The organism is Micromonospora sp. CNB394, assembly GCF_000374985.1.
Classification (GTDB): domain Bacteria; phylum Actinomycetota; class Actinomycetes; order Mycobacteriales; family Micromonosporaceae; genus Micromonospora; species Micromonospora marina.
On the sequence record NZ_KB895848.1, the window covers coordinates 1 to 57230 of the forward strand.

A 57230-nucleotide genomic window follows, 5' to 3' on the forward strand; every position below is an offset into this window, starting at 1 on the left:
CGGGCCTGCTGTCGCGCCGTCAACGCCTTCTGCTCGTTCGCGCGGCGTCCCCGTCGACGGGCATCCAAAGCCCGGTTTCCCTTACGGTCGAAGGCATCCACCCACCGCCACACCGTCTTGGGCGCCACCTGAAACGCCCTCGCCGCAGCGGCCTGACTCATCCCCGCCTTCACCGCCGCGACCACCCGGCGACGCAGATCCTCCTGCGCCGCCGGGGAAAGCGACCGCGTATCACGCACCATCACACCCATACATAACCAACGATAACGGCATATTTGGGTTACGGGTCAATAACAAGGGGCCCTTCCTCTACCGGAGGCGTTAATAGGGGGCCCTTCCTTCACGGCAGGCAGCGGCGGGGGCGGTCGGACGGGGGCCAGACGTACTCCAGGTCGGGGGAGACGTCGGTGAACAGCCGTGCGTAGTGGACCGGATCCTTGCGCAGCAGCGACGACCGGTGGCTGCGGTGCAGGTCGTCGCGGCCCAGCCAGGGCGGCAGCTCACCGGCGGCGGCCAGCTCCTCCTGGCTGCGGATCACCGAGATGCCGCAGGCGGTGGCGAGGTCGGTGGCGAGCGTGCCGGCGCAGGTGTCGGCCCGGCCCGGCTCGCACCACACCGCGCACATGTCCAGCCCGTACCGGGTCAGCGCCTCCTCGTACCCGGCCCACATCTTCACCGCGGGGTGGTTGCGCCAGCCGTAGCCGGGCCAGGTCAGCCCGCGCAGCACCTGGATCGCCTCCACTCGCTGCTTGCCCAGCCGCTTCTGGTCCAGCGTGCGCGCGCTGGCCAGGAAGTCCGGATACGGCAGGAACGTCTGCATACCGGTGCTCTACCCGGACCCGGCCCCACCATGCGTTCATGATCGCCGGGGCTGCGCACGTCGCGAGCGGCTGACTACGATCCGGGCATGGCCGAGCCACTGCGCGACCGCGCGCGCCGCGCGACCGGCTGGCGGCTCCGGATGAACGGTGACGAACGTCCCCACTACGTGGTCTGCGGCTCCGACCCGCTCGCCTACTGGGTGGTCCGGTCGCTGCTCGCCACCGACAGCGCCGACGGCCAGGTGCGGGTCACGCTCGTGGTGCCGGGCCGCCGCCGGTCCGAGGGCCCAGACGGGCGGGACGTGCCCGGGGTACGCGTGGTCACGGCGGAGCGCCTCGACGAGGCCGCGTTCCGCCGGGCCGGGCTGGCCGGCGCGGCCGGGCTGGCCCTGCTGCACCAGGACGACGTGGGCAACATGCACGCCGCGCTCTGCGCCCAGGAGGTCGAGTCGCGGCTGCGCCTGGTGGTGCGGATGTTCAACACCAACCTGGCGGACGGGCTGCGGCAGCTCTTCCCCGACTCGGCGGTGCTCTCCGACGCCTCGATCGCCGCCCCGGCCTTCGTCGCCGCCGCGCTGGGCGAGGTGGCGCCGACCCACTTCCGGCACGGCGGGCGCACGCTGTACGTGGCCCGCCGTGACGACGTGCGCCCGCAGGACGTGGTCTGCGGGCTGGCCGTCACCACCGATCCGGACCTGGTCCGGGTGCTGCCCGCGGACGAGGCGGCGGCCGACGTGGTGCTGGCCGAGGCGACCGGTCGGCCGGCGGGCACCGAGGTCGCCGCGCGGCGGCTGGTACGGGCGCGGCGTCGCCGGCAGCCGGTCGCTGTCCTGCTGCGCGCGGTCCGCCACTTCGCCACCCGGAAGATCGGTATCGCGGTGCTGGTGCTGCTCGGGGTGATCGCGGCGTTGGGCTGGCTCAACGCGCGGGCCGCTGACGTGAGCTGGAGCGAGGCGGTCTACCTGACCCTGGTCACCACGCTCACCGGCCAGGATCCGGACGTCAACAAGCCGGTCGCGGCCCAGGTGATGCAGGTGGTGCTCAACCTGGCCGGGCTGGCGCTGATCCCGCTGATCACGGCCGCGGTGGTCGACGGCGTCGTCAACGCCCGGCTGGCGCTGCACGCGGGCCGGGTCCAGCCGGACCGCTCGGGGCACGTGGTGATGGTCGGGCTGGGCAACATCGGCACCCGGGTGATGGCGCAGTTGCACGACTTCGGCGTCGAGGTGGTGGCGATCGACAGGAACCCGGACGCGCGCGGCGCCGCGCTGGCGCACCGGCTGGGGGTGCCGCTGATCGTGGGGGACGCGGGCCGGGAGGAGACGCTCCGGTCCGCCTCGGTGGACACCTGTCAGGCTCTCGTGGTGGTCTCCACCGACGACGGGACGAACCTGCGGGCCGCGCTGATCGCCCGGTCTCTCGACCCGGATCTGCGCGTGGTGCTGCGGCTGTTCGACGGCGACTTCGCCGAGCGGATCCAGCAGGCGTTCGGCATCGGCATCTCGCGCAGCGTGTCCTATCTGGCCGCACCGGCCTTCGCGGCGGCCCTGCTGGATCGCGCGGTGGTCGCCACCATCCCGGTCGACCGGCACGCGCTGCTGGTCACCGAGGTGCCGGTGGTGGCCGGTTCCCCGCTGGACGGGCGTCCGCTCGGCGCGGTGGCGCGGCCCGGCGAGGTACGCCTGCTCGCGCACGCCCGGCCGAACCAGAAGGCGGACTGGTCGGCCGACCCGCGGATGGTGGTCCAGGCCGGTGACCGGCTGACTGTGGTGGCCCGGCGGGCCGGGCTGACCGCCCTGCTCCGGGAGACCACACCCGCGCCGCCGCCGGCTCCTGCCGGCCCGCCCGCCCCGCGCCGCCCGCAGGAGTGACGGGACCGGGGCGACCGGGGGACGCGTGTCGAGCGCGGCCGGGCCGCCTCAGGCCTGGTGACGGCGGCGGACGGCGTACCCGAGCGCGCCGAGGGCGAGCACGCCGAACCCGGCGAGCACGCTCGGCAGCGGCAGGTTGACCGCCAGCACCAGGCAGCCGGCCAGCCCCAGCGCGGCGAGCAGCCGTACCGGGACGCGCCGGTCCGGGTCGGCGCCGAGCGTCAGCGCCGACGCGTTGGTGATCGCGTAGTAGACCAGCACGGTGCAGCTGGAGAAGCCGATCGCGCCCCGGATGTCGCCGACGGCCACCACGACGGCGACCACGGCGGCCACCGCGAGTTCGGCGCGGTGCGGCACCCGGTGGCGCGGATGGACCGCCGCGAGCGCGCCGGGCAGGTCCCGTCGGCGGGCCATCGCCAGCGTGGTCCGGCCGACGCCCGGCAGCAGGGACAGCAGCACCCCGGTCACGGCGACTGTCGCGCCGGCCCGGACCAGCCAGGCCAGCCCCGGGTGTCCGGCGGCGGTCACCACCTCGACCAGCGGAGCGTCGGTGGACGCCAGCCGGTCGGCACCGAGTACGCCGAGTGCGACCACCGCCAGCGTCAGGTAGATCGCCAGCACCGCGCCGAGCGCGACCGGCACCGCCCGGGGGATGGTGCGTTCCGGGTCGCGTACCTCCTCGCCCAGCGTGGCGATCCGTGCGTACCCGGCGAAGGCGAAGAACAGCAGCCCGGCGGCGGTCAGTACGCCACCCGCGCCGATGCCGGCCGGGTCGGTGAGCCGGTCGGCGGTCACCTGCGGCGCGCCGGTCACGGCGACGACGGCGAGCACCGTCAGCACCACCACGGCGAGCACCCGGGTGGCGGTGGCGGTCTTGCCGATGCCACGCAGGTTCACCGCTGTCACCGCCGCCACGGCGAGGACCGCGACGAGCCGCGCCCGCCCCGGCCACAGGTACGCCCCGACGGTCAGCGCCATCGCCGCGCAGCTCGCGGTCTTGCCCACCACGAATCCCCAGCCGGCGAGGAAGCCGGCGAACGGGTGCAGCCGTTCCCGGCCGTAGACGTAGGTGCCGCCGGACTCGGGGTAGCGGGCGGCGAGCCGGGCCGAGCTGGTCGCGTTGCAGTAGGCGACGAAGCCGGCGACCGCCAGTGCGACGAGCAGTCCGGTGCCGCCGGCCGCCGCGGCGGCCGGGGCGAAGACGACGAACACGCCCGCGCCGAGCATCGAGCCCAGACCGATGACCACCGCATCGCGTACGCCGAGTCGCCGTGCCAGCCGTTCCACTCCGGCAGCCTAGCCAGGGCGCTCGGGTGAACGGCAGGTGCCGCCGGCGGGATTCCGCCGGCGGCACCGGGAGCGGGTTCAGCAGGGCCCGTTGTCGGTCCACACGCCCTGGCTGTTGGTCCCGGGCACGTCTCCCTGGGTCCACCACCGCGAGGTCCACCGGTGTCCGCCGTGGGACACCACAGCACCTCCGGGGTACGCGGTTCCCGCGGCCCAGGCCGGCGCGGCACACGAACCACCTGTGGGTGACGGCGAGCCGGTGGGCGTCGGGGAGGTGGTCGGTGCCGGGGAGCCCGTGCAGGCGCCCTGGTCGGCCCAGACCGTGGCGCTGCCCGGCGTCTCGCCCTGGGTCCACCACTTCGCGTTCCAGGTCCGTCCGGCGTGCGAGACGGTTGCCCCGCCGGAGTACGCGGTGGCCGCCGACCAGGCCGGCGCGGTGCAGGTGCTCCCGCCGGGCGGGACGGAACCGCTCGGGCTGGGCGACGGCGTGACCACCTCGCCACCACGTGCCCAGTCCCCGGTCAGCGCGTACGTCTGGCCGCCGAAGGCGAGCGTGAAGTTGGCCGGGCCGGAGATCGGGAGCTGGTAGTTGAGCGTCACCTCGGCGTACGAGCCGGGCACGATCGCGGCCGGCACGGTGAGGCGTACCCGGTTGTGGTCGCCCTTCAGTCCGCCGACGTTGCTGCCGGTGTGGCCGGTGGTGACGGTGGTGAGCGCCCAGCCGGACTGCTGGCTGAGTGTGGCCGGGGTGGTGGTGGGATAGTCGAACTCGAGCTGCGCGCCGGCCGGGATCGGTGCACCGGTGTTGTTGGTCAGCCGCAGCTCGGGGTTGATCGGGTAGTTGTTGTCGCCGAGCGCGAAGCCGCCCATGCCGACCGCCACGTCGAGCGTCCGGGTGGGCATGGTGATGCCCGCCTTGCGGGCGCCGTACGCCGGTGCGGCCTTCAGCCGGTCGTAGAGCAGCGTGGTCAGCGTGTCGCCCATGCCGTACTGGCCCTTGGCGGAGTCGTAGGCGTAGTCGCCGGCGAGTTCCCAGATCATCACGCCGCCGAGGCCCTTGGCCGCGACGTAGTCGGCCTTGGCGGCGAGTGACTGGTCGTCCTCGGTGGAGAGGAAGACCTTCTTCTCCGCGTTCCACAGCCAGGGCGCGACCAGCGCGGCCGAGTAGTTCCGGGTGTAGCTGCCGCTGATCCGGTCGGCCGGGTCGGTGGCCGGGGTGAGGCCGTATCCGGTCAGGTAGTCGCCGGTGACGCCGGCCTGGAGGTTCTTCGCGTGCCACATCGGGTTGGCACCGCCGGGCACCTCGTTGCCGGCGGTGTCGAGGTCGTGCCAGAGGTTGTCGATGCCGACCGCGCCGTTGCCGCAGGGGGTGGTGGAGCCGATCGAGCTGCCGGTGCCGGCCGGGCACTTGGTCTGGTCGGGCAGCGCCGCCCGCCCCCACAGGCCGTTGGTGCCGCCGGTGACGCCCTGCCAGCCCCGGGTGTAGTAGGGCACGCCGATGTTCACCCGGCCGCTGGGCAGCGCGCCCCGGAAGTAGTGGTACGCCCAGTCGGTGTTCAGGTAGCCGATGCCGGAGTACGCGCCGTACACGCCGCCGGCGGCCAGTTCGGCGTCGTCGCCGTTGTCGTAGAGCGCCGCGTTCGGCCCGACGAAGTGGTTCCACGCGCCGTGCAGGTCGTAGGACATCGCGTTGACGTAGTCGAGGTACTGCAACGCCTGGTAGGACTCCATCCCGCGCAGCAGCCAACCGGACGCGGGCGCGGCCACGGTGAGCAGGTAGTGCTTGCCGTCGGTGGCGGCGGCACGGTCGAGCTTCTCCCGCAACGTGCGCATCAGCACCTGGTACGAGGCGTTGAGACCGGCCCGCTTGGCGTCGGCCTGGGCGAAGTCGAGCGGGTTGCCGGCCTTGTTGTTGGAGGTGGGGTACTCGTAGTCGATGTCGACCCCGTCGAAGCCGTACGTGCGCAGGAACGTCACCACCGAGTCGGCGAACCTGTTGATGCCGGCGGTGTTCACCGTGTTGGTGCCGGTGGTGGTCATCCGGTAGAAGCCGCCGGAGTCGACGCGGTTGCCGCTGTCGTCGATGAAGCCGCCGGTCTCGGCCCAGCCGCCGACGCTGATCAGCGTACGGACGCCGGGGTTCTGCTTCTTGTACTTGTTGAGCAGGTTGAAGTGCCCGGTGTACGGCAGGGCCGGGTCCATCTCGGCACCGGCCACGCCGGGCCAGGTCATGTTCGTCGCCGGGTTGTCCGCGGCGCCGGGGTTGCCCACGGAGATGCGGTTGCCGCCGTCGACGTGGGCGAACGCGTAGTTGATGTGGGTGACCTTCTGCCAGGGGATCTGGTTCACCAGGTAGGCCGGGGCGCCGTTGCGGCCGGTCCGCCAGCTGGTGAAGTAGCCGATGATCCGGCGGGTGTGGTCTGCGCCCATCTTCTCCCGGCCCGCGGTGTCGTAGACGGTGCAGTAGGGCACCGAGACTCCGGGCGTGCGGTAGAGCCCGTCGGGCCGGCACGCCTCGTCGTCGGCGGCGGCCGACCTTGCGTCCGGGGCGGCCACGACCACCGCCATCGTCGCGGTCAGCAGACCGGCGGCGCCGGTCGACAGCCAGCGGCTGAGTCGTCTCGTCAGCACGAGTACCTCCTACATTTAACAAACTTAACTGTTAAGATTGCTAAATGTATACCGGCGTCGATACGCCGAGACAAGAGGCGGATTTTCTAGCCGAGCCCCTCCGCCGGGCGGGCCCAGCCGCCCAGCCGCGCCGGCAGCGGCAGACTGTTCCAGGGCACGCGGCGCAACAGGCGGTCCAGCAGCAGGCCGAGCAACAGCCCGGCGACCGAGTCGGTCAGCCAGTGCCAGCCCAGGTAGACGGTGGTGCAGAAGACCACCGCCGGGGGCACCACCCGGACGACTGTGACCAGCCGGGGCGGCACGGTACGGCCGACCGTGCGCACGAGCGGGGCCAGCAGCAGGGCCAGTACGCCGTACCAGACGATCGCGTTGGCGACGTGCCCGGACGGGTACGACTGCGCGAAACGGACCGGCAGGTCGTGCTGGAACAGCGGCAGCGTCTGCTCCGGCGACAGGAACGGCTCCTTGACCGAGGCGCTCGGCGCCGGGCGGGCCGTCCACACCTTCAGCGGGCCGATCGTGAAGAACGTGAGCACGAACCCGGCCACCGGTGGCAGCAGGGGCCGCACCGAGCGCAACCGCAGCGCCAGCAGCACGCCCAGCCCGGCCGCGAGCAACGTCAACGGGGTGCCCTGGCCGAGCAGGTTCAGCGTCATGGCGACCCAGCGGGCGGCGGTCGGGCGGTTCTCCTCGGACCAGTCGGCGACCGCCCGGTCCAGGCCGAACAGGTGACCCGAGGCGAGCGCGACGGTCAGCGCCACCACCGCTGCGAGCAGCAGCCCGTCGAACCACCACCCGGCCGGCCGGACCGGCCGCAGCCGCAGGTCACCGCGTACCCCCGAGGTCTGACGCACGCGACCACGCTACCGGCCGCCGGCGGCGGCCGACCGGCGCGGGCATCGGCCGCTGTGTGCCCAGCCACGAAGGGAGGCGCGGCGCGGGGTCAGCGGTCACACTGGTTGCCGTGCGGATCACCTCGGCTCTCGTCGACCCGTCGCTGCTCGACCTCCCCTGGTCGACCCCGTTGGAGCAGTGGCCTGCCGAACACCTGGTGGCGCTGCCGCAGGGCATCTCCCGGCACGTCGTGCGGTTCGTCCGGCTCGGCGGGTACGTCTACGCGGTGAAGGAGACCGGCGAGCGGGTCGCCGAACGGGAGTACGACCTGCTGCGGGCGCTGGAGCGGATCGACTTCCCGTCGGTCGAGGCCATCGCGATCGTCGCCGACCGGCAGACCGACGACGGCGAGCCGCTGGACCCGGTGCTGATCACCCGGCACCTCCAGTTCTCGCTGCCCTACCGGGCGCTGTTCTCCAACACGCTGCGACCGGAGACGATGAACCGGCTGCTCGACGCGCTGGCCGCGCTCATCGTCCGAATGCACCTGACCGGCTTCTTCTGGGGCGACTGCTCGCTGTCGAACACGCTGTTCCGGCGGGACGCGGGCGCCTTCGCCGCGTACCTGGTCGACGCCGAGACCGGCGCGCTGCACCCGTCGCTGTCGAACGGCCAGCGCGGCGAGGACCTGGAGATCGCCCGGGTCAACATCTTCGGCGAGGCACTCGACCTCCAGGCCGCCGGCCTGCTGCACGAGTCCATCGACCCGGAGGTGGTCTGCGAGGAGGTAGTGCGGCGCTACGAGCGGCTCTGGCACGAGATCACCTACGAGCAGCAGGTCGAGCGTGCCGCCAGGCACGACATCGAACGCCGCATCCGCCGCCTCAACGAGCTGGGCTTCGACGTGGCCGAGGTGGCCATGTCCACAGTCGACGACGGGCGCTACCTGGTCCGGCCGAAGGTGGTCGACGCGGGCTACCACACCCGGCGGCTGCTGCGCCTGACCGGCCTGGACGCCGAGGAGAACCAGGCCCGCAAGCTCCTCAACGACCTGGACGCCTACCGGCTGGAGAGCGACCTGACCGACGAGCAGCAGGCGGCGCACCGCTGGCTGACCGAGGTCTTCGAGCCGGTGGTCCGGGCCGTCCCGGGGCACCTGCGCAACAAGCTGGAGCCGCAGGAACTGTTCGCCCAGATCATCGAGCACAAGTGGCTGCTCTCCGAGCAGGCCGGGCGGGACGTCGGGATGCGCCAGGCGGTGCAGTCGTACCTGGCCGACGTGCTGGTGCACCGCCCGGACGAGCAGGCGGTGCTCGGCGTCGAGATGCCCACCACCTGACGCCTGCGGGTCACTCCACCCAGTCGCCGCCGCGCATCACCCGTACCACGTTCAGGTCCTCGTCCAGCACCACGAGGTCGGCGCGCAGCCCGGTGACCAGCGCGCCCACCCGGTCGCCCAGGCCGATCGCGCGGGCCGGGGTGGTGGCGACCATCCGGCAGGCGTCCGGCAGGGCCACACCCGCGCCGACCGCGTGCCGCAGCGCCGCGTCCATGGTGAGCGTGCTGCCGGCGATCGCGCCGTCGCGGCTCAGCCGGGCCACACCGCCGGACACGGTGACCGCCTGGCCGCCCAGCTCGTACTCGCCGTCGGGCATCCCGGCGGCGGCCATCGCGTCGGTGATCAGCGCGGCCCGCTCCGGGCCGGCCACCGAGGTGGCGAAACCGAGCATGCCGTCGTGCAGGTGCACGCCGTCGGCGACCAGCTCGCACACCACGTTCGGGGCCTCCAGCAGGGCCACCACCGGGCCGGGCTCGCGGTGGTGCACCGGGCGCATCCCGTTGAACAGGTGGGTGCCGACGCTCGCGCCCGCCGCCACCGCCGCCCGCGTCTGCTCCCAGGTGGCGTCGGTGTGCCCGACCGCCGCGACCACACCGTGCGACACCAGCAGCTCGATCGCCTTGGTGGCGCCGTCCCGCTCGGGAGCGATCGTGACCATGCGTACGGCGCCGCCGCCCAGCTCGACCAGCTCGCTCAGCTCGGCGGTGGACGGGTCGCGCAGGAACTCCGGGTTCTGCGCGCCGCAGCGGTCGGCGGACAGGTACGGACCCTCGAAGTGGATGCCGGCGAGCACACCGGACTCGACCAGCGGCCGGTAGGCGGCGGTGGCGTCGCGCATCAGCTCGAAGGGGGAACTGACCAGGCTGGCCAGCAGTGTGGTGGTGCCGTGCCCGCGGTGGAACGCGGCGGCCTGCCGGGCCGACTCCGGGTCGCCGGTGGTGAACGTGTGCCCGCCGCCGCCGTGGGTGTGCATGTCCACGAAGCCCGGCACGATCCAGTGGCCGTCGCGCACCGACGGATACTCGGCGACAGCGGTGATCCGCCCGTCCGCGATCTCCACGCAACCCTGCCGGATGACACCGGTCGGGGTCACCACCTTGCCGGTCACGCGCCGGGTCATCGACTCTCCTTCGCCAGGGTGTCCAGGGCCAGCAGGGCGGCGCCGAGGCAGCCGGCCTCGTCACCGAGGTCGGCCGCGACCAGGCGTGGCTCGCGGTGGAACGTCAGCCGCTCGCGCAACGCCGTCCGCAGCGGGCCGAACAGCCGGGGACCGGCCTGGGCCAGCCCGCCGCCCAGCACCACTGTCGACACATCGTAGAGGGCCTGCCCCGTGGCGAGTCCGTCGGCGAGCGCCTCGACCGCCTCCCGCCACACCTCGACGGCGAGCGGATCACCGGCCGCCGCCCGGTCGGCCACCTCGGCGGCGGTGGTGGGCGCGCCGGACAGCTCGGCGTACCGGCGCCCGATCGCCGAGGCGGACGACACCGCCTCCAGGCAGCCGGTCCGCCCGCATCCGCAGCGTGGGCCGCCGGGGCGTACCAGGATGTGGCCGATCTCCCCGGCGGCGCCGTGCGCGCCGGTGGCGGCCGACCCGCCGACCACGTGGGCGGCGGCGATGCCGGTGCCGATCGCGACGAACAGGACCTGGTCCGCCTCCCGTCCGGCGCCGAGCCGGGCCTCGGCCAGGCCACCCGCCCGCACGTCGTGGCCGAGCGCCGCGGGCAGTCCCAGCCGCGTGCCCGCCAGCTCCCGCAGCGGTACGTCCCGGAAGCCCACGTTCGCCGACCAGACCGCCACGCCACGCGCCTCGTCGACCACCCCGGGTACGACGATGCCGCAGGCCACCGGTGTACGGCCGTCGGCGCGGGCCTTGCCGGCCAGCCCTACGGCCACGTCGAGGATCGTGCCGGCCACCGCCTCCGGGCCGCGCTGGGCGCCGGTGGCGTGCCGTTCGGTGTGCACCGTCGAGCCGTCCGGCCGGACCAGGGCGCACTTCATCCCGGTGCCGCCCACGTCCAGCGCGACGACGACCTCGTCGCGTTCGCTCATGCCGTCTGCCAGCCGCGCATGCGCTCACGGCCCTCGCTGCGCTCGGTGCGTTCGCTCATGCTGTGCCGGCTGGGCATGCGCTCACGGCCCTCGCTGCGCTCGGTGCGTTCGCTCATGCTGTGCCGGCTGGGCATGCGCTCACGGCCCTCGCTGCGCTCGGTGCGTTCGCTCATGCCAGGACCACGGACCGGGTCAGATGGCGGGGCGCGTCCGGGTCGAGGTCGCGGCTGGTGGCGAGCGCGACCGCGAAACGCTGGGCCAGGATCAGGTCGGCCATCGGGTCGACCGGGTTACGCCCGGCGGCCCAGCTCGTCAGCACCGTGCGGCAGCCGTGGGTGCGGCTGTGCACGAACGCGGCGCCGGTGGCGGCCACGTCCTCGGGCAGGCCGTCCGGGATCTCGCCGAGCGCCCACACCAGCCGGCCGGGCGCGGCGACCGAGATCGGGCCGTGCCGGTAGTCCATGGCCGGGTACGCCTCGGCCCAGAACGTGGCCGCCTCGCGGCACTTCAGCGCGGCCTCCTGGGCCAGCCCGACGGTCCAGCCGCGCCCGAGGAAGGTGACCTGCCCGATGCCGGCCGGGTCGATCGGCAGCGGGGCGCGCACGGCGACCTCGGCGTCGGCGGCCAGGCGGCCCAGGTCCTCGCCGAGGTGGGCGCGCAGCAGCGCGAGCGCGGTGGTGGCGAAGCGGGTCTGCACCACCGACCGCTCGTCGGCGAAGGGCAGCGCGACACTGGCGTCGGCGAGCGCCACGGCGGCCGAGTCCGGGTCGCCGACCAGGACCGTGGCGGGGATCCGTCCGCGCAGCGCGGAGAGCAGGTCGAGTACCTCGGTGGTGGTGCCGGAGCGGGTGATCGCGATGAGCCGGTCGTAGTGCCGGCCGGCCGGGAACTCGCTGGCCTGGAAGGCGTCGGTCTCGCCCTGGCCGGCGGCTTCACGCAGCCCGGCGTACGCCATGGCCATGAACCACGACGTGCCGCAACCGACCACGGCGACCCGCTCGCCGGGGCGCGGCAGGTGCGCGGCGACGGTCGGGGTGAGTCGCGCCGCCTCCCGCCAGCAGTCGGGCTGGCTCGCGATCTCCGCGTGCACGAACGCCATGACAACTCCTCGCCAGGAGAGACTTTGCGCAATACGGCGCGATACGGCCGCCTTTCGCGCGTCATTCTGCGCGAAGCGGGGTGGTCGTGGCAACCGTCTCTCAGTTCGCGCAGCACGGGGTTTTGCGCGGACCGCGTTTCGCGCACTAGTGTGCACGCAACCGATCACCGTTCACGCACAGTCTGGGGAGGGCCCCGCGGTGGACCGCTACGCGCGCTGGAACGCGCTGCTGGAGATGCTGACCGACAGCGGCCGGGTCAGCGTCGAGGAGGCGGCCGAGCGGCTGGACGTCTCCCAGGCCACCATCCGGCGCGACTTCGACCAGCTCGCCCAGCAGCAGATGATCACCCGTACCCGGGGTGGCGCGGTCGCCAACGGCGTCTCCTACGACCTGCCGCTGCGCTACAAGACCGCCAAGCACTCGGCCGAGAAGCAGCGGATCGGCACCGCCGCCGCGGCGCTCGTGTCGCCGGGCACCGTCGTCGGCCTCAACGGCGGCACCACGAGCACCGAGGTGGCGCGGGCGCTCGCCGTCCGCCCCGATCTCAACACCAGCGCGGAGGGTGCCCAGCTCACCGTGGTGACGAACGCGCTGAACATCGCCAACGAGCTGCTCGTGCGCTCACGGATGAAGGTGGTGGTGGCCGGCGGCGTGGTCCGGCCGAAGTCCTTCGAGCTGGTCGGCCCGCTCGGCGGGGCGCTGCTGCGCGAGGTCACGCTGGATGTCGCGCTGCTCGGGGTGGACGCGATCGACCCGCAGCTCGGCGCCGCCGCGCACCACGAGGGCGAGGCGGCCATGAACAGCCTGATGGTGGCCCGGGCCAAGCGGGTCGTCGTGATAGCGGACTCCTCGAAACTCGGCGGGCACGCGTTCGCCCGGATCTGCCCGGTGGACCGGGTCGAGACGCTGGTGACCGACTCCGGCGCGTCCCCCGACGTGGTGCAGGCGTTCCGCGAGGCGGGCGTGCACGTCGTCTGCGCCTGACCGCACCCGACACGCCGATAGTGCATACCGGGTATTGCCTTCGATTGCATACCGCGTATGGTGTCGTTGACGCCTACTTATCGGGGGAGGTCAGCTGTGTCGGCTGTCCTGGAGATCGAAGGTCTCCGCAAGACGTACCGGAGCCGGAAACGCGGGGTCCGCCACGCGCTCGACGGCTTCGACATGCGAGTCGAGGCCGGCCAGGTGCACGGCTTCCTCGGCCCGAACGGCTCGGGCAAGACCACCACACTGCGTACGCTGCTCGGCCTGATCCGGCCCAACGGCGGCCGGATGGCCATCCTCGGCCAGGAGCTGCCGCACGCGCTGCCGGCGGTCGCCGGGCAGGTCGGCGCCATCGTGGAGAGCCCGCAGTTCTTCCCGCACTTCTCCGCCCGCGACACGCTGGGCCTGCTCGCGCAGGCCGGTGAGCTGCCCAAGCAGCGCGTGGACGAGGTGCTGGAGCTGGTCGGGCTGCGCGACCGGGCGGGCGAGCGGGTGAAGACCTACTCGCTCGGCATGAAGCAGCGCCTCGCGGTCGCCTCCGCGCTGCTCAAGAACCCCAAGCTGCTGATCCTCGACGAGCCGGCGAACGGCCTCGACCCGGGCGGCATCCGGGAGATGCGCGGGCTGATGCGGGAGCTGTCCGAGAACGGCATGACAGTGGTGCTCTCCAGCCACATCCTGGGCGAGATCCAGCTCATCTGCGACTCGGTCACGATCATCTCGCTCGGCCGCCGGGTCGCGTTCGGGCCGGTCGAGCAGGTGCTCGCGGCCCACTCCCAGGGCTCCGTGCGGGTACGCCTGGAAGCGGTCGGCGACCTGCCCCAGGCCGCCGACGCGCTCACCCGTGCCGGGGTCCGCGTCACCACCGAGCCCGACCACCTGTTGCTGTCCGGCGTGGACAAGCCGGCCACCGTCAGCCGGCTCCTCGCCGAGCAGGGCCTCTACGTCAGCGAGCTCACCCCGGTCGCGGTCGACCTGGAGAGCGTCTTCCTCGAACTGACCGCCACCGCGCCGGTCCCCGGCCAGCACCGTCAGGTCGATCAGTCCGCCAAGGTCGACCAGGCCGGCACCACAGGAGGTTGGGGCGCATGAGCCTGTTCGTCACCGAGCTGCGCCGGCTCGGCAAACGCCGGGTGACCCGGCTGATGCTCGTGCTGCTGGTCGTCGGCCTGGCCACCGTGGCCACCGCGTTCAGCTTCTCCAGCGAGAAGCTCTCGCCCGCCACTGTGGCCGCGGCCGAGGCCAAGGCGAACAACAACTACCAGAACTCGGTCAAGGAGTGGCAGCGCAGCGTCTCCGAGTGCGAGGCCGCCGCGGCCCGGGGCGAGAACACCGAGGAACGGTACGGCCCGAACTGCGGCAAGGACTACCAGCCGCAGCCAGACATGTTCGAGGCGAACTGGTACCTGCCGTACCAGTTCGACTTCCGGGCCGAGTTCCCGATGTTCATCGCCGTGTTCGCCGCTTCCGTGGCGCTGTTCGGCTTCATCGTCGGCGCCTCCTTCGTGGGCGCCGAGTGGAACACCGGCGGGATGATGAACCTGCTGCTCTGGCGGCCGAAGCGGCTCACCGTGCTGGGCACGAAACTGGCCGCCCTGCTCACCACCGTGCTCGGCCTGACCGTGGTGCTCGGCGCCCTCTGGACGGCGGCGTTCTGGCTGATCGCCAGCCAGCGCGGCAGCACCGCGAAGATGACCGCCGGAGTGTGGCGGTCGATCGGACTGGACGGCCTGCGCGCGCTGGCCATGACGCTCCTCGTGGCGGCGATCGGGTTCGCGCTGGCCTCGCTCGGCCGGCACACGGCGATGGCCCTGGGCGCGGCGGTGGGGATCTTCGCGGTGAGTGAGATCGGCATCCGGATCGCGGTCGCCGTGCTCGGCGTCCAGTTCGGGGACCGGTACGTGCTGTCCACGTACGCCCAGTCGTGGTTCCTGAAGCAGGCGGAGCTGTTCGACTACGACACCTGCCAGTTCTCCCAGGGCGCCTGCGAACCGGCCACGTACATGGTCACCTGGCAGCAGTCGGCAGTGGTGTTCGGCGTGGCCCTGGTGGGCGCGGTCGCGGCCGCGTTCTGGACGATGCGGCGGCGGGACATCTCCTGACCTCGTCCGCGCCGCCGGCTCCTCCGGCGGCGCGGACCCCGCGTCCGATGCGGTCGGGGGCGGCCCTGGTTACGCTGGGGCTCCCCGGGCCGGCGCGTTCCGCGCGCCGGCCACCCGCCGTCGGAGAGGAGCGCCATGTCCGCCGACGCCTCGCAGCGGGCCGCCGTCGACCGGCCCGACCCGTCGGGGCCGACAGCGGGTACGCGCCACGCGGGTGCTGTTCCGCCGCCACGCACCGCGCCCCCGGTCGAGTCCACGCCGCCGGACCGGTCCGCGCCCGCCGACGACGCCGCGCCTCTCGATCACGCCGCGCCCCTCGACGACGCCGCGCCGTCCGGTGGTACGGCGTCCGCGCCGGCACCGCCCGACGGGGGCGACGGCCTCACCGAGCGGGAGCGGCGGATCCTCGCGTTCGAGGCACAGTGGTGGAAGCACGCCGGTGCCAAGGAGCAGGCCATCAGGGACACGTTCGGGCTCTCCGCGACCCGCTACTACCAGCTGCTCAACGCACTGCTCGACCAGCCGGCCGCGCTCGCCGCCGAGCCGGTGCTGATCGGCCGGCTGCGCCGGCTGCGCTCGTCGCGGGCCCGTAACCGGCGCCGCTGACGAACGTCATTTCTCGTACGTGCGCAGCCCGTTGCCGATGGCGAAGAACGTGGGCGCCCACTCGCCGATGAAGATGCCCCAGCGGTCCGCCCGCGCCACCCCGGCGCGCTCCATGTGCTTGGAGAGGAACCAACTGGTCATCGAGAGGCCGATGCTGACGAATCCGGCGAGGTAGGCGTGCTCCGCCCGGAAGCCGCTCTCGTGCAACCGCTCCAACATCTCGAAACCCCCTGACGCCGGGACCGACCCGGTCACGGCCGACGCTACCTAAAGTACGGTGAAGATGACGCAGGGTTGCCGCGATCGGGTCGGGCGGCGGATGACCGGGCGCGGTCCGGGTAGGCGGCCGGCGACGACGAACGGAGGCCGACGATGGGGGCACCAGACCGCCGGTACGCGATCGGCAGCAGGCCGGTCCGCCCGACCGCTGAGGCGCCGGTGATGCGGGTGCGTTCCGCCTCCGCCCCGGCACCCGGCCGGCCGGAGAACGAGGACGTGGTCTTCCGGTTCGGCCCGCTGGTCGGCGTCCTCGACGGCGCGACGGTGCCCGAGGGCTTCGACACCGGCTGCGCGCACGGCCCCGCCTGGTACGTCCGCCACCTGGCCGCCCGGATCGGCCTGGCGATCGCGGCCCGCCCCGCCGCCACGCTGATGAGCAGTCTCGCTGCGGCGATCCTCGCGGTGCGGGCCGACCACGGCGGGACGTGCGACCTGGACCATCCGGGCACGCCGTCGTCCACCGTGTGCCTGCTGCGGGAAAGCGGCGACCGGGTCGACTACCTCGTGCTCTGCGACAGCCCGCTGGTGCTCGACACCGGCCGCGGGATCGAGGTGGTCACCGACGACCGGCTGGCCCACGCGGTGGCGGACCTGCGCCGCAGTGCCGCGGCGCTGCCGGACGGCGAGACCGACCCGGTGATCCGGTTCCGCCGCGCGACGACAGTGCAGCGGACCCGGATGAACCGCACCCACGGCTACTGGGCGGCGGCGAGCGACCCGGACGCGGCGTACCACGCGCTGACCGGGACGCTTCCGCTGCGCGGTCCGGGTGCGCTGCGCCGGGCCGCGCTGCTCAGCGACGGCACCTCCTGCGCGGTCGACCAGTTCGGCCTGTTCGACTGGGGCGGGCTGCTGGAGGTGCTGACCGTGGAGGGCCCGGAAGGGCTGATCGACCGGGTCCGGGTGGCGGAGCGGGACCACCCGGACCGGCTGCGGCGACGTAAGCGCACCGACGACGCCTCGGCCGTGCTCTGCGAGTTCGACCCGCCAGCGTGAGCACGCTCACGTCGGAACGACCGGTCGGATGGCAACGCAGCGTGAGGCGTAACCCCCTGGGGGTACGACCGGACGAGGCGGTCGGCCATAGCGGCAATCCCTCCCCAAAGGGGTGGACGACCCGGACCACGCGCGGCAGACTGCGCGACGTGACGGGTGCGGTACGGCTGGAGCCGGTGGACGAGCGGAACCTGGAGCCGTTGCTCTCCGTAGCGGCGGCTGAGGCGGAGCCGGAGGACGTCATGCCTCCGGTGGACGCCCCGGCGGGCTGGTCGCTGGCCCGCCGCGACGCGTTCCGCGAGTTCCACCGCGCCAGCCTCGGTGGGCTGAACGGCCCGACCGGCACGGCCATGTACGCGATCGTCTCCGGCGGCGAGGTGGTCGGCATGGTGCGGATGACCCGCCGGGACGAGCCGGGAACCGTGGAGACCGGCATGTGGCTCGGCCGGTCGGCGCGGGGCCGTGGCCTGGGCGCCGCGGCACTGCGGCAGTTGCTGCACGTCGCCGCCGCGGCCGGAATGCAAACGGTGGTCGCGAACACCACGCCGGACAATGCGGGCGCGATCTCGGTGCTGCGCAGATGCGGCGCGGAACTGCGCGAGGAAGACGGCGTACTGCACGCGCGTATCTGCCTGGATGCTGCCCTGCCGATCCGCTGAGCCCTCTTCCCCGCTGCCTGAGTTCTCGCTGCTCAACGCCACCTTTGTGGGTGGTTCCGCCGGCAGGAGACGCGTACCGCGCTGACACTCGCCGCGGCGGTCGCTGCCGCCGTCCGGCCGCCCGCCACCGCGACGAGAGCTGACCGGGGCGCGGCGCGAGCCGCCCGGCTGCCGCGCGAGCGGTCAGGACCGGCCGGCGGCGTACGACTCCAGGTGCGCGAGCTGTACCGGGTCCAGCGAGGGCCGGACGCGGTCCCGGGCCGCCTCGACGTGCGCGGCGGTCACCGTGCTCGCCTCCAGCGACTCCCGCATGGCGGCCAGCGCCGCCTCCCGGATCAGCGCGGCGCAGTCGGCGGCGGAGAAGCCGTCCAGCTCGGTGCCGAGCGCGTCGAGGTCCACGTCCGGGGCGAGCGGGACGTCCCGGGCGGACGCGCGGAGGATCTCCGTGCGGGCCGGGCCGTCCGGTGGCGGCACGTAGACCAGGCGTTCCAGCCGGCCGGGACGCAGCAGCGCCGGGTCGACCAGCTCCGGCCGGTTGGTCGCGCCGACCACCACCACGTTGCGCAGCGCCTCCACGCCGTCCAGCTCGGTCAGCAGCGCCGCCACCACCCGGTCGGTCGTACCGCCGTCGGTGGCCTGCCCGCGTACCGGGGCCAGCGCGTCCACCTCGTCCAGGAAAACCAGCGTGGGCGCGGCCTGGCGGGCGCGGCGGAACAGCTCTCGGACCGCCCGCTCGCTCTCACCCACCCACTTCGAGAGCAGCTCCGCGCCCTTCACCGACAGCACGTTCGCCCGCCCGGAACCGGCCAGCGCCGTCACCAGGTAGGTCTTGCCGCAGCCGGGCGGGCCGTAGAGCAGCACGCCGCGCGGCGGCGTCACGCCCAGCCGGGCGAACGTGTCCGGATAGGTGAGCGGCCAGAGCACCGACTCGGTGAGTGTCTGCTTGACCTCGTGCAGCCCGCCCACGTCGTCCAGCGTCACCGACGCCAGCTCCAGCGTGGAGGCGGACATCGTGGTCGGCCGGACCACCTCCAGCGCGGCGGTGAAGTCGGCCATCGCCACCGTCGGCGTCTGCGCCGTCTTCTGGCGCAGCGCCGCGCGTACCCCGGCCTCGCGTACCAGCGCCGCCAGGTCCGCCGCGACGAATCCGGGGGTACGGGCGGCCACCTCGTCCAGCCGGACGTCACCTGCGAGCGGCACCTCACGGGTCAGCACCGTCAACTGCTCCCGGCGCAGCGCCGCGTCGGGCAGCGGCACGGTGATCCGCAGCGCGAGCAGGTCCGGGCCGCGCAGTGCCGGATCGACCGCCTCGGGGCGTCCGCTGGTGCACACCACCGCGGCACCGGCCCGCAGCGTCTCGGCCACCACCTGCCGGAACACGGTGGCCAGCGGGCCCGGCTCGTCGGCCGGGGCGATCGACTCCACGTCGGTGACAAGCAGCACGGCGGGAGCACCGGCGCGGACCGCCGAGGCCGCCTCGCGCAGCCGGCGGGCTGCCGCGTCGTTGCCGAGTGCGGCCAGCTCCGGAGCCCAGAGCGGCCGGACACCCGCGCCGACCCGGGCGGCGACGGCACGCACCAGCGCGGACTTGCCCGAGCCTGCCGGGCCCTCCACCAGCACACCGAGCGAGACGGTGGTGCCGAGCCGGCCCAGCACCTCACGATGGTGGAAGCCCAGGTCCAGCAGTTCGGTCAGCTCCTCGGCCTGGGCGCGCAGGCCGGGTAGTTCGTCCACGTCGGGCGCGTCCTCCGGACCGAGCAGGTCCCCGTCGGCTTCCGGTCCGGCCGGGGCGGTGGGGGCGGAGACCTTGGCGGTGGAGGCCGAGGACGCCGGGCCGGAGCCCCGAGTGGCGGCGCCGTGCTCCCAGCCCACCACCGTGTCCATGGTGACGAGCGCACCGACCGCCGGTTCGGCCGATACGACGGTGAGCAGCGTGCTCGTCCAGGCGTACCCGACGGAACTGGCCAGACTGCGCCGCGCGGCCTCGATCAGGCCGCGCACAGCGGCGTCCGGCAGCACGTCCTGCGGCAGCAGCGAGACGTCGTCCCCGGCGGTGACCACCTTGCCCAGCAGTGCCAGCCGCAGCATCTCCGGCGGGACCGCGGCGACCACCGCGGCCGGACCGGAGAGCGTGAGCCGGCGCGCCGGGGTCGCCGGCAGCGGACTCACCGTGACCTGGCCGCCGGCTTGCATGCCGAGATTGCCCAGCAGCAGGTCGTCGGCGTGCAGCAGGGCGCCGCTGGTGCTCGGCTCGGCGGCGGCCGCGATCCCGGCGGTGACCCGGCGACCGGTCAGGCGCACCGGGTCGCCGGGGCGCAGCGCCAGCGCGGTGAGCACCTCGGGATGCAGGCGCACCACGCCGCGGCGGGCGTCGAGCGCGGCCGGCCGCAGCGTCGCGGTCAGGGTCAGGTCGGGTTCGGCCACCCGCCGACAGTAGCCGTCCCGATCATCGGGTGCCGGGTCAGCGCGGGCCCGGGTCGTCCAGCAGCGAGGGGTCGCGCCGGATCATCTCGGCCAGCCGGGCCGCCGGGTCGGACTCCAGCGGGTCGTGGCCGGGCGCGGGCACCGTCTTCACCGACATGGGCCACGCCGGCGGCGGCGCGGGCGGCGTCGCCGGGTCCACCGTCACCGCCGGGCCGGACCAGGAGACCCGCAGCGGGTACGCCTGCTCGCCCAGTTCCACCCGCAGCGTCACGGCGAGCCCGGGGTGCTCGGCCACCACCCGCCGGACCGCCTCGGCGACCTCCTCGACCGGGTCGCGCCGCACCGGTGCCTCGCCGCCGCGCAGCCGGTACGCGCCGTGCCCCGCCCGCCCGTCGCCCGGCTCGTCCGCCGCCTCCGCGGCTGCGTCCCGGCCGGCCGGCTCGCCGGGCATCGGCGCCCGGCGGCGCAGCGCCTCCTCGCGCCGCGCCATCCGGGCCAGTGTCTCGTCCAGATCACCTCTCATGGCGTCCACCCCTTCGCCAGACAACGGATCGAAACGACTGCCAGTTCTCAGCCTGCCCGGGATCGGGTGGCCCGGTCCAGCGCGCGGTCCAGGACGATGAGCAGGGCGTCCCGTACCGAGAGGCGGTCCCGGGCGTCGAACTGCACCAGCGGCACGTGCTCGGCGATCGCCAGCGCCCAGCGGATCGACGGCAGGTCCAGGGCCAGCCGGCCGTCGAAGGCGTTGACGCCCACCGCGAACGGCAGCCCGGACCGCTCGAAGAAGTCGACCGCCGGGTAGCAGTCGTCGAGCCGGGCGCTGTCCACCACCACGAGCGCGCCGAGCGCGCCCCGGGCCAGGTCGTCCCACATGAACCCGAAGCGCGCCTGGCCGGGCGTACCGAAGAGGTAGAGCTTCAGGCTGCGGTCGATGGTCACGCAACCGAAGTCCATGGCCACGGTGGTGGTGGTCTTCCCGGCGACCCCGCCCAGGTCGTCGATGCCGATGCCGGCGGTGGTCATCTCCGCCTCGGTGGTCAGCGGCGCGATCTCGGAGATCGCGCCGACGGTGGTGGTCTTGCCGACCCCGAAGCCACCGGCGATGAGGATCTTGACCGGGATCGGCGGCCGGGGCGCCGGCACCCGGCTGACGATCGGAGCCGGTTCGGCCGGCGGCGTACCGGGCGGCAGGTACGGCAGCGGCGGGGTGGGCGGGGGCGGCGTGGCCCGGCCGATGAGCGGCGCCGGGCCGCCGTAGCGGCTCGGGGCGCTGTTCGCGGCCGGCCCGCCCGTGGCGGCCGCCGGCCATTCAGGAAATCGCACGAAGTCCATCAATCACTCGCAGGATGATGTCGGGATCGAGGGCGTCGTCGACGTCCGCGACGTGCACGTCGAGATGGCCGGCGGCCCGGAGGTCGCCGACCAGCACCCGGGTCACCCCGAAGTGCATCCGGGTCCGGGCGGAGATCTCGGCCACCGAGACGGGCTCGGCGCAGATCGCGACGATCGCCGCCAGCTCCGGGGCCAACCGGGCGGTCACCGCCCACGAGGTGCTGCCCGGACGAGCGGTGACCTGGGTCTCCAGGCCGATTGCCGGGTCGCCGTCCACCCGTCCGGAGGTCAGCACGAAGGGGCGTGGGCCGGTCGGCTCCCCGTCGCCCGCGTCCGGCTCCGGCACCGGAGCGGACGCGTTCAGGAAGGGGCGGATCCGGACGCCGGGCTCCGGCTCCGGGTCCGCGCCGGCGGCCCCTGGGATCATTGCTGTACGGCGTTCTTCAGTTCGGCTATCAGGCGCGGACTCAGGGCACCGCCGGCGCGGCCGGCGAACAGCGTCATCTCGTACGCCACGGTGCCCAGGTTCGCCGTGCGGTCGGCGACGACGCCGAGCACCGAGCCGCTGCTGATCGCGCTGATCAGCAGGTATCCCTCGGCCATGTCGACGATCACCCGGTTGAGCGCGCCGAGCGCGTACCAGCTGGCCGCGCCGCCGGCGAGGCTGGTCATGCCGGAGACCACGGCGGCGAGCCGTTCCGCGTTGGACCGGTCCTTGATCGCGGACATGGCCATCAACAGCCCGTCCGAGGAGACCGCGATCGCCTCCATCACCCCGGCGGTGCTGGAGGTGAACGAGTCGAGCAGCCAGTTGAAGGTGCGTGCCTCGGGACTGAGGTCACCGGTGGTGCTCTGTTCGACGTTCTCGTGGAGGAAGGGGCTGGTCACCGTGATGGGTCCTCTTCGTAGCGGCGGTCGGTACTGACTTCGCGCAGAGCACGGGCGACGCCCGCCTCGAACTCGCTGATCCGGTTGCGGACCTCGACGGGGTCGCCGGGGTCGGAGCTGGTGGGGGGTACGGACTGCGCCGGGGAGACGGACAGGTTCGCGCCCGGCACCCGGCGGCTGAGCCGGGGCCGCTCCGCCACCGGGGGCGCCTGGTCGACGTCGCCCTCGGCCCGCCGTACCCCGTCCTGGAACGCCTCGACCAGGGCCCGGACGCTGGACGGATCCGCCGGTACGCCGATCAGCGGCCCGCCGGTGGCCGGTCCGGCCGGACCGGCGGGCGGGGCGGCCGGCAGATTCGCGCCGGGCACCCGCTGCCGGATCGGCGACCGGGTACCGGGCCGCCCGGCGGGCGGGCCGGCCGGGTTCGGCCCGGTCGGTGCCGGCACGGCCGGGGGTGGCGGAGCGAGCGCCGGGCCGGTGGACGGCGCCAGGACCGGACGGGTGGCCGGCGGTGCCAGGGTCGGGCCGGTCGTCGGCGGTGCCAGGGTCGGGCCGGTCGTCGGCGGTGCCAGGGTCGGGCCGGTCGTCGGCCGGGCGGCCGGGGGAGCGGCCGGTGCCGGGCCGACGACCGGTGTCGGCGGGGAGACGTGCCCGGGACGCGCCGCCGGTCCGGCCGGCCGGGCGCCGGGCGGCCAGGCCGACGGCGGGCCACCGTCGGCCTCGTCCGCCTCCCCGGTGCCGGACTGGCTGCCGAAGGCGTTCCACGGGTCGCCGCTGGACATGCTGCGCGTGGCCCGGGTCAGCATCTCGGCGTCGAAGCCGGCCGGCGCGTTGACAGCCGGCGCGTCGACGGCCGGCGGCTCCGGCTCGCGGGCGCCGGGCACCGCGGCCCGGCCGGCCCCGGCGCCGACCGGCTCGGGGCGGCGGATCACGAGCGAGGCGCCCGGGATCTCCAGCGCGGCGGTGACGCCGCTGCCGGGGGTGTGGCTCAGCCGGACGCTCCAGCCGTGCCGGCGGGCCAGTCGGCCGACCACGAACAGGCCGAGGACCTCGGTCGGGGCGAGGTCGAGGCGTTCCCGCCGGGTGAACCGGGCGTTCTCCTCGGTCATCCGGTCCTCGGTCAGGCCGATGCCGTGGTCGACCACGACCAGCCGGGCCCCGCCGTCGGTCAGCTCACCTGTCACCACCACGCGGGTGTGCGGCGGCGAGAACGAGGTGGCGTTCTCCATCAGCTCGGCGAGCGTCAGCACCAGATCGCCGGCGATGGCGGGGGCCGCCGCCACGCCGGGCGGCACCTCCACGTCGACGCGGGTGTAGTCCTCGATCTCGCCGAGCGCGAGCCGGACCACGTCGGCCAGCGGGACCGGTGCCACGTGACCGTCCGAGCCGGTGGCGCCGGAGAGCACCACCAGGCTGCCCGCGTTGCGGCGCAACCGGCTGGAGATGTGGTCCAGCCGGTAGAGGTGCTCCAGGCGGCCCGGGTCGGTCTCCTGCCGTTCCAGCCGGTCGATGAGCGCGATCTGGCGGCCGACGAGGTTCTGCGTACGGCGGCCGACGTGGCCGAACATCTGCGCCACGTTGCGCCGCCCGGCGACCTGCCGCTCGACCAGCCGGGCGGCGGTGTGCTGCACCCGGTCGAACGCGCGGGCCAGGTCGCCGATCTCGTCCCGGGCGCTCACCTCGACCGGGTCGAGGCGTACCGGGGGGACGGCCTCGGACTCGTCGTCGGCGACCCGGGTCAGTTCGGCTTCGGTGACCCGGGCGACGCGCTCGGCGGAGCGGGTGAGCCGGCTCAGCGGCCGGGCCACCATACGCGCCACCGTCATGCTCAGCAGCACCACGACGAGCAGGATCGCCGCCGTTCCCAGGCTGACCAGCCAGGCCGCGGTCAGGGCCTCCCGTTCCCGCGCGCGGGTCTCCGCGATGACGTCCGCGACGACCTTCTTCTCCACGAACTGGCCCAGCGTGATCATCGACCGGGCCGACGGGAACAGCACGTCCAGCGGCACCGGGGCGATCGCCCCGTCCGGGTCGCGGATGCTGTCCGCCAGGAACGTCGGGCTGGTCCGGGCGGCCACCGCCGCGTCGTCCAGCTCGGCCACCTTGAGCTGCTCGGGCGTGATCAGCTTGCGGAACCGCCGGTTGTCGACGTTGAGCGCCGCCACGCACGCCACGAACGAGCGGGCCAACTGCGGATCGCCCGTCGCCTTGACCAGCACGATCTGGGTGGTGCACGAGCTGAGGGCCTCGTCGACGCGCAGCAGCGCGTCCAGGGCGAGCACCTGCCGTCCGGCCGGGGTGTCGGTGTCCACCTGGAAGGGCAGCCGCAGCGCGTCGATCAGGGCGGTGTCGACCTCGCCGAACACGGTCAGGATCTGCTGCGGGGTGGCCCGTCCGGCGAGCGTGGTGTTGCGGACGTCCTCCAGCCGGCGCACCGCGTCGAGGCTGTCGCGGACCGCCGCCGGCAGCGGCTCGGCGCGCAGGTCGGCGACCCGGTCGTCGACGGTGGCCGACTTCTGGATCAGCTCGGTACGGCTCACCCGCCCGAGCAGCAGCCCGACCGACAGCAGGCGTTCCTGCTGAAGGTCCTGGACCAGGCTGCCGACCCGGCTGGCGACCCGGACGGTCTCGGCGGTGTCGGCGGCCTCCCGGGCGGCGGTCACCCGGTCGATGACGACCGGTACGGCGAGCCCGACCATGCTGAGCAGCGGAATGATCACCAGCAGGGCGAGCTTGCCCCGGATGCGTAACCTACCGAGCAGCATCGAACGGCCTCCACCGGTCGGCGTCGCCACCGTGCCCCACCGCGACGGGCTGACGGTCTGCCCCGGGCGCGGGGAGCGGTGGGTTCGGGTGGACAGCCGGCGCCGGCCCGGCCTCGGCCGGTTCCCGGCGTGCCGGGGTGGCCCGGGACCGGTCCCGGCGCAGCGCGGCCACGTGCAGCGCGACGATCCCGGCGATCAGCGCCGCCGCCGCCGCGGCGGCGCTCCGGCCCAGCAGCCGGTCCCGCTCCAGCGCGTCGAGCCGTTCCCGCAGCAGCGCGTCGAGCTGGTCGAGGATCACCGTGCGGAGCTGCTTGGCGGAGTTCTGCGCGCTGATCCCGGCGCGGGTGAGCTGGTCGGTGCTCGGCGCGGACCGGCCGGCGCCGGGCGCCGAATAGAGCGCGAACGTCTCCAGCGAACGCTGGTAGGTGTCCAGCGGAGTGAGCACGTTGGCGCCCAGGTCGGCGCTCTCCGAGCTGTCGACCGCCGAGCGCAGGTCGGCGACCAGGCCGTTGGCGGGACCGAGCGCGGAGACGCGCAGCTCGGCCAGCTCCGCGCCGATGCGCGCGCGTTCGGCGGCGGGGCGCTTGGCGGACAGCCGGGCCAGGTCGACGAGCCGCCCGGCCAGCACGGTCGCGGTGGGCAGGTCCCCGCCGATGCCGTCCTGGAGGAAGAACGAGTCGGAGCGCGGGTCGCGGATCAGCCCGGAGCTCTCCCGCACCTTGCGGTAGAGGGCCAGGAGCAGGTCGGACGCCTCGCTGTAGGCCCGGAACGCCGCCTCGGGGTCACCGATTCCGCGGTCCGGCAGCGCCTCCAGCTTGGCCCGCAGCCCGGCCCAGCGTTCGTGGGTGCGCAGCTCGTCGCCGACGGCGTTGTCCACCTCCGCGACGCCCTCGACGGCGGCGGCGAGCGAGGCCCGGGAGACGGCCCCCTCGGCGACGGCGATGGCCTGGGCCTCCACCACCGCGTCGGTGAGCGGCCCGAGGGCGCGCAGGTAGCGGACGCCGAGCCGTTCCCGGCTCACCAGGTCGTGGTCGTCGGCGAAGTCGCGTTCGGCCTGGACGAAGATCAGCCCGAGTGGGGCCAGCAGCGCCAGCGCCAGGACCAGGGCGAGCGTGCGGCCCGGTACGGCGGGCCGCCGACGGACCCGCGACGCGGGGACTGTCATGGTGTGTGTCTCCTCCGGCGACGGCGGGGCGATCGGTGCCCCGGGGGGTCGCCGTACGCAGTCCCGTGCACCGGACCGGAAAAGTAGCCGAACCGGACGCGGGTGGGACCTCGGCCAATGAGTCGGCTTCACGTCAGTCCACTCTGGGTGACTCTGCGTCAAGGGGAGTGGTACGTAGCGTGTGATCGTGTTGCCGAGACGTGGCATCGATGACGGTTTGCGCCCGTAGATGTGAATTCACATGATCCGAATACGTCCCGCTGGGACGCTCTGGACCTTTGGCGGATGACGGACGCTACTCGACGATCGGTGCAACCGGACAGACGTACGGCGGATCTCAGCGAACGCTCAGCTGTCGGCCCGTACCGTGTGGCGCATGAGATCAACCGCCGCGCGGCTCCGGCGCGCCCTGGCCGGCCGTCCGCGCCGCACCGTCGCCGCCGTGGTGGTGGTCGTCCTCGTCGCCGCCGCGCTGGTCTGGGTGGCCCGGCCGCAGGGCGCGGACTTCCGGACCGAACCGGCGCTGGTGACAGTGCGTTCCGGGCCCTCCGGCGACGAGCCGGTCGACCTGGACACCACGCTCTACCTGCCGGAGGGCGCCTCGTCGTCGAACCGGGTACCGGCGGTGCTGCTGGCGCACGGCTTCGGCGGGACCAAGGATTCGGTCCGCTCCGACGCCGAGGACCTGGTCGCCCGCGGGTACGCGGTGCTCACCTGGACCGCCCGCGGGTTCGGTCGCAGCGGCGGTCAGATTCACCTGGACGACCCCGACTACGAGGTGCGTGACGCGCAGCGGCTGCTCGACCGGCTGGCGCAGCGGCCGGACATCCGCCTCGACGCGGCCGGCGACCCCCGGGTCGGTGTGGTCGGCGGCTCGTACGGCGGCGGCCTGGCCCTGCTGCTGGCCGCGCAGGACCAGCGGGTCGACGCGATCGTCCCGATGATCACCTGGAACGACCTGTCCCGGGCGTTCCTGCCCGAGAGCAGCGGCCGGCAGCCCACCGACGGCGTGTTCAAGAAGGGCTGGGCGGGCATCTTCTTCGGCGGCGGCGGGAACGCCGGAAGCGGCCCGGCCGGGCTCTCCGGGGCCACCGCCGCCGCACCGGAGGGCGCGCCCGAGTCCGCCGGCCCGCCGAGCCCGCGGCCGGGCGCCGGGCCGGGCACCGGTTCCGGTCGCGCGCCGGCCGGTGCCGCCGACCCGTCCTGCGGTCGCTTCGCGGCCGACGTCTGCGCCGCGTACCTGCGCATCGCCACCACGGGCCGGGCCGACGCGGCGGCGGTCGAGCTGCTGCGCCGGTCGTCGCCGGCCGGCGTGCTCGACCGGATCAAGTCGCCGACGCTGCTGGTGCAGGGCGAGGCGGACACGCTGTTCCCGCTGGCCGAGGCCGACGCCAACGCCCGCGGCATCGCCGCCGCCGGCACGCCGGTCCGGGTCGCCTGGTTCACCGGCGGCCACGACGGCGGCTCCGGACCCACCTCCGACTCCGACCGGGTGAAGTTCCTGACCGCGCAGTGGCTCGACCACTACGTCAAGGGGGACGGCGCGGCACCCGGCGACACGTTCACGTTCTCCCGGATCGCCGGGTTCGACGCGCTCGACCGGGGTCTGGTGGCGACCGGGTTCCGGACCGCCGACTACCCGGGGCTGGCGGGGCAGGACCGGCGCGAGGTGACGCTCGCCGGTCCGCCCCAGCCGGTCGCCGTACCGCCGAACGGCAACCCGGCGGCGATCTCCTCGGTGCCGTTCGCGGGCGCGCTCGGCTCACTGCTGGACGGCGTCGCCGGTGACATCCCGGGCCAGCACGCGCGCTTCGAGTCGGCACCGCTGGACGAGCCGGTCGACGTGGTGGGCGCCCCCACGGTGCGGATCCGGGCCGCCTCCCCGACCGGCGAGGCGGTGCTGTTCGTGAAGCTCTACGACGTCGACCCGCGGGGCGCGGCCACGCTGCCGTCCGGCCTGGTCGCACCGGTGCGCCTCACCGGCCTGCCGGCCACCGTCGACGCGGCCACCCCGGTCACCGTGACGCTGCCGGGGATCGTCCGGCGGGTCGAGGCCGGACACCGGCTGCGGCTCGTGGTGGCGACGTCGGACCAGGCGTACGCCTCGCCGGCCGAACCGGCCGTGCACACAGTGGCGCTCGCGGACGGGCCGCTGACGCTGCCCACCGTCGACGCCACGCCGATTCCCACCACCGCCACGATCTGGCGCTGGGCGCTGGCCGGGCTGGTCGCCGCGATCGTGCTCGGGCTCGTCGTGGTCGTGCTGCTCACCCGCCGCCGGCACCGCCGCCAGGACGACTCCGTGCACCCGGAGTACGCGGGTGTCCCGCTGGCGGTGCGCAACCTGCGCAAGGAGTACGCGGACGGCTTCGTCGCGGTCTCCGACGTGGACTTCGAGGTGCACCCCGGTCAGGTGGTCGGCCTGCTCGGGCCCAACGGCGCGGGCAAGACCACCACGCTGCGGGTGCTGATGGGACTGACCCAGCCCACCGCCGGTGAGATCTACGTCTTCGGTCACCGGCTGGTGCCGGGCTCGCCGGTGCTGTCCCGGATCGGCGCACTGGTCGAGGGGCCGGGCTTCCTGCCGCACCTGTCCGGTCTGGACAACCTCAAGGCGTACTGGCGGGCCACCGGCCGGCCGTGGGAGGACGCGCACTTCGACGAGGCGCTGGAGATCGCCGGGCTGGGCGACTCGGTGCACCGGCGGACGAGGAAGTACAGCCACGGCATGCGGCAGCGGCTGGCCATCGCCCAGGCCATGCTCGGCCTGCCCGAGCTGCTGGTGCTGGACGAGCCGACGGACGGGCTGGACCCGCCGCAGATCGCCGAGATGCGCCGGGTGCTCCAGCGCTACGCCACCGACGGCCGTGCGGTGCTGGTCTCCAGCCACCTGCTCGCCGAGGTGGAGCAGACCTGCACGCACGCGGTGGTGGTGAACAAGGGGCGGATCGTGGCGTCCGGCCCGGTGGAGGAGATCGTCGGCGAGTCGCCGAGCGTGCTGTTCGAGGTGAGTGACCCGGACGCGGCGCGTACGGTGCTCGACCGGCTCGGCGGCGTACGGGTGCTGCCCGACGTGGACGGCGGGCTGGTGGTCGACACCAACGGCACCGCCCGCAGCGAGGTGGTGGCCGAACTGGTCCGCGCCGGCATCGGGGTGGACCGGGTGGTGCCCCGGCGCCGCCTGGAGGACGCGTTCCTCGCCCTGGTGGGCGAGAACTCTCGGGGAAGCGGGGACCGGTGATGGCGGGTTCGTCTGTGGCATCGTCGCCTGGTGGCGGCACGTCCGGTACGGCGGCGCCGGGCGCGGGCGGCGCGGCGGCCGGTTACCGGCCCCCGGCCACGCTCCCGTTCGGCGCGGAGTTCCGGCGGCAGGCGTCGCGCCGGCGTACCCAGCTCGCACTGGGGTTCATGGTGCTGCTGCCGCTGATCATCCTGGTGGCGTTCCAGTTCGACGCCGGGGACGACGACGGCGGCGGGCGGGGCGAGTTCTCCAGCCTGGCCGACCTGGCCACGTCGGGCGGGCTCAACTTCACCCTGTTCTCGATCCTGGTGTCGGCGTCGTTCCTACTGGTCGTGGTGGTGGCGCTGTTCTGCGGCGACACGGTGGCGAGCGAGGCGAGCTGGGGCAGCCTGCGTTACCTGCTGGCCGTGCCGGTGCCCCGGGCCCGGCTGCTCGCGGTGAAGCTGGTCGTCGCGCTCGCGTACTCCGGGCTGGCCCTGTTGTTGCTGGCCGGCACCGCGCTGCTCGCCGGCACGCTCCGGTACGGCTGGAAGCCGCTGAGCAGCCAGGTCTCGGCCGAGCTGGCCCCGGCCGACGGGTTGCTGCGGCTGCTCGGCGTGCTCGGCTACCTGGCGGTCGTGCTGCTGGTGGTGGCCGGACTGGCGTTCCTGCTGTCGGTGACCACCGATGCCGCGCTCGGTGCGGTCGGCGGTGCGGTGCTGCTGTGGATCCTGTCCAGCATCCTGGACCAGATCACCGCGCTGGGCGGGCTGCGGAACCTGCTGCCGACCCACTACAGCAGCGCCTGGCTGGGGTTGCTGTCCACGCCGATGCAGACCGACGACGTGGTCAAGGGCGCGTTCTCGGCGGTCGTCTACGCCACGTTGTTCTGGGGCCTTGCCTTTTGGCGCTTCACCCGCAAGGACGTCACGAGCTGAGCTGACCGGACGGGGGCGCCCGGGACGATCCGCGCCTCGCTCCGGGTCGCCGTCGGCGTCCCGGAGCGTGACCGCCGGACAACCGTGCAGCTCGTGCGGCCGGTCGCCGCAGTTGAGCAGGTCCAGGCCCATCGCCCGCAGCCCCATCGCGGCGCTCACCCCCAGCTCGGTGATCGCGATGCCCTCCGGGGAGCAGGCGGCCATCAGCGTCACGCTGGTGAGGGCACCGACCAGGCGCGCCGTGCTCCGCATCCGGCGATCATCCCACCTCGTCGCGCCGGCCGGCGGCCCACAGCGTGGGATCCCCGGGTGGCGCGGCCGTGCGCAGCGCCTAGACTCGGCGGCACAACTGAATACCTCATCCAGAGGGGCTGAGGGATACGGCCCGACGACGCCCCGGCAACCACCCGCACGCTCGACGACGAGCGACGGCGGGCAGGTGCCAATTCCGTCCCCGCCGCACCCGGCGATGCGGGGAAAGATGAGAGGAAACTCCTCGACATGACGTCGACGCTTCCCGTCGCCACCGGTATCGACACCACCCTCAGCCCGGCCCGCGCCCTGGTCTGCCGTGCCTGTTCGGCGCGGTACCCGCTCGCCGCGCAGCACGCCTGTCACGAGTGTTTCGGGCCGCTGGAGGTCGACTACGACACCGCCGCCCTGGCCACCGTCACCCGCGAGCAGATCGAGGCCGGCCCGGGCAACATCTGGCGGTACGCGGCGCTGCTGCCGGCCGGTCAGGACCCGGCCGCCCGGGTCACGCTCGACCCGGGGCTGACGCCGCTGGTCGCCGCCCCGCACCTCGCGGCCGAGCTGGGGCTCACCGCGCCGCTCTGGGTCAAGGACGACAGCGCGAACCCCACCCACTCGTTCAAGGACCGGGTCGTGTCGGTGGCACTCACCGCGGCCCGCGCGCTCGGCTTCACCCGCTACGCCTGCGCCTCCACCGGCAACCTCGCCAACTCGGTCGCGGCGCACGCGGCCCGGGCGGGCGTGCCGTCGGTCGTCTTCATCCCCGGCGACCTGGAGCAGGGCAAGGTCGTCACCACCGCGGTCTACGGCGGCGACCTGGTCGCCATCGACGGCTCGTACGACGACGTGAACCGGCTCTGCGGCGAACTGGTGGAGACCGACGAGTTCGAGGACACCGCGTTCGTCAACGTGAACGTGCGGCCCTACTACGCGGAGGGCTCCAAGACGCTCGGCTACGAGGTGGCCGAGCAACTGGGCTGGCGGATCCCGGCCCAGGTGGTCATCCCGATGGCCAGCGGCGAGCTGCTCACCAAGATCGACAAGGCGTTCGCCGAGCTGGTCGAGATCGGGCTGGTCGAGGCGCCGGCCGGCGGCTGGAAGGTATTCGGCGCGCAGTCGGCCGGCTGCAACCCGATCGCCACCGCGCTGCACGGCGACACCGACACGATCGTGCCGGTCAAGCCGGGCGGCATCGCCAAGTCGCTGAACATCGGCGACCCGGCGGCCGGGCTGTACGCGCTGGAGGCCGTGCGGCGTACCGGCGGCTGGATGGACTACGCCGACGACGACGAGATCCGCGCGGGCATCCGGCTGCTCGCCCGTACCACAGGGGTGTTCGCCGAGACGGCGGGCGGCGTGACGGTCGCGGTGCTGCGCAAGCTGATCGAGTCGGGTCGGCTCGACCCGGCCGCCGAGACGGTGGTGTTCAACACCGGCGAGGGTCTGAAGACGCTCGACGCGGTGGCCGCCCAGGTCGGTCCCACGCACCGCATCAAGCCCAGCCTCCGCGCCGCCCGCGACGCCGGCCTCCTGGCCTGACCGCCGCGGGGGGCCGGCCGGGCGGGGGAGGTGGGCTCGCCCGGGTGGGGGATCGGGTGAGACCGGTGGGTAACCGGTGATGTGCGGTGAGTGCCAGAAAACCGCCCTCAAGGACTTGACGGCAGGAACCGGACGGCGCAAGATGCTTCGTGCGGGAGGGCATCCGCCGGAGACTTTTCAAGTTCTTGCGACCCAACGCCGGAGGCGTTGTGCGGACGTCCCTCCCGACCAACGTCCAAAGAGGCCAGCGGAAATCCGCTGGCCTCTTTGCTGTGTCCGGCGCACCCTCGGTGACATGACGCTCACCGTGACGCCGCTGGATCCCGCCGACCGGCAGACGCTCGACGCGGTGTACCGGATCGCCTGTGCGGCACGAGCCGTCGACGAGCCGGACCTGCCCGACCCCTGCCGGCGGCGGTTCGAGGCGCCGCTGTGGCACCCGATGCCCGGCATCGACACGCGCTGGCTGGTGGCCCGCCTCGCCGGGACGCCCGCCGGGTGGCTCCGGCTCTACCTGCACACGATCGACAACACCGAGAACGCCAGCGTCGAACTCACTGTCGACCCGGCGTACCGGCGGCAGGGCATCGGGCGCACGCTGCACGAACACGGCGTCCGGCTGCTGCGGGAGCACGGCGGCGAACGCCTCGTCGGCTCCACCGTCGCCGCGCTGCCCGGCGAGGAGGGGCGGATCTTCCCCGGTGCCGCGTTCGCCGCCGCCATGGGCGCCAGGCCGGCGCTTGCCGACGTCCGCCGCCGCCTCGACGTGGCCGGGCTCGACCGCGACCGGCTCGCCGCGTTACTCGCCGGGGCCCGTGCCGCGGCGACCGGCTACCGGCCGGTGCGGTGGCGCGACCACACGCCCGAGGAGTACGTCGCGGACGTCGCCTACCTGGAGGGCCGGCTGCTGCTCGACGCGCCGATGGGCGAGCTGGGCTGGGAGCCGGAGCAGATGGACGCGGCGCGGGTGCGGGACGCGGAGCGGGCGCTCGATGCCCGGGGCGTACGCCGCTACAACACCGGGGTGGTGCACGAGGCGACCGGCCGGCTGGTCGGATGGACCCAGCTCGGCCTGGACGCGAGCAGCACCGACCATGCCTGGCAGGAGATCACCCTCGCCGACCCCGCCCACCGCGGCCACCGGCTCGGCCTGCTCTGCAAGGCCGGGAACCTGGCGTACGCGTTGGCGCACGAACCGGCGTTGCGGGCCGTCGACACCTGGAACGCAGCCGTGAACCGGCACATGATCGCGATCAACGAACGGCTCGGCTTCCGCCCGGCCGCCGGCTCGATCGACTGGCAGTCGACCATCTGAGTTGTGACACGCCCCTACTGATCTGGTGCCTTTCTGTTGCATGATGGCGGGCATGACGGAGACCCCGCACCCCCTGTACGACAGGCACCGCGAGACCCTCGACCGGGCGCTGACCGCCATCGCGGAGCGCGGGTACTGGTCGGCCTACCCCGAGTCGCCCAGCCCCCGGGTGTACGGCGAGACCGCCGCCGCCGACGGCAAGGCCGCCTTCGAGGCGTACCTGGGCGGGGACTTCCCGCTCGACCAGGCCGGTGACGGCACCGGCGTGGCCACCGAGGTCAGCCCGTTCGGGGTGGCGCTGGACGTGCGCTACCCGCACGCCGGCGCCGACCAGCTGGTGTCCGCCGCGAGCGCCGCGCTGCCCGCCTGGCGCGACGCGGGCCCACCGGCCCGGGCCGGTGTCTGCCTGGAGATCCTGGACCGGCTGCACAAGAACATCTTCGAGCTGGCGAACGCGGTGCAGTTCACCAGCGGCCAGGCGTTCGTGATGGCGTTCCAGGCCGGTGGCGCGCACGCGCTGGACCGGGCGCTGGAGGCGGTCGCCTACGCGTACGCCGAGATGACCCGCCACCCGGGGACCGCCGGCTGGGAGAAGGCCGCCGGCAAGGGCGACCCGCTGCGGATGGCCAAGACGTTCCACGTGGTGCCGCGCGGGGTCGCGCTTGTCATCGGCTGCAACACGTTCCCGACCTGGAACTCGTACCCCGGTCTGTTCGCCTCGCTGGCCACCGGCAACCCGGTGGTCGTGAAGCCGCACCCGCGCGCCGTGCTGCCGCTGGCGATCACCGTCAGGTACGCCCGCCAGGTGCTCGCCGAGGCCGGCTTCGACCCGAACCTGGTGCAGCTCGCCCCCGAGACGGACGGCGAGAAGCTCGCCACCACGCTGGCCCTGCACCCGGCCGTGAAGATCGTCGACTTCACCGGTTCCACCGAGTACGGCGACTGGCTGGAGGCGAACGCCCGGCAGGCCGCCGTCTACACCGAGAAGGCCGGCCTGAACACGGTGGTGATCGACTCCACCGACGACTTCGCCGGGCTCTGCCGCAACCTCGGCTTCACGCTGACGCTGTACAGCGGCCAGATGTGCACCACCTCGCAGAACCTGCTGATCCCGCGCGACGGGATCGATACCGACCAGGGTCACAAGAGCTTCGACGAGGTCGCGGCCGGGATCGCCGCCGCGGTCGCCAAGCTGACCGCCGACCCGGCCCGGGGGGTCGAGCTGACCGGCGCGATCGTCAACGACGGCGTGCTGGAGCGGCTGGCGGAGGTCACCAAGGTCGGCGAGCCGGTGCTGGAGTCGCGCACCGTCGAGCACCCGTCCTTCCCCGGCGCGGTGGTGCGAACGCCGACCGTGGTGAAGCTGGACGCCTCCGACACCGCCACCTACTCGCGGGAGTGGTTCGGGCCGATCTCGTTCGCCATCGCCACCGACTCCACCGAGCACAGCCTGCGCATCCTGCGCGAGACGGTGGGGGAGAAGGGCGCGCTGACCGCGGGCGTCTACTCCACCGACGAGGCGGTGCTGGACGCGGCCGAGGCGGCGGCGATCGATGCCGGGGTGCACCTGTCCTGCAACCTGACCGGCGGGGTGTTCGTCAACCAATCGGCGGCGTTCTCCGACTTCCACGGCTCGGGCGCGAACGCGGCGGCCAACTCGGCGTTGACCGACGGCGCGTACGTGGCCAACCGGTTCCGCATCGTGCAGAGCCGCCGGCACGTCTGAGAAGGAGGGGCCCCTTCTTAACGCCTCCGGTAGAGGAGGGGCCCCTTGTTAACGCGCGCGCTCAGGCCGGCCGGCGCATCTGGAGTTCGTGCAGGCCGGTGATCCGGGGGTGCGGCACCCGTACCCCGGTGTCCACGAAGCCCAACTTCTGATAGGCCCGGTAGGCGCGGTCGTTGCCGACCACCACCTCCATCATCAGCTCGGGCCGTCCACAGGCGCGCGACCAGGCCGCCACCTCGTCGACGAGCGCCGCCAGCAGGCCGCTGCCCCGCCGGGCCGGCGTCACGTAGACCGCGTAGACGAGCGTCAGGCCCGGCTCGTCCGGCGCGGCGACGCCGCCGGCGTGGCCGACCAGGCGCCCGCCCGGATCGGCCACGAACTGCGCGGTGTGGTCGCCCCGGGAGACGGCCGCGACCCGGGCCGCGACCTCCGTGTGGGGCCGGGCGGCGGCCTCGGCCACTGTCTCCAGGAACGCCAGCGGGGAGTCGGCCAGCATCTCCAGCCGGAGCGCCCGCATCCGGGCGGCGTCCTCGGGCCGGACCCGGCGGACGGTGGTCGTGGTGCTCACGCTGGTCATGCCGCATGCATACCGGACGGCCCGGCGCGGGTGTGCGACAGGCCCGGCCACGGCCCGAAATATGCCCGATTTGCGGTCGTGCGCCGTCGTCACGCCTCGTGTAGCGTGCGATTTCGGTCACCGAATTCAGCATCACCGATCGCTGGACCGGTGCGCCGCCGGTGCCGGTCCGCCGGTTCCCGGGTGTTGGAACGCCGCGCAGAGTGAGGAAGTGCACCGTGGCACAGGGCACCGTGAAGTGGTTCAACGCCGAAAAGGGCTACGGCTTCATCGCCGTCGACGGCGGGCAGGACGTCTTCGTCCACTTCTCCGCGATCGAGATGGACGGCTACAAGGCGCTCGACGACGGCCAGCGCGTCGAGTTCGAGATCGCGCAGGGGCAGAAGGGCCCGCAGGCCGAGCGGGTCCGCCTCATCGCCTGATCCGCGGCGGGCGGCGCTCCCGTGACCGGACCCCGGACCGGGGCTGCGTCGCGGTCGACCACCATGGAAGATCATGAGCCGTTCCAGCCGTCGTCGCTGAGGAGGGCCCATGTCCGATCTGCCCCCGTCGGGTTCCACCGAGCCGGCGGCGTCCGGCCCTCCGGCCGACCCGACCGCACCCCCGCCGCCCGCCGCCGGGCCGGCACCGGGACAGTCGGGGACCACCGGAGGAGTCACGCCCGCCGCCGGCGCGTCCGGCGCCGACCCGTGGGCCGGTCATACCGGCCCCGTGCCGATCGTTCCGGAGTACGACAACCCGCAGCCCGGCGCCCCGAACCCGGCCACCCCGCCCGGATGGACCGCTCCGGGTGACGCGCCACCCGGACCCACCTCACAGGGTTGGAGCGCGCCGGGCACTCCGCCGCAGGGTTGGGACGCGCCCGGCACTCCGCCGCAGGGCTGGAACGGTCCCGCGTACCCGGGCCATCCGATGCCCGGCGCGGCCTACCCGATGCCCGGCGCGGGCTACCCGGTGCCGGCCGGGCCCGGGGCGTACGCGGGCTGGTTCCCCGGCATCGACCCGCAGGATCCGCTCGTCAACCCGCCGCACGCGGGCATCGGTCCCTGGTTCGCCCGCTGCGCCGCCGCGCTGCGGCGCGGCTGGCGGCAACTGCTGCCGATCGTGCTGCTCACGCAGGTCGTCCCGGGGGTGGTGATCGGCGTCCTCACGCTCGTCTTCAGCCCCGAGGGCGAGCTGGCGACCGCCCCGGACGGCGCGCCGGTGCTGCCGGACGGCTTCTGGGGGCAGATGTTCGCCTTCTACGGCGTGCTGCTGTCCGCCGGGCTGATCTTCGGCCTGCTCCAGGCGGTGGGCTGGGCCGCCGGCACCTGGGTGGTCACCCGCCAGGCGGCCGGCGAGCCGACCGGGCTCGGCACCGCCTTCCGGTACGGGCTGCGCCGTGCCCTCGGCCTGTGGGGTTGGACGCTGCTGGTCTCGCTGCTGGTCATGCTCGGCGCCTGTTTCTGCCTGCTGCCCGGCCTCTACGCCGCGTTCGCGCTGGCCCTGTTCGGTCCGGTCTACCTGTTCGAGCGGCGGGAGCCGGTCGGGCGGGCGTGGCGGATGTTCCACAGCCGGTTCGGCATGGTGCTGGGCCGGGTCGCGCTGGTGATGGCGGTCCTGTTCGCGGCGACGGTGCTGGACGCGGTAGTGGGCGGCATCAGCGGGGCGGTGTTCGGCGTCGAGCCGATGAAGGCCGTCGGTACCGCGATCGGCGCCGTGGCGTTCGCCGTTTTCGGCGCCCTGCTGGCCGCCCCGGCCTACCTGGCGCAGCAGGTCGGGCTGGTCGTCACGTACGCCGAGCAGCGGGCTCAGGAAGGCCCGGTGAACGCGGCCCGGCTGGCGGCGGAACTCGGCTGAGCGGGGCTGTCGTGCTTGCACTCGGCTAGGGAGAGTGCTAAACAAGTCATTGGCACTCGCGTACGGTGAGTGCCAGAAGGTCGGGGCGGTAGGGCCACGGTCGCGCCGGTGTCCGAAGGGACGTCGGGGCGGTACGAGGCCGGTCGTCGCGGGCTGTCCGGCCCGACCGAGGAGACGTCGTCGTCGCCAGGTGGCGACGTCCCCAAGGTGCGTACACCAGACGGCCCATCCGGGCATCCGGGTGGCCCGTGAGTGTCCAGGAGGACAACGCCGTATGGCCAAGATGATCGCGTTCGACGAAGAGGCGCGCCGCGGCCTCGAGCGGGGCATGAACCAGCTCGCCGACGCCGTGAAGGTGACCCTCGGCCCCAAGGGCCGCAACGTCGTGCTCGAGAAGAAGTGGGGTGCCCCCACCATCACCAACGATGGTGTGAGCATCGCCAAGGAGATCGAGCTCGAGGACCCGTACGAGAAGATCGGCGCCGAGCTGGTCAAGGAGGTCGCGAAGAAGACCGACGACGTCGCCGGTGACGGCACGACGACGGCGACCGTCCTGGCCCAGGCCCTGGTTCGTGAGGGTCTGCGCAACGTGGCCGCCGGCGCCAACCCGATGGCCCTGAAGCGGGGCATCGAGGCCGCCGTCGCCAACGTCTCGGAGGAGCTGCTCAAGCTCGCCAAGGACGTGGAGACCAAGGAGCAGATCGCCTCCACCGCCTCCATCTCCGCCGCCGACCCCAGCGTCGGCGAGATCATCGCCGAGGCGATGGACAAGGTGGGCAAGGAAGGTGTCATCACCGTCGAGGAGAGCAACACCTTCGGTCTGGAGCTCGAGCTCACCGAGGGCATGCGCTTCGACAAGGGCTACATCTCCGCCTACTTCATGACCGACCCGGAGCGTATGGAGGCCGTCTTCGACGACCCGTACATCCTGATCGTCAACAGCAAGATCTCGTCGGTGAAGGACCTGCTCCCGATCCTGGAGAAGGTCATGCAGTCGGGCAAGCCGCTGCTGATCATCGCCGAGGACCTGGAGGGCGAGGCCCTGGCCACCCTGGTGGTCAACAAGGTCCGTGGCACCTTCAAGTCGGTCGCCGTCAAGGCTCCGGGCTTCGGTGACCGCCGCAAGGCCATGCTGACCGACATCGCCATCCTCACCGGTGGTCAGGTCATCAGCGAGGAGGTCGGTCTCAAGCTGGACGCGACCGGCCTCGAGATGCTGGGCCGCGCCCGCAAGGTCGTGGTGACCAAGGACGAGACCACCATCGTCGACGGTGCCGGCGACGCCGAGCAGATCCAGGGCCGGGTGAACCAGATCCGGGCCGAGATCGACAAGAGCGACTCCGACTACGACCGGGAGAAGCTGCAGGAGCGTCTGGCCAAGCTGGCCGGCGGTGTTGCGGTGATCAAGGTCGGCGCGGCCACCGAGGTCGAGCTGAAGGAGCGCAAGCACCGCATCGAGGACGCCGTCCGCAACGCGAAGGCCGCCGTCGAGGAGGGCATCGTCCCGGGTGGTGGCGTCGCGCTGGTGCAGGCCGGCAAGACCGCCTTCGACAAGCTGGACCTGGCCGGCGACGAGGCGACCGGCGCGCAGATCGTCAAGATCGCGCTGGACGCCCCGCTGCGGCAGATCGCCGTCAACGCCGGCATGGAGGGTGGCGTCGTCGTCGAGCGGGTCCGCAACCTCGACCCGGGTCACGGCCTCAACGCCGCGACCGGCGAGTACGTGGACCTGCTGGCCGCGGGCATCATCGACCCGGCCAAGGTGACCCGTTCCGCGCTGCAGAACGCCGCCTCGATCGCCGCGCTGTTCCTCACCACCGAGGCCGTCGTGGCGGACAAGCCGGAGAAGACCCCGGCCGCCCCGGCCGGTCCGGGTGGCGGGGAGATGGACTTCTGAGTCCAGCTCCACCCAGTACGCCGAAGGGGGCGGGCCGCGTCAGCGGTCCGCCCCCTTTCCGTGTGTCCGGCTCAGGTGGGCAGCGGGCGCTGGTTGCGCCGCTTGTGTGCCCGGTCGTACGGCGGTGGCAGCCGCCTCGGCTCGTCCACGGGCTGCCGTGGCTCCTCGACCGGTGGCCCGTCGCCATCGGCCAGCTCGGCGAGCTGCTCGGCGTCGCCGACGTCGAGCCGGTCGAACGGGAGCTGGCCGGGAAGCTCGTCGGCCGGGCGCCGGGCTGCCGCCGGATCCTCGGCCCGTTCGTCATTCGTGGTCATGCACCGCCTCCTTCGCCATCGACCGTAGAGCCCGGTCGATGGCGAAGGAGGTCGAATGGCGCTATTGACGCCTATGACCCTTTGATGGCTTTCCGGTAGAGGAAGAACACCCGTTCGATCCGGGCGCCGGCCGCGTTCGAGTAGAACGGCACCGGCCCCACCCAGCCGATCTGCGCCGCGGCGATCCCGGCGGCCGCCTGGTCGCGCAGGCAGCGGCGCAGCAGCACGCCACCGATCCCGGAGCCCTCCGCCGCCGGAGCGGTGCCCATCGGCCCGAACCAGCTCGGCCGCGCCGACCCGTACGCGGCGAACCCGAGGATCTCGCCGTCCCGCTCGGCGAGGTGCACACCCGCGTCCGGCCGCCCCACCGAACCGGCCAGCTCACCGTCCCAGGTGCCGCCGAACGTGGACCGGGCGAACGCGGCGAGCGCCGGCAGGTCGTCGGAGCCGGCCCGGCGTACCGTCACGCCCCGCCCGGCCAGCCGCTGCTCGGCCGACCCGGTGGAGCGCAGCGCCGACGACCCCTCGGTCAGCTCGGCGGTCATGTTCCAGGCGGTACGGTCCTGCCGGTAGCCGAGCCGCTGCGCGGCGCAGACCGCCGGGGTGTAGCGCACGTCGATACCCGGCCAGGCGTAGTGCGGCGGGTTGCCGGCGAGCAGCACCTCGGCCGCGCCGAGCGCGCCGAGCCGGCTCTCCGCCTCGGTCAGCAGCGCCCCGCCAACGCCCTGGCGGCGTTCCGTCGGCCCCACCGCGACCAGGTCGACGTGGCCGAGCCGCGGATCGGCCGCCGACAGCGACCCGACGAGTACGCCCACCAGCGCGCCGTCGCGTACCGCGCCGAGGCGCAGCACCGGACGGTCCGCTGCGGCCCGCTCCGACACGGTGACCACCACATCCGACGCCTCGGCCGCGTCCTCCGGCAGGTCGAACGACAGCCGGCACAGCTCGACCACCTCGGGCAGCCGGTCCCGGCCCAGCTCGATGATCTCCACGTCCATGGACGCCGACCCTAGGGCATCGGTGGACCAATGGACAGGGTTGTTAACCGGTCGCCGCCGCCCGGGCCGCGCGCACCGCCGCGTACGCGTCCACCAGCCCGGCGCCGGAGACGTCCTGCGGTCCGCCGCAGGCGTCCGCCCCGCCGGGTGGCGTGACCGGCTGCGCCGTCTCACGCAGGATCGACCGGGTCCGCTCCAGATCCCCGACCAGCGCCGGATTCGCCGACCACATCAGCGCCACCACGCCCGCGACCTGCGGTGTCGCCATCGAGGTGCCGTCCAGGGTGGCGTACCCGCCGCCCGGCATCGCGGACCGCACCGCGGCGCCCGGGGCGACCAGGTCCGGCTTGGCCCGGCCGTCCGGCGCCGGGCCGCGGCTGGAGAACCGGGTGACCCGCCGCTGCCGGTCCACCGCCCCGACGGTAAGCACGTCCGGGTACGGCGCGGGCGGGTCCGCGATCGAGCCGCACGACGGGCCGGTGTTCCCGGCCGCGGCCACCACCAGGATGCCGGCCGCGGTCAGCGCGGCGGTCGCCGGCCGCAGCGCCCCCGGGTCGCATCCCTCCACCGGCGGGCAGCCCCACGAGTTGGTGAGCACGTCCGGGGCGCGCGAGGGACGGCCGTCGGTGAGCGGGTTCCCGCCCTCGGGGAACGGGGCCAGCATGAACTGGAGGCAGTCGAGGTAGCGGGCCGGGTTGCCCATGTTGCGGTCCAGGTTGACGCAGCCGACCCAGCTCGCACCCGGCGCCACGCCGATCCCGTCCCGGCCCACCGCGCTGCCCAGCGTGTGCGTGCCGTGTCCACCCCGGTCGGCCGGGGCGCGGCGGCCCTCCCACGGGTCGTACCAGGAGTCCTCGCCGCCCCGGAAGCCGCCCGCGAGCGCCGGGTGCCGGCCGTCCACCCCGGAGTCGGAGCTGCCCACCACCACGCCGGACCCGGTGACGCCCAGCTCGGACCAGACCCGGTCCGCGCCGATCAGCGAGACGTTCCAGGCCGGCCCGGCCGGCGCCGGCGCGTCGCCGCGCGCCTGCGGGGCGGGCGCGGGCAGCGGGCGCACCCGCTGGCTGACCAGCACCCGGGCCACCTCGGGACGACGGGACAGCCAGGCCCGCACCGCCGGCCCGCCGTCCGTCTCGATGGCGTTCACCAGGTAGTACGGCGTCGGATTCAGCCGCATCCCGGTCAGCGTGCGGCGCAGGTCGCCCTGCGTGCGGCCGGCGGTCGCCACCAGCCGCCGGTAGACCTCCGTCGCCCGGGCGTCCCGCCCGGCCCGGCCCGGCGTCCCGGCCGGCAGGCCGGTCAGGTCGGCCTGCTCGCGCAGCACCACGAGTAGCCGCTCGCCGTGCAGTCCCGGTCGGCCGGGTACGACGTACACCACGGCGACGGCGGCGAGCAGCGCGACGGCGAACAGCGCGGCCGGACCGCGCCGGGGCGCGCGGGCGCGGGACCGGGCGAGCAGTACGCCGTACCCGACAGCCAGCAGGACCGCGACGGCGAACGCCACGCCGGTGCCCACCGCGACCCAGAACGGCACGTCGCGGGTGGCGGACAGCAGAAGGCTGATCTCCTCCGGGTCGGTGAAGGCGAGCGGCCCCAGCAGGGCGAGCCCGACCAGCAGGCGCGCCGACGCGGGCCCGGCCGGGCGGCCCGCGTGGCGGGCCGCCGCCTCCAGCGCGGCCAGCACGAAGCCGAGCGGCGGCAGCAGCAACAGCGCCGGCAACTGCACGCCCGACTGCCCGGCGCCGGCCGCGAGCGGCGTCAACGCCACCCCCGCGACCAGACCGCCGACGAGCACCAGCCGGGCCGGATCCGGCCCGAACGCGGCCCAGAAACCGGCGCCGAGCAGCGCCCCGGCGAGCGCGCCCAGCGCGGCGGCGGCCAGGCCGGCGAGCAGCGTCTCCAGCGCCCCGCCCAGCGCGCCCACCCAGACCCAGGGCAGCAGCACGGCCAGGCCGGCCGCGATCGCCAGCAGCGACACCGGCCCGAACCGGCCCGCTGCGACCGCGCCCGCCACGACCGGTGGCCGGACGCGGCCGAGACGGACGGCGACGAGCGCGAGCACCGCGGCGGTCACCGCGAGCGCGGCCAGGTACGCCTCGTGGTGCACCGGCGGCACCGTCCGTAGCAGCGTGATCACGCCGAGCGCGACCACGGCGGCGGTCCAGGCCCGGCCGCTCGCCCGCAACGCGGGGGAGCGGGGCGCGAGCGCCAACGCCAGCGCCGGAGCGCCGGCCAGCAGCACGGTGACCACCGCGACCACGGGCCAGCCCGCCACCGGCCGGTCCGCGCCGACGACCAGCGCCACCTGGTCGACCAGCCAGCCGGTGAGCTGGCCCGGCACGGTGACCTGCACGATCCACACCCCGGTCGCCACCGCCGCGACCACCGGCCACGGACCGGTCCCGCGTGGCGGCGGTACGGGGGCGGGCGGCGGACCGGTCGGCATGGTCATCACGGTACGGCCGGGCCGTGTCGCCGCGCGCCCGGGACGGTTACCGTGGACTGGTGCGTGACCCGAGTGTGTCCCGATCCACGGCCGGCCGGCTCTCCGCCGAGCGCCGCGCCGACGACCTGCGCCGGCTCCGGGCGGAGCGGTTCGACGTGCTGGTCATCGGCGGTGGCGTGACCGGAGCGGGCGCCGCGCTCGACGCCGCGTCCCGAGGGCTGAAGGTTGCCCTGGTGGAGGCGCGCGACTACGCCGCCGGCACCTCCAGCCGGTCCAGCAAGCTGATCCACGGCGGCCTGCGCTACCTGGAGCAGCTGGAGTTCCACCTGGTCCACGAGGCGCTGACCGAGCGCGGGCTGCTCGCCACCCGGCTCGCGCCGCACCTGGTCCGGCCGGTGCCGATCCTGGTGCCGCTGCCCGCCGAGGGCGGCGCGCGCGACCTGCCCCGGCGGTTCTTCCGCCGCTCCTACTACGGCCTCGGCGTGGCCGCGTACGACGCGTTCGCCGGGGTCTTCGGCGGCGGGCGCGGCATGCCGCTGCACCGGCATCTCACCCGCGAGGGCACCCGCCGGATCTTTCCCAGCCTCCGCCCGGACAAGCTGGCCGGCGCGATCCGCTACTACGACGGCCAGGTCGACGACGCCCGCCTGGTGGTGACGCTGGCCCGCACCGCGGCGAGCCTCGGCGCGACAGTGGTGACGAGCGCCCGCGCGGTCGGCCTGATCCGCCAGGCCCGGGAGGTCACCGGCGTGCGGGTCCGCGACCTGGAGGCGCCCGCCGGTTCGCCGGACGCCGAGTTCGAGGTGCGCGCCCGCACCGTGATCGCCGCCACCGGCGTGTGGAGCGACGACATGTCGCGGATGCTCAACGACGTCGGGCTGCGCCCGAAGCTGCGGGTCCGGGCCTCCAAGGGGGTGCACCTGGTGGTGCCCCGCTCGGCCATCGTCGGCGAGACCGGCCTGATCCTGCGTACCGCGACGAGCGTGCTGTTCGTGATCCCCTGGGGCGGGCACTGGATCATCGGCACCACCGACACGGACTGGCAACTCGACAGGTCCCACCCGGCCGCCACCGCGAGCGACATCGACTACCTGTTGTCGCAGGTGAACGCCGTGCTGGACCGGCCGCTGACCACCGCTGACATCGAGGGCGTCTACGCCGGGCTGCGCCCGCTGCTGGCCGGCGAGGCGGATTCCACCTCCAAGCTCTCCCGCGAGCACGCCGTGGTGGAGCCGATGCTCGGCCTGCTGCTGGTCGCGGGCGGGAAGTACACCACCTACCGGGTGATGGCCTCCGACGTGGTCGACCGCGCGATGCACCGGCTCGGCCGGGTCCGCTCCTCGCGTACCGCCGACCTGCCGCTGCTCGGCGCCGACGGCTACGCGGCCATGTGGCGGGACCGGGCCGACCTGGCCCGCCGGCACGGGGTGGCGGTCGGCGTGGTCGAGCACCTGCTGGAGCGCTACGGCACCCTCACGCTCGACCTGCTCGCCCTGGTCGACGCCGATCCGCTGCTCGGCTCGCCGCTGGCGGGCGCGCCGGAATACCTGGCCGCCGAGGTGACGTACGCCGCCCGCGCCGAGGGCGCGCTGCACCTGGAGGACGTGCTAACCCGGCGTACCCGGATCTCGATCGAGACCAGCCACCGCGGACTGGAGTCGGCGGAGCACGCCGCGGAGTTGATGGGCGCGGTGCTCGGCTGGGACGCGGCGACCCGGGGCCGGGAGGTCGCCCACTACCGGGCACGGGTGCTCGCCGAACGGGAGTCCCAGCTCATGCCGGACGACATCGCGGCCGACGCGGCCCGGCTCGGCGCGCCCGACGTGCGCGGATTCGCGGCCGACCGGGGCATCGACGGGCCGGGCGTCGAACTTCCGGCCTCCCCCAGGTAGTCGATCCCCGACCCGGGCCGCTCGGCCGCTGGTGCGCGCTACCTACGGAAGTGTAGGTTTCCGGGCGTGGTTCGCCCGTCCTGGTTGCGTGTCCCCGCCCTGTGCGTCGTCGGCCTGCTGGCGCTGACCGGCTGCTCCTTCGGCCCGGCCGAGGGCACCACCACACCCGAGGCGGCGGGCACGGCGAGCCCGGCACCGGACGGCAGGCGCGTCTCCCTGGTGCAGCGGCTCGGCGACGGCCCGGTCCGCAGCCTCGACGTGGACCCGTCCGGCCGCTGGCAGTGCCGCGACTGCGCCGGTGACGGCGTGGACGCCACCGGCACGCTCAGCCCGGAGCAGACCCAGCGGCTCCAACGGATGCTCGCCGACCCGGCGATGGCGAAGGAGACCGACGAGGCCCGCAGTTACAAGCAGGGCTGCATCGGCGTGCTGACGTCGACGCTGCTCGTGCCGCCGGACCTGACCGTCACCATCCAGGACTGCCCGGGCGAGCCGAAGCCGAAGGTGGCCTACGACGTGCTGCTGCTCGTCACCCAGGCCACGCCCGCGGAGGACAAGGGCTAGAACATCTTGCCGGGGTTGAGCAGCCCGGCCGGGTCCAGCGCCGCCTTGATCGCCTGGTGCACGCGTACGCCCACCGGGCCGATCTCGCGGGCCAGCCAGTCCCGCTTGAGCAGCCCGACGCCGTGCTCCCCGGTGCAGGTGCCGCCCAGGTCCAGCCCCAGCCGCATGATCTCGTCGAAGGCCCGCCGTCCCCGGGCCAGGCTCCCCGGGTCGGCCCGGTCGACCACGATGTTCGGGTGCATGTTGCCGTCGCCCGCGTGACCGACCACCCCGATCGGCACCTGGCACGCCTGCGCGATCCGGGCCACCCCGTCGAGCAGTTCCGCCAGCCGGCCGCGCGGCACCGCCACGTCGTCGATGACCAGGCCGCCGTTGCCGCCCGGGAACGTCTCCGCCGCGAACCGCTCCATCGCCGGATGGGCCAGCCGCCGCGCCTGGAGCAGCGCCGCTGCCTCGGTCGCGTCGGTGGCCGCGTAGACCTCGTCGGCGCCCGCCGCGATGCACACCTCGGACAGCCGGGCCAGGTCGTCGGCGGCCCGGGCGCCGGTGTCCACCGCCGCGAGCAGCAGCGCCTCGGCGTCGGTGCGCAGACCCATCGGCCGGTACGCCTCGATCGCCCGCAGGTGCGTCCGGTCGAGCAGCTCCAGCAGGCTCGGGGTGAGGCCGCGCTCGGCGATCCCGGCGACCGCGCCACCGGCCGCCGCCACCGTGGGGAAGACCGCGACCAGGGTCAGTGACTCCTCCGGGGCCGGGCGCAACGCCACGGTCACCTCGGTGATCACGCCGAGCGTGCCCTCCGAGCCCACGAAGAGGCGGGTCAGGTCGTACCCGGCGACCCCCTTGGCGGTACGCCGCCCGGTGCGCAGCACCTCGCCGGAGGCGAGCACCACCTCCAGGCCCAGCACGTATTCGCTTGTCACGCCGTACTTCACGCAGCACATGCCGCCGGCGTTGGTGGCCACGTTGCCGCCAATGGTGGAGGACTCCCAGGAGCCGGGATCCGGCGGATACCACAGGCCCCGCTCCCTCACCGCGCGGGCGAGCGCCGCGTTCACCACGCCCGGCTGCACCACGGCGATCCGGCCGACCGGGTCGATCTCCCGCACCGCGTCCATCGCCACCGTGCTCACCACCACGGCGCCGGTGACCGCGTTCGCCGCGCCGGCCAGCCCGGTCCGCGCGCCCTGCGGCACCACGGGTACGCCGTGCCGCCCGGCCGCCCGGACCACAGCCACCACCTCGTCGGTGTCGCGGGGGCGTACCACCGCCAGCGGGGTGCCCGAGTCGCACAGGTCGGCCTCGTCGCGCGCGTGCCCGGCCAGCAGGTCCGGGTCGGTCAGCACGGCGGCGTCGCCGAGCGCGGCCCGCAGGTCGTCGAGGAGGGGATGAGCGGCCATGCCGGGAAGGCTACCGGCGTACCGTCTGTTGCCGTGCAGCGCGCCGTCCGGGTCGTCCGGCGCGACCACGTGACCGGCGGTGAGCAGCACCAGACGGCGTACCCCGGTCACCGTCGCGGCCCGGAGCCCGGCGGCGGTCAGCAACTCGCCGGCCCGGTCGACGCCCGCCGGGTCGGTCGCGCCCGCCGCCCGTGCCCCGCCACCGTGCCGTCAGGTCGTCCCAGGGGTGCAGTCCGCCCCACTCCGGTTCGGGCGGAGGGATTCAGCCGGGGCGGTGCGGGTAGTACCGGCCATGGCCCGGGACGGACGACTGAAGTTCCTGCGTCGCGGCAAGCTGTCCGGCGGGCTGGCGGACCGCGACGGGCAGCGGATCGCCTCCGCGATGGAGGAACTGCGGCACCGGGGCAAGGCGACGCTGCACGACCGGCTGCACCGGGTCCGTACCGCGTTCGGCCTGGCGGTGCAGGCCGGGCTCGCCGCCGGCCTGGCGTACCTGGTCGCGCACCGGTTGCTGAAGAACCCGCAGCCGGTCTTCGCCCCGATCTCCGCTGTCGGCACGCTCGCCGTCTCGCTCGGGCAGCGGTTCCGGCGCACCGTCGAACTGATCGTCGGGGTGGCGGTCGGCGTGCTCGTCGGCGACGCGCTCATCTATTTCGTCGGCACCGGCGCGTGGCAGCTCGCGCTGGTGGTGACCTCGGCCATCCTGCTGAGCATCTTCGCCGGGGCGAGCGTCGCCATCGTCATCCAGGCCGCGGCCACCGGGGTGCTGATCGTGACGCTCAGCCCGTCCACGGAGAACCTGGAGTTCCCCCGCTTCATCGACGCGCTCCTCGGCGGCGGCATCGCGCTGCTGGTCACCGCCGTCCTGCTGCCGCTCAACCCGCTACGGGTGATCAACCGGGCCGCCCGGCCCGCGCTGGACCTGCTCGCCGGCCAGCTCGACGCCTGCGCCGACGCGGTGCGCAGCCGGGACCGGGACGCGGCCCAGCAGGCGCTGTTCCGCCTGCGGGAGAACAAGGAGGAGTTGGCGGCGCTCTCCGAGGCGATCGAGGGAGCCAAGGAGACGAGCACGCTCTCCCCGGCACGCTGGCACCGGCGCAGCGAGCTGACCCACTACGCCGAGGCGGCCGACCCGATCGACCGGGCCATGCGCAACAGCGGCACGCTGATCCGCCGTGCGGTCACCATGATCGAGGACTCCGAACCGGTCCCCGAGCCGATGCCGGACGCGATCGGTCACCTGGCCGAGTCGGTACGCCTGCTCCGGCAGGAGTTCGCCGCCGGGCAGGAGCCGCAGGAGGCCCGCGAACGGTCGCTGCGCGCGGTGAGCGAGGCCGGGCGGGCGTACGCCGAGGGGGTCGGCTTCTCCGGCAGCGTCGTGATCGCCCAGGTGCGTACCACGGCGAGTGACCTGCTGGTGGCCTCCGGGATCGAGCAGGAGGAGGCGAACCGGCTGGTACGGCAGGCGTTCGGTGATGACCGCCAGGGCGAACCCGCAGCCCGGAACCCCGCCGCCCACCCGCCCACGGCCCCACCCGTCGGCTGACCTCGCCCGCGCGCTTCTGTTCGCGTCGCTCGGGCTACGGGAGGTGGGTCAGGGCGGTCAGGCGACCGGCAGGCACTCGCCGCCGCCGCGAGGGACCGGACCGCTCCGGCCGGGCTGTCCGGCACCGGCAGCCGTACCGAGCCGCGCGGCCAGGGCAGCGGGTTGGCGTGGTGCTCGCCGCCGAACGTGATCACGGTGGTGCCGGCGGGTAGCGCCCGGGCCAGCAGGTTCAGCGCGTCGGTGGTGTTCCGCGTGAAGATCACGTGATCGCCGGGACGGGCGCCGATGACGCCGGGGCTTGACGCTGGCACTCGTGACCTGTTCGGGAGCACAGCCCGCACGATGCGACCGGACCAGTGGGTCGTGGGTGACTACGCTGACCGCATGGCCGACACCCCGCCCGGCGCAGCCCCGCCGCCACCGCACGCGCCCGCCGCCCCGCCGGGGGCGCCGACGCCCCGGATGCCGCTGCGCCGGCTCGGCTGGCGACGCTTCCTGGTGCTGGCCGGTGTGGTGCTGCTGATCGCGGCCGGTGCGCTGTTCATGGTGTTCACGCTCGGCGAGAGCCTGGGCGCCGAAGCGCTGCTGGTGGGTGTGATCGCGGCGATCCTGCCGGTGCCGGTGCTGGTCTTCTGCTTCCTCTGGCTCGACCGGTACGAGCCGGAGCCGCTGAAGTACCTGATCTTCTGTTTCGCCTGGGGCGCCTTCGTCTCCACCGCGATCTCGCTGCTGGTGAACACCGGGGCCGCCGGGCTGTTCGACGACTGGGGGCTGCCCGCCGCGCTGACCGCGGTGCTCGTCGCGCCGTTCATCGAGGAGCTGACCAAGGCGGCCGGCCCGCTCCTGGTGCTTGTCTTCCGGCGGCGGGAGTTCTCCGGCATCACCGACGGCCTGGTCTACTGCGGGCTCTCCGCGGTCGGCTTCGCCATGGTGGAGAACATCCTCTACCTGGGCGGCTACGGCTACCGCACCGGCGTCGAGCAGTACGGACCGGCCACCGGCGCGCAGCAGGTGATCGCGATCTTCATCGTCCGGATCCTGCTGTTCGGCTTCGCCCACCCGCTGTTCACCTCGATGACCGGCGTCGGGCTGGGCGTCGCCGCGCGTACCGCGGACCGGCGCGTACGGGTGCTCGCGCCGCTCGCCGGGCTGCTGCTGGCGATGATCCTGCACGGCACCTGGAACCTGCTGCCCTCGCTGGCCCAGGCCACCGGCGAGACCGTGATCGTGCTCTACGGCTACATCGGCGTGATGGTGCCGATCTTCTTCGCGATGGTCGGGCTGGCGGTGTGGCTGCGCGCCTGGGAGGGCCGGCTGACCGAGCGCACGCTGCCGGACTACGTCCGTGCGGGCTGGCTCACCCCGCCCGAGGTGGCGGCGCTGGGCAGCCTGGGCCGGCGGCACGCGGCGCGCACCTGGGCGCGGCGGGTCGCCGGTGACGGCGGGGTACGCGCGATGCGCGGCTACCAGTTCGCCGCGACCCGTCTGGCGCTGCTGCGGGACGGGATGCGCCGAGGGCTGGACCGTAAGCCGGAGGAGCGGGAGCGGACGGCACGGGAGGAACGGGAGCTGCTGGACGCGATCACCGCGTACCGGTCGTTCTTCGTCGGTCGTGACCCGCAGGCGCCGGTCGGGGTCTGGGACGGTCAGCGTTACCACCTGCGGTTCCCGGACGGTTCGCAGCGCCCGGTGGAGGCGCCGGACGACCCGGTGGTGCCGATCCCGGTGGTGCTGGCCCAGCCGCCCGCCTTCCCCCAGGGCGGCTACGGTCCGGGCGGACACGGTCCGGGCGGACACGGTCCGGGCGGACACGGTCCGGGCGCGCCCTGGCACCCCGGGCGCTGAGGCCGGCCGGCCCGCCGGTCAGCTCATCAGGCCGGTCAGGAAGTCGCCGAGCCCCTGGGCGATGGCCATCAGCGCGCCGCCGATGCCCTTGAACATCTGCGCCGCCCCGTCCGGCCGGAACGCCATGAAGTAGATCAGGAACGCGAGGAATCCCCAGGCGAGGATCTTCTTGATCACTACCGGCATGGTGTCCCTCCCCAGGGCGCGCTGAGGTGCCTGGGCTTCCCGCCGGGCAGCGCCGCAAACAGCGCCGCAGGTGAGGGCTAAAGGTAGAGACCGGTGGAGCCGGCCGCGGTGGTCTCCACCCGCTCGGCCGCCACGGCGTGCACGTCGCGCTCGCGCAGCAGCACGTACGCCCGTCCGTGCAACTCGACCTCGGAGCGGTCGTCCGGGTCGAACAGCACCCGGTCACCGGCCACGACCGCGCGGACGTTCGGCCCGACGCCGACCGCCGTGGCCCAGGCCAGCCGCTTGCCCACGGCGGCCGTCGCGGGTATCACGATGCCGGCGGTGGAGCGGCGTTCCCCCTCCGCACCCTCGGTACGCACCAGCACGCGGTCGTGCAGCAGGCGGATCGGCAGGCCGGCGTCGAGACTCTGGTCGGCGGTCACGCGAAGACGCTACCGCGTGGTCGCGGATCGATCCCGGTGTGGTTGGTGAGAGCGCCGGGAGGGCAATGTGTGGCCGAGTCGCCCTAGGGTGGGGCGTACGGACGTATCCTGTGCCCCCTGCGACCTGGTGGGGCTGAATTTGCCGGAGGTGCGCTTGAGCCGCTTCGAGCGGATGCGCGGGCGGCTCCGCCGCGCGTACGAGTCGGGCCGGGAGACGGCCCGGACCCGGCGGGCCGCCGCGGAGGTGGAGGACGCGGGCGTGGCCTCGCCCGCCGCGCCGGGGCCGCCCGCCGCGCCGGGGCCGCCCGCCGCGCCGGAGGCGACGGTCGCGGGTGCCGCGTCACCGGCGGCGTTGCACTCCTCGACCGTGAGCCGGGACGACACGGAGGTGCCGCACGCGCTGCGCATCGCCGCCGCGTGGTGCTGGCGCCTGATCGTGATCGGCATCGTGACCTGGGCCCTGATCAAGATCGTCGGCACGATCAGCATCGTGATCATCCCACTGACCGTCGCGCTGCTGCTCTCCGCGCTGCTCGCCCCAGCGGTCGGCTGGCTGCTGCGGGCCCGGCTGCCCCGCTCGCTGGCGACCGCCGTGGTGCTGGTCGGCGGCCTGGCCGCCGTCGTCGGCACGCTCACGCTCGTGGTGAACGAGTTCATCAAGGGCGTACCGGAGCTGAGCGAGAAGTCCTCCGAGGGCGTCCGGCAGATCCAGGACTGGTTCAAGACCGGGCCGCTGCACCTGTCCGACAGCCAGCTCGACCGCTACATCGACGAGGCGCAGAACTGGATCAACGGCAACACCGAGCGGTTCACCAGCGGTGCGATAAGCACCGCCGCCACGCTCGCCGAGGTGCTCACCGGCACGGTCCTGGTGCTGTTCGCCACGTTCTTCTTCCTCCGCGACGGCAACGTGATCTGGCGGTTCATCGTCCGGCTGCTGCCGGTCGCGGCGCGGTGGAAGGTCGACGACGCCGGGCGCGCGTCCTGGGCGACGCTCGGCGCCTACGTGCGTGCCACAGTGCTGGTCGCGTTCATCGACGCCGTCGGCATCGGCATCTTCCTGGTGGCGTTCGACATCCCGTTCGCGTTCCCGCTGGCCGCGCTGGTCTTCCTCGGCGCGTTCATCCCGATCGTCGGCGCGTTCCTGTCCGGCGTGGTCGCCGTGCTGGTGGCGCTGGTCGACAGCGGCCCCGGCATCGCCCTGGTCATCCTGGCCGCGGTGGTCGGCGTGCAGCAGATCGAGGGACACGTGCTCCAGCCGCTGATCATGGGCAGGGCGGTGGCCATCCACCCGCTCGCCGTGATCATCGGCATCGCCGCCGGAGTGGTGCTCGCCGGCATCGCCGGCGCGCTGGTCGCGGTGCCGCTGATCGCCGTACTCAACACCGCGGTGCGCCGCCTCGCCGCGCGAGCCGTGCCGGACACCCCACCGGACGCGGTGGTGGTCGCCTCCCAGGCGCCCTGAACCGGCACGACCCGCCGACGCCCGCGTCACCCCTCCGGGGAGGCGCGGGCGTCAGCTCCTGGCGAGCCGTTCCAGCGCGCCCCGGGCCACCTCCGGGCGGGTGGTGTACCAGAACGGCGGCAGCGAGCGCCGCAGGAACGGGCCGTACCCGCGCGCCGTCTCCAGCCGCGAGTCGAGCACCGCCACCACGCCCCGGTCGCCGGTGGCCCGGATCAGCCGGCCGACGCCCTGGGCCAGCCGGACCGCCGCGATCGGCACGCTCACCGCCGCGAAACCCGAGCCGCCACCGGCGTCCACCGCCGCCGCCCGCGCCGCGGCGAGCGGCTCGTCCGGCCGGGGGAACGGCAACCTGTCGATCACCACGAGCTGGCAGGCGTCGCCCGGCACGTCCACCCCCTGCCAGAGCGACATCACCCCGAACAGGCAGCTCTCCCGCACCTCGCGGAACCGGCGCACCAGCAGCGGCAGCGCCTCCTCGCCCTGGAGCAGCACCGGCAGGTCGGTCCGCGCGCGGACCAGCTCCGCCGCCTGCTGCGCGGCCCGTCGCGACGAGAAGAGCCCGAGGGTACGACCACCGAGCGCCTCGACCAGCGCCAGCAGTTCCTCACCCGCCGGTCCGGGCAGCCCGGAGACGCTGGGGCGGGGCAGGTGCGCTGCCACGTACAGGATGCCCTGCCGGGCGTAGTCGAACGGCGAGCCGACGTCGAGCGAACTCCAGCCCGGCCCCTCGGTCGCCGGGACGGTGCCGATCGACGCCCGGCTGCCCTCGGTGGCGGCCACCGGCGGCGCGACCGGGGAACGGCCCGCGGCGGCAGCGGTGGCGAGCGCGGCGGCGGCCGGGGACGGCGGGGCGGGCGGCGGCGCGTCCAACCCCAGCGCCCGGGCCACCGTGTCGAAGCGCCCGCCCAACGCCAGCGTCGCCGAGGTGGCGACCACAGTGCGCTCGTCGTACAGGTGGGTGGCGAGCGTGCCCGCCACCGACAGCGGCGCGACGACGAGCGCCCGGCGACTGCCGTTGTCCGGCTTCTCGAGCCACGCGACGTCGTGGTCGGCCTCCTCCAGCAGCCGCTGGGCGGTGGCGGACAACTCGTCCAGCACCGCCTTGGCCTGCTGCTTGCGTACCGGATCGGGGTCGTCGGACTTCACGTCGCCGATCGCCTCCAGCGCGGCCCGGGTCGCCGAGTCCAGGAGCGTGCACGCCTCGCGCAGCGCGGGCGGCAGACCGGCGGTGAGCCGCCCGGCGGGCGCCTCGGCCAGCCCCACCGCCAGCGCGTCACCGGCCTCGGTGAGTCGCTCGGCCAGGTCCGGGCGCAGCAGCGGCCGGGCCCGCCGGGTGGACCTGTCGATCAGCTCCGGCACCAGCTCGGCCTGGGCGGCCGAGGAGACCCGGTCGGCCAGCTCGTGCGCCTCGTCCACCACGAGCAGCTTGTGCGGCGGCACGATATGCCGCCCGGCGAGCATGTCGACGGCGAGCAGGCTGTGGTTGGTGACCACGATGTCGGCCTCGCGGGCCCGGGCCCGGGACGCCTCCGCGAAGCACTCCTGCCCGAACGGGCAGCGGCTCGCGCCGACGCACTCCCGGGCCGGCATGGACACGCTGCGCCACACCTGGTCGTCCACGCCCGGGTCCAGCTCGTCCCGGTCGCCGGTGGCCGTCTCCTCCGCCCAGTCGCGCAGCCGCTGCACCTGCTTGCCCAGGCGGCCCGCCTCGCCGAGCCACTTGGTGCCCCCGCCACCGGACCGCGGCGCGTCGAACAGGGCGTCGTCGGGCTCGTCCTCGACCGAGCTGTCCAGCCGGGCCAGGCAGAGGTAGTGGTGACGCCCCTTCAGCACGGCGAAGGTGGGACGGCGGCGCAGCACCGGCTCGACCGCGTCGGCCAGCCGGGGCAGGTCGTGCTCGACGAGCTGGGACTGCAACGCCAGCGTGGCGGTGGAGACCACCACCGGGCCGTCCACGGTCAGCGCCGGGGCGAGGTAGGCCAGGGACTTGCCGGTGCCGGTGCCGGCCTGCACCAGAAGATGCTCGCCGGAGGCGATGCTGCGCTCGATCGCCTCGGCCATCTGCTGCTGACCCGGCCGGGCCGCGCCGCCCGGAACCGCGCCCACAGCGGCGGTCAGCAGCTCCCCCGCACCGGCGCGGCCACTGCGGCGCTTCTTCGGGACGGCCGGGCCGGTGGCGGTACGGGACGGGGTCACCGTGCGACCGTACCCGCCGGCACCGACCGTGGTCCGGCCGCTCCGGCGGCGTGGCGGGACGGCGGGTCGCGTCCGGTTACCTCCCGATCGCGTGGCGTGGCCGGAATCGGTTAGGGTGCCAGGCATGCCGAGCGACGTGGTCCGCGTGATCTACCGCAAGTACGACGGCAGCGCCCACCGCGACTACCCGGCCCGCCGGCTCGCCGAGGACGACCTCGGCGTCTGGCTCGGCGTGCCCGCCGGCACCGAGTCCGTCTACCACGGCCGCCCGTCGGTCGAGCAGATCCCGTTCGTCCTGCTGGTGCCGCACCACGGGTGGTGGACCGGCATGTTCAACCCGCCGCCGCGCACCAGCGAGGTCTACTGCGACATCGCCACCCCGGCCCGCTGGGAGGGGGAGGACACCGTCCACCTGGTCGACCTCGACCTGGACGTGGTGCGCCGCCGCGAGACCGGCCTGGTCGAGCTGCGCGACGAGGACGAGTTCGCCGTGCACCGGGCCCGCTGGGGCTACCCGGACGACGTGGTCACCGAGGCCGAGGCCGCGTCCCGCTGGCTGCTCGGCGCGCTCGGCGACGGCACCGAACCGTTCGCCACGTCGTACCGGAAGTGGCTGGCGCTGGTGGTCTGAGCCGGCTCACCAGCGCGGCGGCCAGACGGCGTCTGGCCCCAGCGGCGGCAGGTCGCTCACCTTGTCCGGGTTGAGCTGGTTGAACACGCCGGTGACCCGCCCCTCGTGGACCGCGAACGAGGTGACCATCCGGATAATCCGCCCGTCCCGGTGGAGGAACTCCGACTGCCATCCCAGCGTCCCGTCCACCAGCACCTGCCGGCCGCGCAGGCCACCCCGCTGCCGGGCCTGGCCGTACAGCGCGAGGAGCAGGCGGCCGACCGAGTCGGTGCCGACCACCGGCCGGGTTCCGGCCGGGAAGTGACCGCCGGCGTCGCCGATCGACACGACGCCCGGGGCGAGTACGCGGACCAACTGCTCCAGCTCGCCGGACTCCACCGCCGCGGCGAACGCGGCGAGCACCCGCCGCTGCTCGGCGAGGTCGGCGCTGTGCCGGGGCGCGTCCGGCCCGTGCACCGCCCGGCGGGCCCGGGAGGCCAGCTGACGCGCCGCCTCCGGCGTCACCGCGAGCACGTCCGCCACGTCGGAGAACGGCACCGCGAACACGTCGTGCAGGACGAACGCCACCCGCTGCTCCGGCGTCAGCCGTTCCAGCACCACCAGCAGCGCGGTGCCGAGCTGGTCGGCCCGCACCGCCCGCTCGGCCGGGTCGGGCGCGAACCCGTCCGCCGCCGGCACCGCTGTCACCACCGGTTCGGGGAGCCACTGACCGGGGTACGCCTCCCGGCGCACCCGGGCGGAGCGGAGCACGTCGAGGCAGATCCGGGAGCAGGTGGTGACGAGCCAGCCGCGCAGATCGCGCACGCGGGCGCGCTGCTCGGGGTCGCTCAGCGCGCCGGAGAAGCGCAGCCAGGTCTCCTGCACCGCGTCCTCGGCCTCGCTGCGGCTACCAAGCATCCGCTGCGCCACAGCCAGGAGACGCCCTCGTGCCGCCTCGAACTCCCCCGCAAGCTCGTCCACCCCCTCATTCTCCCGCCCCACCCCTCACCACGGCACCCCACCCATCCTCGTTGATCTTGCACTTGCCGCCCCGGCAAACGGTGCTTTCCGGGCGTACCGGGGGCCGCAATCGCAAGATCGGCGGGACGAGGCGGGCGGGGAACGGCTCCGGGGGTGAGGATCGGGGGATGAGTGAGGTGGTGCGGCCCGTCGGTGGGCCTATGCGGGAACTGCTGCGAGTGGCGCCGGGGCCGGTGGACCTGGAGGCGATCGACCCCCGGTCGACGCCGGGGCTGCCGGTGGCGGCCGGTTACGGTCCGGCGCGCAAGGACTGGGCGCGGACCCAGGTCGAGCTGATGGGTGCGGAACTCGGGCGGCAGCAGGAGATGCTGTACGCCGCGGCGCAGGGCGCCGCCGGGCCGGGCAGCGCCACCAGCGCGCCGGCCCAGGCGGACGCCGGGCTGGGCGGCGACCGTCCGCGGCGGGTGCTGCTGGTGCTCCAGGCGATGGACTGCGGCGGCAAGGACGGCACGGTCAAGCGGGTGGCGGGCGCGATGAACCCGCTCGGGCTGCACATCCGCTCGTTCGGGCCGCCGACCGAGGAGGAGTTGCGGCACGACTTCCTCTGGCGGGTACGCCGGGCGCTGCCGCCACCCGGGTACGTGGGCGTGTTCAACCGCTCGCACTACGAGGACGTGCTCATCGCCCGGGTGGAAGGGCTGGTCGACGAGGCGACCTGGCGGTCCCGGTACGCGGTCATCAACGACTTCGAGCGGGAACTGGCCGAGCAGGCGGTCACAGTGGTGAAGGTCATGCTGCACATCTCGCACGCCGAGCAGGGCGAGCGGCTGATGGAGCGGCTCACCGACCCGACGAAGTTCTGGAAGTACAACCCGAGCGATCTGGACACCCGGGCCCGTTGGGGCGCGTACCAGGCCGCGTACGCCG

The 57230-nt window shown here is 74.1% G+C and carries 49 protein-coding genes, 2 pseudogenes and 1 riboswitch (1 of these 52 running past the window's edge); of the genes and pseudogenes, 23 read left to right on the forward strand and 28 right to left on the reverse strand.

The window, feature by feature from the left end; genetic code table 11:
* Together C569_RS30780 and C569_RS0122125 are read right to left on the reverse strand one after the other, a co-directional pair.
* A partial coding sequence (locus C569_RS30780) for a helix-turn-helix domain-containing protein (RefSeq protein ID WP_026268488.1) occupies positions 1 to 251 on the reverse strand: 251 nt, incomplete at its 3' end.
* A gap of 89 nt (positions 252 to 340) precedes the next feature.
* A complete protein-coding gene (locus C569_RS0122125; protein ID WP_018787937.1) occupies positions 341 to 820 on the reverse strand; it encodes an MSMEG_6728 family protein in 480 nt (159 codons plus the stop codon).
* A gap of 87 nt (positions 821 to 907) precedes the next feature.
* On the opposite strand from C569_RS0122125, the gene C569_RS0122130 reads away from it, so the two are divergent.
* Complete coding sequence (locus tag C569_RS0122130) at positions 908 to 2692, forward strand: TrkA family potassium uptake protein (protein ID WP_018787938.1); 1785 nt, start codon at positions 908 to 910, stop codon at positions 2690 to 2692.
* Between the two features lie 48 nt (positions 2693 to 2740).
* Here the strand turns inward: C569_RS0122130 and C569_RS0122135 are convergent, their stop codons facing one another.
* The 3 genes from C569_RS0122135 to C569_RS0122145 form a co-directional block, all read right to left on the reverse strand.
* Positions 2741 to 3979 carry an APC family permease gene (locus C569_RS0122135; RefSeq protein WP_018787939.1) on the reverse strand — a complete coding sequence of 413 codons (1239 nt, stop codon included), beginning with the start codon at positions 3977 to 3979 and terminating at the stop codon, positions 2741 to 2743.
* Between the two features lie 78 nt (positions 3980 to 4057).
* A complete protein-coding gene (locus C569_RS0122140; protein WP_018787940.1) occupies positions 4058 to 6610 on the reverse strand; it encodes a glycosyl hydrolase family 18 protein in 2553 nt (850 codons plus the stop codon).
* 86 nt (positions 6611 to 6696) lie between these two features.
* On the reverse strand, positions 6697 to 7434 hold the full coding sequence (locus C569_RS0122145) for a phosphatase PAP2 family protein (RefSeq protein WP_026268490.1): 738 nt from the start codon (positions 7432 to 7434) through the stop codon (positions 6697 to 6699).
* An 86-nt stretch (positions 7435 to 7520) separates the two neighbouring features.
* Here C569_RS0122145 and C569_RS0122150 point away from each other — a divergent pair, with 86 nt between their 5' ends.
* Complete coding sequence (locus tag C569_RS0122150) at positions 7521 to 8783, forward strand: DUF4032 domain-containing protein (RefSeq protein WP_026268491.1); 1263 nt, start codon at positions 7521 to 7523, stop codon at positions 8781 to 8783.
* Positions 8784 to 8793: 10 nt separating this feature from the next.
* Here the strand turns inward: C569_RS0122150 and nagA are convergent, their stop codons facing one another.
* Genes nagA through C569_RS0122170 form a run of 4 tightly spaced genes read right to left on the reverse strand, consistent with a single transcriptional unit; the run spans position 8794 to position 11931 of the window.
* A complete protein-coding gene (gene nagA / locus C569_RS0122155; protein WP_026268492.1) occupies positions 8794 to 9903 on the reverse strand; it encodes an N-acetylglucosamine-6-phosphate deacetylase in 1110 nt (369 codons plus the stop codon).
* Positions 9900 to 10832, reverse strand: a complete 933-nt coding sequence (locus C569_RS0122160; protein ID WP_018787944.1) for an ROK family protein — start codon at positions 10830 to 10832, stop codon at positions 9900 to 9902. Before C569_RS0122160 ends, nagA begins: the two co-directional genes overlap by 4 nt.
* Complete coding sequence (locus tag C569_RS33805; protein WP_018787945.1) at positions 10829 to 11005, reverse strand: hypothetical protein; 177 nt, start codon at positions 11003 to 11005, stop codon at positions 10829 to 10831. Before C569_RS33805 ends, C569_RS0122160 begins: the two co-directional genes overlap by 4 nt.
* Positions 11002 to 11931 carry an SIS domain-containing protein gene (locus tag C569_RS0122170; RefSeq protein WP_018787946.1) on the reverse strand — a complete coding sequence of 310 codons (930 nt, stop codon included), beginning with the start codon at positions 11929 to 11931 and terminating at the stop codon, positions 11002 to 11004. Before C569_RS0122170 ends, C569_RS33805 begins: the two co-directional genes overlap by 4 nt.
* Before the next feature lie 199 nt (positions 11932 to 12130).
* Between C569_RS0122170 and C569_RS0122175 the strand changes: the two genes are divergently transcribed.
* The 4 genes from C569_RS0122175 (at position 12131) to C569_RS0122190 (ending at position 15627) form a co-directional block, all read left to right on the forward strand.
* Positions 12131 to 12916 carry a DeoR/GlpR family DNA-binding transcription regulator gene (locus tag C569_RS0122175; RefSeq protein WP_018787947.1) on the forward strand — a complete coding sequence of 262 codons (786 nt, stop codon included), beginning with the start codon at positions 12131 to 12133 and terminating at the stop codon, positions 12914 to 12916.
* A gap of 96 nt (positions 12917 to 13012) precedes the next feature.
* Positions 13013 to 14011, forward strand: coding sequence for an ATP-binding cassette domain-containing protein (locus C569_RS0122180; RefSeq protein WP_018787948.1), 999 nt, complete (start codon positions 13013 to 13015; stop codon positions 14009 to 14011).
* A complete protein-coding gene (locus C569_RS0122185; RefSeq protein ID WP_018787949.1) occupies positions 14008 to 15021 on the forward strand; it encodes an ABC transporter permease subunit in 1014 nt (337 codons plus the stop codon). Before C569_RS0122180 ends, C569_RS0122185 begins: the two co-directional genes overlap by 4 nt.
* A 135-nt stretch (positions 15022 to 15156) precedes the next feature.
* Positions 15157 to 15627, forward strand: coding sequence for a DUF3263 domain-containing protein (locus C569_RS0122190; RefSeq protein ID WP_018787950.1), 471 nt, complete (start codon positions 15157 to 15159; stop codon positions 15625 to 15627).
* A gap of 6 nt (positions 15628 to 15633) precedes the next feature.
* Here the strand turns inward: C569_RS0122190 and C569_RS0122195 are convergent, their stop codons facing one another.
* Positions 15634 to 15846, reverse strand: a complete 213-nt coding sequence (locus C569_RS0122195) for a hypothetical protein (protein ID WP_026268495.1) — start codon at positions 15844 to 15846, stop codon at positions 15634 to 15636.
* Positions 15847 to 15999: 153 nt separating this feature from the next.
* Between C569_RS0122195 and C569_RS0122200 the strand changes: the two genes are divergently transcribed.
* Positions 16000 to 16902 (forward strand): hypothetical protein, encoded by a 903-nt coding sequence (locus C569_RS0122200; protein ID WP_018787952.1) that lies wholly within the window; start codon positions 16000 to 16002, stop codon positions 16900 to 16902.
* 149 nt (positions 16903 to 17051) lie between these two features.
* The gene (locus C569_RS0122205) at positions 17052 to 17561 is read left to right on the forward strand and encodes a GNAT family N-acetyltransferase (protein ID WP_018787953.1); all 510 of its coding nucleotides are present in this window, start codon (positions 17052 to 17054) and stop codon (positions 17559 to 17561) included.
* Positions 17562 to 17744: 183 nt separating this feature from the next.
* Here C569_RS0122205 and C569_RS0122210 read toward each other — a convergent pair whose 3' ends face one another.
* The 7 genes from C569_RS0122210 to C569_RS0122240 are packed head-to-tail and all read right to left on the reverse strand — an operon-like array spanning position 17745 to position 26135.
* Positions 17745 to 19985 carry an AAA family ATPase gene (locus C569_RS0122210; RefSeq protein WP_018787954.1) on the reverse strand — a complete coding sequence of 747 codons (2241 nt, stop codon included), beginning with the start codon at positions 19983 to 19985 and terminating at the stop codon, positions 17745 to 17747.
* Between the two features lie 37 nt (positions 19986 to 20022).
* The gene (locus C569_RS0122215) at positions 20023 to 20508 is read right to left on the reverse strand and encodes a hypothetical protein (RefSeq protein ID WP_026268497.1); all 486 of its coding nucleotides are present in this window, start codon (positions 20506 to 20508) and stop codon (positions 20023 to 20025) included.
* A gap of 47 nt (positions 20509 to 20555) precedes the next feature.
* A complete protein-coding gene (locus C569_RS0122220; RefSeq protein WP_018787956.1) occupies positions 20556 to 21317 on the reverse strand; it encodes an ATP/GTP-binding protein in 762 nt (253 codons plus the stop codon).
* A complete protein-coding gene (locus tag C569_RS0122225; RefSeq protein WP_018787957.1) occupies positions 21295 to 21744 on the reverse strand; it encodes a DUF742 domain-containing protein in 450 nt (149 codons plus the stop codon). The genes C569_RS0122220 and C569_RS0122225 overlap by 23 nt, the downstream gene beginning before the upstream one ends.
* Positions 21741 to 22205 (reverse strand): roadblock/LC7 domain-containing protein, encoded by a 465-nt coding sequence (locus C569_RS0122230; RefSeq protein ID WP_013288866.1) that lies wholly within the window; start codon positions 22203 to 22205, stop codon positions 21741 to 21743. Before C569_RS0122230 ends, C569_RS0122225 begins: the two co-directional genes overlap by 4 nt.
* Complete coding sequence (locus C569_RS0122235; protein WP_018787958.1) at positions 22202 to 24970, reverse strand: nitrate- and nitrite sensing domain-containing protein; 2769 nt, start codon at positions 24968 to 24970, stop codon at positions 22202 to 22204. Before C569_RS0122235 ends, C569_RS0122230 begins: the two co-directional genes overlap by 4 nt.
* Positions 24957 to 26135 carry a hypothetical protein gene (locus C569_RS0122240; RefSeq protein WP_018787959.1) on the reverse strand — a complete coding sequence of 393 codons (1179 nt, stop codon included), beginning with the start codon at positions 26133 to 26135 and terminating at the stop codon, positions 24957 to 24959. Before C569_RS0122240 ends, C569_RS0122235 begins: the two co-directional genes overlap by 14 nt.
* A gap of 376 nt (positions 26136 to 26511) precedes the next feature.
* Here C569_RS0122240 and C569_RS0122245 point away from each other — a divergent pair, with 376 nt between their 5' ends.
* The gene (locus tag C569_RS0122245; protein ID WP_018787960.1) at positions 26512 to 29376 is read left to right on the forward strand and encodes an alpha/beta fold hydrolase; all 2865 of its coding nucleotides are present in this window, start codon (positions 26512 to 26514) and stop codon (positions 29374 to 29376) included.
* Entirely contained in the window at positions 29376 to 30293 is a 918-nt protein-coding gene (locus tag C569_RS0122250; protein ID WP_036346572.1) for an ABC transporter permease subunit, read from the forward strand. Before C569_RS0122245 ends, C569_RS0122250 begins: the two co-directional genes overlap by 1 nt.
* Before the next feature lie 69 nt (positions 30294 to 30362).
* Here C569_RS0122250 and C569_RS34780 read toward each other — a convergent pair.
* Positions 30363 to 30545 (reverse strand): annotated as a pseudogene (locus C569_RS34780) (DUF4232 domain-containing protein); the annotation flags it as partial.
* Between the two features lie 103 nt (positions 30546 to 30648).
* Positions 30649 to 30781: riboswitch (SAM riboswitch) on the forward strand.
* Positions 30782 to 30794: 13 nt separating this feature from the next.
* Between C569_RS34780 and thrC the strand changes: the two are divergent.
* The 3 genes from thrC (at position 30795) to paaN (ending at position 35125) form a co-directional block, all read left to right on the forward strand.
* Entirely contained in the window at positions 30795 to 32084 is a 1290-nt protein-coding gene (gene thrC / locus C569_RS0122255) for a threonine synthase (protein WP_018787962.1), read from the forward strand.
* 295 nt (positions 32085 to 32379) lie between these two features.
* A complete protein-coding gene (locus C569_RS0122265; RefSeq protein WP_018787963.1) occupies positions 32380 to 33399 on the forward strand; it encodes a GNAT family N-acetyltransferase in 1020 nt (339 codons plus the stop codon).
* Positions 33400 to 33451: 52 nt separating this feature from the next.
* Positions 33452 to 35125 (forward strand): phenylacetic acid degradation protein PaaN, encoded by a 1674-nt coding sequence (paaN, locus tag C569_RS0122270; protein ID WP_018787964.1) that lies wholly within the window; start codon positions 33452 to 33454, stop codon positions 35123 to 35125.
* Positions 35126 to 35186: 61 nt separating this feature from the next.
* Here the strand turns inward: paaN and C569_RS0122275 are convergent, their stop codons facing one another.
* Positions 35187 to 35702, reverse strand: coding sequence for a GNAT family N-acetyltransferase (locus tag C569_RS0122275; protein ID WP_026268499.1), 516 nt, complete (start codon positions 35700 to 35702; stop codon positions 35187 to 35189).
* Positions 35703 to 35920: 218 nt separating this feature from the next.
* Between C569_RS0122275 and C569_RS0122280 the strand changes: the two genes are divergently transcribed.
* The 3 genes from C569_RS0122280 to groL all read left to right on the forward strand — a co-directional run bounded on the left by C569_RS0122280 (position 35921) and on the right by groL (position 39438).
* Positions 35921 to 36124, forward strand: a complete 204-nt coding sequence (locus tag C569_RS0122280; RefSeq protein ID WP_018787966.1) for a cold-shock protein — start codon at positions 35921 to 35923, stop codon at positions 36122 to 36124.
* A 109-nt stretch (positions 36125 to 36233) separates the two neighbouring features.
* The gene (locus C569_RS0122285) at positions 36234 to 37541 is read left to right on the forward strand and encodes a hypothetical protein (protein WP_018787967.1); all 1308 of its coding nucleotides are present in this window, start codon (positions 36234 to 36236) and stop codon (positions 37539 to 37541) included.
* Between the two features lie 274 nt (positions 37542 to 37815).
* On the forward strand, positions 37816 to 39438 hold the full coding sequence (gene groL, locus C569_RS0122290) for a chaperonin GroEL (protein WP_018787968.1): 1623 nt from the start codon (positions 37816 to 37818) through the stop codon (positions 39436 to 39438).
* 71 nt (positions 39439 to 39509) lie between these two features.
* Here groL and C569_RS0122295 read toward each other — a convergent pair whose 3' ends face one another.
* The 3 genes from C569_RS0122295 to C569_RS0122305 form a co-directional block, all read right to left on the reverse strand.
* Positions 39510 to 39752, reverse strand: coding sequence for a hypothetical protein (locus tag C569_RS0122295; RefSeq protein ID WP_018787969.1), 243 nt, complete (start codon positions 39750 to 39752; stop codon positions 39510 to 39512).
* 71 nt (positions 39753 to 39823) lie between these two features.
* On the reverse strand, positions 39824 to 40750 hold the full coding sequence (locus C569_RS0122300) for a GNAT family N-acetyltransferase (protein ID WP_018787970.1): 927 nt from the start codon (positions 40748 to 40750) through the stop codon (positions 39824 to 39826).
* A gap of 43 nt (positions 40751 to 40793) precedes the next feature.
* On the reverse strand, positions 40794 to 43196 hold the full coding sequence (locus tag C569_RS0122305; RefSeq protein WP_018787971.1) for a S8 family serine peptidase: 2403 nt from the start codon (positions 43194 to 43196) through the stop codon (positions 40794 to 40796).
* A 74-nt stretch (positions 43197 to 43270) separates the two neighbouring features.
* Between C569_RS0122305 and C569_RS0122310 the strand changes: the two genes are divergently transcribed.
* A complete protein-coding gene (locus tag C569_RS0122310; RefSeq protein WP_026268501.1) occupies positions 43271 to 45088 on the forward strand; it encodes a glycerol-3-phosphate dehydrogenase/oxidase in 1818 nt (605 codons plus the stop codon).
* Between the two features lie 66 nt (positions 45089 to 45154).
* Positions 45155 to 45652, forward strand: a complete 498-nt coding sequence (locus tag C569_RS0122315) for a hypothetical protein (protein WP_026268502.1) — start codon at positions 45155 to 45157, stop codon at positions 45650 to 45652.
* Here C569_RS0122315 and C569_RS0122320 read toward each other — a convergent pair.
* The gene (locus tag C569_RS0122320; protein WP_026268503.1) at positions 45649 to 47049 is read right to left on the reverse strand and encodes an FAD-binding oxidoreductase; all 1401 of its coding nucleotides are present in this window, start codon (positions 47047 to 47049) and stop codon (positions 45649 to 45651) included. The genes C569_RS0122315 and C569_RS0122320 overlap by 4 nt on opposite strands.
* Before the next feature lie 292 nt (positions 47050 to 47341).
* Here C569_RS0122320 and C569_RS0122325 point away from each other — a divergent pair, with 292 nt between their 5' ends.
* Positions 47342 to 48595 carry an aromatic acid exporter family protein gene (locus tag C569_RS0122325; RefSeq protein ID WP_018787975.1) on the forward strand — a complete coding sequence of 418 codons (1254 nt, stop codon included), beginning with the start codon at positions 47342 to 47344 and terminating at the stop codon, positions 48593 to 48595.
* Between the two features lie 23 nt (positions 48596 to 48618).
* Here C569_RS0122325 and C569_RS32555 read toward each other — a convergent pair.
* A pseudogene (locus tag C569_RS32555) lies at positions 48619 to 48882 on the reverse strand (aminotransferase class V-fold PLP-dependent enzyme); the annotation flags it as partial.
* A gap of 55 nt (positions 48883 to 48937) precedes the next feature.
* Here C569_RS32555 and C569_RS0122335 point away from each other — a divergent pair.
* Positions 48938 to 50440, forward strand: coding sequence for a PrsW family intramembrane metalloprotease (locus tag C569_RS0122335; RefSeq protein WP_018787976.1), 1503 nt, complete (start codon positions 48938 to 48940; stop codon positions 50438 to 50440).
* Between the two features lie 18 nt (positions 50441 to 50458).
* Here C569_RS0122335 and C569_RS33810 read toward each other — a convergent pair whose 3' ends face one another.
* A complete protein-coding gene (locus C569_RS33810) occupies positions 50459 to 50626 on the reverse strand; it encodes a hypothetical protein (RefSeq protein ID WP_018787977.1) in 168 nt (55 codons plus the stop codon).
* A gap of 77 nt (positions 50627 to 50703) precedes the next feature.
* Positions 50704 to 51051, reverse strand: a complete 348-nt coding sequence (locus tag C569_RS0122345; RefSeq protein WP_018787978.1) for a co-chaperone GroES — start codon at positions 51049 to 51051, stop codon at positions 50704 to 50706.
* A 154-nt stretch (positions 51052 to 51205) separates the two neighbouring features.
* Here C569_RS0122345 and C569_RS0122350 point away from each other — a divergent pair, with 154 nt between their 5' ends.
* Positions 51206 to 52516 (forward strand): AI-2E family transporter, encoded by a 1311-nt coding sequence (locus C569_RS0122350; RefSeq protein WP_036346579.1) that lies wholly within the window; start codon positions 51206 to 51208, stop codon positions 52514 to 52516.
* A gap of 51 nt (positions 52517 to 52567) precedes the next feature.
* Here the strand turns inward: C569_RS0122350 and C569_RS0122355 are convergent, their stop codons facing one another.
* Positions 52568 to 54712, reverse strand: a complete 2145-nt coding sequence (locus tag C569_RS0122355; RefSeq protein ID WP_018787980.1) for an ATP-dependent DNA helicase — start codon at positions 54710 to 54712, stop codon at positions 52568 to 52570.
* Between the two features lie 124 nt (positions 54713 to 54836).
* On the opposite strand from C569_RS0122355, the gene C569_RS0122360 reads away from it, so the two are divergent.
* Positions 54837 to 55343, forward strand: a complete 507-nt coding sequence (locus C569_RS0122360; protein ID WP_018787981.1) for a DUF402 domain-containing protein — start codon at positions 54837 to 54839, stop codon at positions 55341 to 55343.
* Positions 55344 to 55349: 6 nt separating this feature from the next.
* Here C569_RS0122360 and sigJ read toward each other — a convergent pair whose 3' ends face one another.
* On the reverse strand, positions 55350 to 56303 hold the full coding sequence (sigJ, locus tag C569_RS0122365; protein WP_026268506.1) for an RNA polymerase sigma factor SigJ: 954 nt from the start codon (positions 56301 to 56303) through the stop codon (positions 55350 to 55352).
* Positions 56304 to 56470: 167 nt separating this feature from the next.
* Between sigJ and C569_RS0122370 the strand changes: the two genes are divergently transcribed.
* Positions 56471 to 57230, forward strand: the 5' portion of a protein-coding gene (locus C569_RS0122370) for a PPK2 family polyphosphate kinase (protein ID WP_026268507.1). 191 nt of this gene lie beyond the right edge of the window; only the first 760 of its 951 coding nucleotides appear in the window; the start codon lies at positions 56471 to 56473; its stop codon lies beyond the right edge, outside the window.

Coding starts and splice junctions, on each gene's coding strand:
- C569_RS0122200 (WP_018787952.1), top strand. CDS start 16,000: ATGGGGGCACCAGACCGCCGGTACGCGATCGGCAGCAGGCCGGTCCGC.
- C569_RS0122235 (WP_018787958.1), bottom strand. CDS start 24,970: ATGCTGCTCGGTAGGTTACGCATCCGGGGCAAGCTCGCCCTGCTGGTG.
- C569_RS0122170 (WP_018787946.1), bottom strand. CDS start 11,931: ATGGCGTTCGTGCACGCGGAGATCGCGAGCCAGCCCGACTGCTGGCGG.
- C569_RS0122240 (WP_018787959.1), bottom strand. CDS start 26,135: ATGACAGTCCCCGCGTCGCGGGTCCGTCGGCGGCCCGCCGTACCGGGC.
- C569_RS0122225 (WP_018787957.1), bottom strand. CDS start 21,744: ATGATCCCAGGGGCCGCCGGCGCGGACCCGGAGCCGGAGCCCGGCGTC.
- C569_RS0122130 (WP_018787938.1), top strand. CDS start 908: ATGGCCGAGCCACTGCGCGACCGCGCGCGCCGCGCGACCGGCTGGCGG.
- C569_RS0122335 (WP_018787976.1), top strand. CDS start 48,938: ATGCGACCGGACCAGTGGGTCGTGGGTGACTACGCTGACCGCATGGCC.
- C569_RS0122250 (WP_036346572.1), top strand. CDS start 29,376: ATGGCGGGTTCGTCTGTGGCATCGTCGCCTGGTGGCGGCACGTCCGGT.
- C569_RS0122265 (WP_018787963.1), top strand. CDS start 32,380: ATGACGCTCACCGTGACGCCGCTGGATCCCGCCGACCGGCAGACGCTC.
- C569_RS0122185 (WP_018787949.1), top strand. CDS start 14,008: ATGAGCCTGTTCGTCACCGAGCTGCGCCGGCTCGGCAAACGCCGGGTG.
- C569_RS0122360 (WP_018787981.1), top strand. CDS start 54,837: ATGCCGAGCGACGTGGTCCGCGTGATCTACCGCAAGTACGACGGCAGC.
- C569_RS0122190 (WP_018787950.1), top strand. CDS start 15,157: ATGTCCGCCGACGCCTCGCAGCGGGCCGCCGTCGACCGGCCCGACCCG.
- C569_RS0122320 (WP_026268503.1), bottom strand. CDS start 47,049: ATGGCCGCTCATCCCCTCCTCGACGACCTGCGGGCCGCGCTCGGCGAC.
- C569_RS0122160 (WP_018787944.1), bottom strand. CDS start 10,832: ATGAGCGAACGCGACGAGGTCGTCGTCGCGCTGGACGTGGGCGGCACC.
- C569_RS0122215 (WP_026268497.1), bottom strand. CDS start 20,508: ATGAGAGGTGATCTGGACGAGACACTGGCCCGGATGGCGCGGCGCGAG.
- C569_RS0122295 (WP_018787969.1), bottom strand. CDS start 39,752: ATGACCACGAATGACGAACGGGCCGAGGATCCGGCGGCAGCCCGGCGC.
- C569_RS0122220 (WP_018787956.1), bottom strand. CDS start 21,317: ATGGACTTCGTGCGATTTCCTGAATGGCCGGCGGCCGCCACGGGCGGG.
- C569_RS0122245 (WP_018787960.1), top strand. CDS start 26,512: ATGAGATCAACCGCCGCGCGGCTCCGGCGCGCCCTGGCCGGCCGTCCG.
- C569_RS0122300 (WP_018787970.1), bottom strand. CDS start 40,750: ATGGACGTGGAGATCATCGAGCTGGGCCGGGACCGGCTGCCCGAGGTG.
- C569_RS0122125 (WP_018787937.1), bottom strand. CDS start 820: ATGCAGACGTTCCTGCCGTATCCGGACTTCCTGGCCAGCGCGCGCACG.
- groL (WP_018787968.1), top strand. CDS start 37,816: ATGGCCAAGATGATCGCGTTCGACGAAGAGGCGCGCCGCGGCCTCGAG.
- nagA (WP_026268492.1), bottom strand. CDS start 9,903: ATGACCCGGCGCGTGACCGGCAAGGTGGTGACCCCGACCGGTGTCATC.
- C569_RS0122305 (WP_018787971.1), bottom strand. CDS start 43,196: ATGCCGACCGGTCCGCCGCCCGCCCCCGTACCGCCGCCACGCGGGACC.
- C569_RS0122195 (WP_026268495.1), bottom strand. CDS start 15,846: ATGTTGGAGCGGTTGCACGAGAGCGGCTTCCGGGCGGAGCACGCCTAC.
- C569_RS0122285 (WP_018787967.1), top strand. CDS start 36,234: ATGTCCGATCTGCCCCCGTCGGGTTCCACCGAGCCGGCGGCGTCCGGC.
- C569_RS33810 (WP_018787977.1), bottom strand. CDS start 50,626: ATGCCGGTAGTGATCAAGAAGATCCTCGCCTGGGGATTCCTCGCGTTC.
- C569_RS0122275 (WP_026268499.1), bottom strand. CDS start 35,702: ATGACCAGCGTGAGCACCACGACCACCGTCCGCCGGGTCCGGCCCGAG.
- C569_RS33805 (WP_018787945.1), bottom strand. CDS start 11,005: ATGAGCGAACGCACCGAGCGCAGCGAGGGCCGTGAGCGCATGCCCAGC.
- paaN (WP_018787964.1), top strand. CDS start 33,452: ATGACGGAGACCCCGCACCCCCTGTACGACAGGCACCGCGAGACCCTC.
- C569_RS0122325 (WP_018787975.1), top strand. CDS start 47,342: ATGGCCCGGGACGGACGACTGAAGTTCCTGCGTCGCGGCAAGCTGTCC.
- thrC (WP_018787962.1), top strand. CDS start 30,795: ATGACGTCGACGCTTCCCGTCGCCACCGGTATCGACACCACCCTCAGC.